The sequence below is a fragment of the Paraburkholderia sp. BR10937 genome (assembly GCF_040965695.1).
GTDB lineage: Bacteria > Pseudomonadota > Gammaproteobacteria > Burkholderiales > Burkholderiaceae > Paraburkholderia.
Genome location: NZ_JBFRCL010000035.1, coordinates 1 through 57471, shown reverse-complemented (window position 1 = coordinate 57471; position 57471 = coordinate 1). Strand labels below are relative to the sequence as shown.

The 57471-nt window shown below is 60.5% G+C and carries 53 protein-coding genes and 5 pseudogenes (1 of these 58 only partly in view); 37 read left to right on the top strand and 21 right to left on the bottom strand.

What is annotated here, in order from left to right; all coding sequences use genetic code 11:
* The 23 genes from AB4Y44_RS26430 to AB4Y44_RS26320 form a co-directional block, all read left to right on the top strand.
* Nucleotides 1-157: the 3' end of a lytic transglycosylase domain-containing protein gene (locus tag AB4Y44_RS26430; RefSeq protein ID WP_069268379.1), read on the top strand. The gene continues 515 nt to the left of window position 1, outside the view; the window shows 157 of its 672 coding nt (coding positions 516-672); its start codon lies beyond the left edge, outside the window; it ends in the stop codon at nucleotides 155-157.
* 12 nt (nucleotides 158-169) lie between these two features.
* Entirely contained in the window at nucleotides 170-514 is a 345-nt protein-coding gene (locus AB4Y44_RS26425) for a hypothetical protein (protein ID WP_028215745.1), read from the top strand.
* Nucleotides 515-520: 6 nt separating this feature from the next.
* Nucleotides 521-949 (top strand): VirB3 family type IV secretion system protein, encoded by a 429-nt coding sequence (locus tag AB4Y44_RS26420; RefSeq protein WP_368701282.1) that lies wholly within the window; start codon nucleotides 521-523, stop codon nucleotides 947-949.
* Nucleotides 942-1151 (top strand): hypothetical protein, encoded by a 210-nt coding sequence (locus AB4Y44_RS26415; protein WP_069268377.1) that lies wholly within the window; start codon nucleotides 942-944, stop codon nucleotides 1149-1151. Before AB4Y44_RS26420 ends, AB4Y44_RS26415 begins: the two co-directional genes overlap by 8 nt.
* Complete coding sequence (locus tag AB4Y44_RS26410) at nucleotides 1142-3541, top strand: transporter (protein WP_368618993.1); 2400 nt, start codon at nucleotides 1142-1144, stop codon at nucleotides 3539-3541. The genes AB4Y44_RS26415 and AB4Y44_RS26410 overlap by 10 nt, the downstream gene beginning before the upstream one ends.
* 84 nt (nucleotides 3542-3625) lie before the next feature.
* Nucleotides 3626-4276, top strand: a complete 651-nt coding sequence (locus tag AB4Y44_RS26405) for a type IV secretion system protein (protein WP_368701281.1) — start codon at nucleotides 3626-3628, stop codon at nucleotides 4274-4276.
* Between the two features lie 14 nt (nucleotides 4277-4290).
* Nucleotides 4291-5223 carry a type IV secretion system protein gene (locus AB4Y44_RS26400; protein WP_368618994.1) on the top strand — a complete coding sequence of 311 codons (933 nt, stop codon included), beginning with the start codon at nucleotides 4291-4293 and terminating at the stop codon, nucleotides 5221-5223.
* A gap of 25 nt (nucleotides 5224-5248) precedes the next feature.
* The gene (locus AB4Y44_RS26395) at nucleotides 5249-5605 is read left to right on the top strand and encodes a hypothetical protein (protein WP_368618995.1); all 357 of its coding nucleotides are present in this window, start codon (nucleotides 5249-5251) and stop codon (nucleotides 5603-5605) included.
* A 185-nt stretch (nucleotides 5606-5790) separates the two neighbouring features.
* Nucleotides 5791-6693, top strand: a complete 903-nt coding sequence (locus tag AB4Y44_RS26390) for a virB8 family protein (RefSeq protein ID WP_368618996.1) — start codon at nucleotides 5791-5793, stop codon at nucleotides 6691-6693.
* Complete coding sequence (locus AB4Y44_RS26385) at nucleotides 6690-7526, top strand: TrbG/VirB9 family P-type conjugative transfer protein (protein WP_069268372.1); 837 nt, start codon at nucleotides 6690-6692, stop codon at nucleotides 7524-7526. Before AB4Y44_RS26390 ends, AB4Y44_RS26385 begins: the two co-directional genes overlap by 4 nt.
* Nucleotides 7519-8727: a type IV secretion system protein VirB10 gene (gene virB10, locus AB4Y44_RS26380; RefSeq protein WP_368685520.1), complete on the top strand. Its 1209-nt coding sequence runs from the start codon at nucleotides 7519-7521 to the stop codon at nucleotides 8725-8727. Before AB4Y44_RS26385 ends, virB10 begins: the two co-directional genes overlap by 8 nt.
* A gap of 21 nt (nucleotides 8728-8748) precedes the next feature.
* Nucleotides 8749-9900 (top strand): ATPase, T2SS/T4P/T4SS family, encoded by a 1152-nt coding sequence (locus tag AB4Y44_RS26375; protein ID WP_368618998.1) that lies wholly within the window; start codon nucleotides 8749-8751, stop codon nucleotides 9898-9900.
* A gap of 97 nt (nucleotides 9901-9997) precedes the next feature.
* Nucleotides 9998-12319, top strand: a complete 2322-nt coding sequence (locus tag AB4Y44_RS26370) for a type IV secretory system conjugative DNA transfer family protein (RefSeq protein WP_368685519.1) — start codon at nucleotides 9998-10000, stop codon at nucleotides 12317-12319.
* Nucleotides 12312-14927: a DUF5710 domain-containing protein gene (locus tag AB4Y44_RS26365; RefSeq protein ID WP_368701280.1), complete on the top strand. Its 2616-nt coding sequence runs from the start codon at nucleotides 12312-12314 to the stop codon at nucleotides 14925-14927. Before AB4Y44_RS26370 ends, AB4Y44_RS26365 begins: the two co-directional genes overlap by 8 nt.
* Entirely contained in the window at nucleotides 14831-15697 is an 867-nt protein-coding gene (gene stbB, locus AB4Y44_RS26360; RefSeq protein WP_368701279.1) for a StbB family protein, read from the top strand. Before AB4Y44_RS26365 ends, stbB begins: the two co-directional genes overlap by 97 nt.
* Entirely contained in the window at nucleotides 15694-16185 is a 492-nt protein-coding gene (locus AB4Y44_RS26355; RefSeq protein ID WP_368701278.1) for a hypothetical protein, read from the top strand. Before stbB ends, AB4Y44_RS26355 begins: the two co-directional genes overlap by 4 nt.
* Before the next feature lie 39 nt (nucleotides 16186-16224).
* The gene (locus AB4Y44_RS26350; RefSeq protein ID WP_368701277.1) at nucleotides 16225-16560 is read left to right on the top strand and encodes a killer protein; all 336 of its coding nucleotides are present in this window, start codon (nucleotides 16225-16227) and stop codon (nucleotides 16558-16560) included.
* Between the two features lie 62 nt (nucleotides 16561-16622).
* Complete coding sequence (mobC, locus tag AB4Y44_RS26345) at nucleotides 16623-17024, top strand: plasmid mobilization relaxosome protein MobC (protein ID WP_368701276.1); 402 nt, start codon at nucleotides 16623-16625, stop codon at nucleotides 17022-17024.
* A 22-nt stretch (nucleotides 17025-17046) separates the two neighbouring features.
* Nucleotides 17047-20043, top strand: coding sequence for an LPD7 domain-containing protein (locus AB4Y44_RS26340; protein WP_368701275.1), 2997 nt, complete (start codon nucleotides 17047-17049; stop codon nucleotides 20041-20043).
* Between the two features lie 331 nt (nucleotides 20044-20374).
* Complete coding sequence (locus tag AB4Y44_RS26335) at nucleotides 20375-20641, top strand: BrnT family toxin (protein WP_069268364.1); 267 nt, start codon at nucleotides 20375-20377, stop codon at nucleotides 20639-20641.
* A complete protein-coding gene (locus AB4Y44_RS26330) occupies nucleotides 20628-20930 on the top strand; it encodes a BrnA antitoxin family protein (RefSeq protein WP_069268363.1) in 303 nt (100 codons plus the stop codon). Before AB4Y44_RS26335 ends, AB4Y44_RS26330 begins: the two co-directional genes overlap by 14 nt.
* A gap of 514 nt (nucleotides 20931-21444) precedes the next feature.
* Complete coding sequence (locus AB4Y44_RS26325; RefSeq protein WP_368701274.1) at nucleotides 21445-21900, top strand: antitoxin Xre/MbcA/ParS toxin-binding domain-containing protein; 456 nt, start codon at nucleotides 21445-21447, stop codon at nucleotides 21898-21900.
* Nucleotides 21897-22367 carry an RES family NAD+ phosphorylase gene (locus AB4Y44_RS26320; RefSeq protein ID WP_368685523.1) on the top strand — a complete coding sequence of 157 codons (471 nt, stop codon included), beginning with the start codon at nucleotides 21897-21899 and terminating at the stop codon, nucleotides 22365-22367. The genes AB4Y44_RS26325 and AB4Y44_RS26320 overlap by 4 nt, the downstream gene beginning before the upstream one ends.
* A 72-nt stretch (nucleotides 22368-22439) precedes the next feature.
* Here AB4Y44_RS26320 and AB4Y44_RS26315 read toward each other — a convergent pair whose 3' ends face one another.
* Nucleotides 22440-22841, bottom strand: a complete 402-nt coding sequence (locus AB4Y44_RS26315; RefSeq protein WP_141710876.1) for a DUF6283 family protein — start codon at nucleotides 22839-22841, stop codon at nucleotides 22440-22442.
* A 196-nt stretch (nucleotides 22842-23037) separates the two neighbouring features.
* Nucleotides 23038-23466 carry an H-NS family nucleoid-associated regulatory protein gene (locus AB4Y44_RS26310; RefSeq protein ID WP_083245601.1) on the bottom strand — a complete coding sequence of 143 codons (429 nt, stop codon included), beginning with the start codon at nucleotides 23464-23466 and terminating at the stop codon, nucleotides 23038-23040.
* 511 nt (nucleotides 23467-23977) lie between these two features.
* Here AB4Y44_RS26310 and AB4Y44_RS26305 point away from each other — a divergent pair.
* Complete coding sequence (locus AB4Y44_RS26305) at nucleotides 23978-24595, top strand: H-NS histone family protein (protein ID WP_368619005.1); 618 nt, start codon at nucleotides 23978-23980, stop codon at nucleotides 24593-24595.
* Nucleotides 24596-25173: 578 nt separating this feature from the next.
* Here AB4Y44_RS26305 and AB4Y44_RS26300 read toward each other — a convergent pair.
* The 3 genes and pseudogenes from AB4Y44_RS26300 to AB4Y44_RS26290 all read right to left on the bottom strand — a co-directional run.
* Nucleotides 25174-25365, bottom strand: a complete 192-nt coding sequence (locus AB4Y44_RS26300; protein WP_069268359.1) for a hypothetical protein — start codon at nucleotides 25363-25365, stop codon at nucleotides 25174-25176.
* Nucleotides 25366-25881: 516 nt separating this feature from the next.
* A complete protein-coding gene (locus AB4Y44_RS26295; RefSeq protein ID WP_368619006.1) occupies nucleotides 25882-26259 on the bottom strand; it encodes a hypothetical protein in 378 nt (125 codons plus the stop codon).
* Between the two features lie 415 nt (nucleotides 26260-26674).
* A pseudogene (locus tag AB4Y44_RS26290) lies at nucleotides 26675-27595 on the bottom strand (IS110 family transposase); the annotation flags it as partial.
* Between the two features lie 393 nt (nucleotides 27596-27988).
* Here AB4Y44_RS26290 and AB4Y44_RS26285 point away from each other — a divergent pair.
* Nucleotides 27989-28285, top strand: a complete 297-nt coding sequence (locus tag AB4Y44_RS26285; RefSeq protein ID WP_083245599.1) for an H-NS histone family protein — start codon at nucleotides 27989-27991, stop codon at nucleotides 28283-28285.
* Nucleotides 28286-28325: 40 nt separating this feature from the next.
* Here the strand turns inward: AB4Y44_RS26285 and AB4Y44_RS26280 are convergent, their stop codons facing one another.
* On the bottom strand, nucleotides 28326-30794 hold the full coding sequence (locus tag AB4Y44_RS26280) for a hypothetical protein (protein WP_368685517.1): 2469 nt from the start codon (nucleotides 30792-30794) through the stop codon (nucleotides 28326-28328).
* A 67-nt stretch (nucleotides 30795-30861) separates the two neighbouring features.
* Nucleotides 30862-32433 (bottom strand): DASS family sodium-coupled anion symporter, encoded by a 1572-nt coding sequence (locus AB4Y44_RS26275; RefSeq protein WP_368685516.1) that lies wholly within the window; start codon nucleotides 32431-32433, stop codon nucleotides 30862-30864.
* Between the two features lie 137 nt (nucleotides 32434-32570).
* Between AB4Y44_RS26275 and AB4Y44_RS26270 the strand changes: the two genes are divergently transcribed.
* The 5 genes from AB4Y44_RS26270 to AB4Y44_RS26250 all read left to right on the top strand — a co-directional run bounded on the left by AB4Y44_RS26270 (nucleotide 32571) and on the right by AB4Y44_RS26250 (nucleotide 40567).
* Nucleotides 32571-33329: a GntR family transcriptional regulator gene (locus AB4Y44_RS26270; protein WP_368685515.1), complete on the top strand. Its 759-nt coding sequence runs from the start codon at nucleotides 32571-32573 to the stop codon at nucleotides 33327-33329.
* A gap of 2339 nt (nucleotides 33330-35668) precedes the next feature.
* Nucleotides 35669-36889, top strand: coding sequence for a GSU2403 family nucleotidyltransferase fold protein (locus AB4Y44_RS26265; RefSeq protein WP_368619010.1), 1221 nt, complete (start codon nucleotides 35669-35671; stop codon nucleotides 36887-36889).
* A gap of 1093 nt (nucleotides 36890-37982) precedes the next feature.
* Nucleotides 37983-38225, top strand: coding sequence for an H-NS histone family protein (locus tag AB4Y44_RS26260; protein ID WP_368619011.1), 243 nt, complete (start codon nucleotides 37983-37985; stop codon nucleotides 38223-38225).
* 86 nt (nucleotides 38226-38311) lie between these two features.
* Nucleotides 38312-39343 (top strand): IS110 family transposase, encoded by a 1032-nt coding sequence (locus AB4Y44_RS26255; protein ID WP_069268353.1) that lies wholly within the window; start codon nucleotides 38312-38314, stop codon nucleotides 39341-39343.
* A 633-nt stretch (nucleotides 39344-39976) separates the two neighbouring features.
* Nucleotides 39977-40567, top strand: a complete 591-nt coding sequence (locus AB4Y44_RS26250; protein ID WP_368619638.1) for a hypothetical protein — start codon at nucleotides 39977-39979, stop codon at nucleotides 40565-40567.
* Nucleotides 40568-41050: 483 nt separating this feature from the next.
* Here the strand turns inward: AB4Y44_RS26250 and AB4Y44_RS26245 are convergent, their stop codons facing one another.
* Nucleotides 41051-41398: a transcriptional regulator gene (locus AB4Y44_RS26245; protein ID WP_069268351.1), complete on the bottom strand. Its 348-nt coding sequence runs from the start codon at nucleotides 41396-41398 to the stop codon at nucleotides 41051-41053.
* Between the two features lie 416 nt (nucleotides 41399-41814).
* On the opposite strand from AB4Y44_RS26245, the pseudogene AB4Y44_RS26240 reads away from it, so the two are divergent.
* Nucleotides 41815-42666, top strand: a pseudogene (locus tag AB4Y44_RS26240) (acyl-CoA dehydrogenase family protein); the annotation flags it as partial.
* A gap of 46 nt (nucleotides 42667-42712) precedes the next feature.
* Here AB4Y44_RS26240 and AB4Y44_RS26235 read toward each other — a convergent pair.
* The 9 genes and pseudogenes from AB4Y44_RS26235 to AB4Y44_RS26195 form a co-directional block, all read right to left on the bottom strand.
* Nucleotides 42713-43243, bottom strand: a pseudogene (locus AB4Y44_RS26235) (sigma 54-interacting transcriptional regulator); the annotation flags it as partial.
* A complete protein-coding gene (locus AB4Y44_RS26230) occupies nucleotides 43236-44006 on the bottom strand; it encodes an IS110 family transposase (protein WP_368619637.1) in 771 nt (256 codons plus the stop codon). The gene AB4Y44_RS26230 and the pseudogene AB4Y44_RS26235, both read right to left, overlap by 8 nt.
* A 115-nt stretch (nucleotides 44007-44121) precedes the next feature.
* The gene (locus AB4Y44_RS26225) at nucleotides 44122-44607 is read right to left on the bottom strand and encodes a hypothetical protein (RefSeq protein ID WP_069268286.1); all 486 of its coding nucleotides are present in this window, start codon (nucleotides 44605-44607) and stop codon (nucleotides 44122-44124) included.
* Between the two features lie 76 nt (nucleotides 44608-44683).
* Nucleotides 44684-44983, bottom strand: a complete 300-nt coding sequence (locus tag AB4Y44_RS26220; RefSeq protein WP_083245578.1) for a ferredoxin family protein — start codon at nucleotides 44981-44983, stop codon at nucleotides 44684-44686.
* Nucleotides 44980-46293 (bottom strand): FAD-dependent monooxygenase, encoded by a 1314-nt coding sequence (locus AB4Y44_RS26215; protein ID WP_368619636.1) that lies wholly within the window; start codon nucleotides 46291-46293, stop codon nucleotides 44980-44982. Before AB4Y44_RS26215 ends, AB4Y44_RS26220 begins: the two co-directional genes overlap by 4 nt.
* A gap of 11 nt (nucleotides 46294-46304) precedes the next feature.
* Entirely contained in the window at nucleotides 46305-47417 is a 1113-nt protein-coding gene (locus AB4Y44_RS26210; protein ID WP_069268288.1) for an electron transfer flavoprotein subunit alpha/FixB family protein, read from the bottom strand.
* A complete protein-coding gene (locus tag AB4Y44_RS26205; protein ID WP_069268289.1) occupies nucleotides 47414-48265 on the bottom strand; it encodes an electron transfer flavoprotein subunit beta/FixA family protein in 852 nt (283 codons plus the stop codon). Before AB4Y44_RS26205 ends, AB4Y44_RS26210 begins: the two co-directional genes overlap by 4 nt.
* Before the next feature lie 55 nt (nucleotides 48266-48320).
* Nucleotides 48321-48519, bottom strand: a pseudogene (locus AB4Y44_RS26200) (nitrogenase-stabilizing/protective protein NifW).
* Nucleotides 48520-48664: 145 nt separating this feature from the next.
* A pseudogene (locus AB4Y44_RS26195) lies at nucleotides 48665-49783 on the bottom strand (homocitrate synthase); the annotation flags it as partial.
* A gap of 408 nt (nucleotides 49784-50191) precedes the next feature.
* On the opposite strand from AB4Y44_RS26195, the gene nifB reads away from it, so the two are divergent.
* The 6 genes from nifB to AB4Y44_RS26165 all read left to right on the top strand — a co-directional run bounded on the left by nifB (nucleotide 50192) and on the right by AB4Y44_RS26165 (nucleotide 53596).
* Nucleotides 50192-51793 (top strand): nitrogenase cofactor biosynthesis protein NifB, encoded by a 1602-nt coding sequence (gene nifB, locus AB4Y44_RS26190; protein WP_368619635.1) that lies wholly within the window; start codon nucleotides 50192-50194, stop codon nucleotides 51791-51793.
* 67 nt (nucleotides 51794-51860) lie between these two features.
* On the top strand, nucleotides 51861-52055 hold the full coding sequence (locus tag AB4Y44_RS26185; RefSeq protein WP_083245579.1) for a 4Fe-4S binding protein: 195 nt from the start codon (nucleotides 51861-51863) through the stop codon (nucleotides 52053-52055).
* Between the two features lie 64 nt (nucleotides 52056-52119).
* Nucleotides 52120-52542, top strand: a complete 423-nt coding sequence (locus AB4Y44_RS26180; RefSeq protein ID WP_368619634.1) for a HesB/IscA family protein — start codon at nucleotides 52120-52122, stop codon at nucleotides 52540-52542.
* Nucleotides 52514-52978, top strand: coding sequence for a nitrogen fixation protein NifZ (locus AB4Y44_RS26175; RefSeq protein ID WP_368619633.1), 465 nt, complete (start codon nucleotides 52514-52516; stop codon nucleotides 52976-52978). The genes AB4Y44_RS26180 and AB4Y44_RS26175 overlap by 29 nt, the downstream gene beginning before the upstream one ends.
* A 119-nt stretch (nucleotides 52979-53097) precedes the next feature.
* Nucleotides 53098-53316 carry a putative nitrogen fixation protein NifT gene (gene nifT, locus AB4Y44_RS26170; RefSeq protein WP_069268344.1) on the top strand — a complete coding sequence of 73 codons (219 nt, stop codon included), beginning with the start codon at nucleotides 53098-53100 and terminating at the stop codon, nucleotides 53314-53316.
* Between the two features lies 1 nt (nucleotide 53317).
* Entirely contained in the window at nucleotides 53318-53596 is a 279-nt protein-coding gene (locus tag AB4Y44_RS26165; RefSeq protein ID WP_069268291.1) for a hypothetical protein, read from the top strand.
* A 620-nt stretch (nucleotides 53597-54216) separates the two neighbouring features.
* Here AB4Y44_RS26165 and AB4Y44_RS26160 read toward each other — a convergent pair.
* The 4 genes from AB4Y44_RS26160 to AB4Y44_RS26145 form a co-directional block, all read right to left on the bottom strand.
* Nucleotides 54217-55815 carry a neprosin family prolyl endopeptidase gene (locus AB4Y44_RS26160; RefSeq protein ID WP_368619632.1) on the bottom strand — a complete coding sequence of 533 codons (1599 nt, stop codon included), beginning with the start codon at nucleotides 55813-55815 and terminating at the stop codon, nucleotides 54217-54219.
* Entirely contained in the window at nucleotides 55812-56054 is a 243-nt protein-coding gene (locus AB4Y44_RS26155) for a zinc ribbon domain-containing protein (RefSeq protein ID WP_083245582.1), read from the bottom strand. The genes AB4Y44_RS26160 and AB4Y44_RS26155 overlap by 4 nt, the downstream gene beginning before the upstream one ends.
* A 12-nt stretch (nucleotides 56055-56066) precedes the next feature.
* Entirely contained in the window at nucleotides 56067-56648 is a 582-nt protein-coding gene (locus tag AB4Y44_RS26150; RefSeq protein ID WP_069268293.1) for an ankyrin repeat domain-containing protein, read from the bottom strand.
* Nucleotides 56649-56737: 89 nt separating this feature from the next.
* Nucleotides 56738-57346: a hypothetical protein gene (locus tag AB4Y44_RS26145; RefSeq protein WP_069268294.1), complete on the bottom strand. Its 609-nt coding sequence runs from the start codon at nucleotides 57344-57346 to the stop codon at nucleotides 56738-56740.
* Nucleotides 57347-57471 lie beyond the last annotated feature (125 nt).

Here is a 57471-nt window from a genome sequence, read left to right as displayed (position 1 = left end):
GGAGGGCAAGGCACCCGTTGTGCATACAGCATCGCGCGCAGTAGTGCACCCGGCCCGTGTGCGGCGGGCCGATGACTCAGTGAGCACCGACACCGGGGCCGAGCACGCCCAACAGGTCAATCACCATCCAGCCTGGGACGCCCTGGGCGATTTTTGACGGAGCAGGCAGATGAAGAAGATTCTTCTCGAACCCTTGACCGGCCGTGCCGCGGCTTTGGTGCGTTTGCGTGGCAGGAATGCCGGGCGCATCGGCGCCGTGGTCATGTCGATGGCCGCCCGCGGAGCCCGGGCGGGCGGTGGCCTGGCAGCGGGCACGTCGGCGGCCAACACCTTCACGCTATGGTTTTACGGATTCTGTGGCGTGATGGCTGGTTCGTATCTGCTGTGGGTTGGGGTCCAGTGCTGGTCCAACAAGGCCGACTGGATTCATGACTTCGGCGGCGGCATCGCGAAGGTGGCCGGCGTGGGTTCGGCACTCGTGCTCGCCGGCTGGGCTTTCGGACTCTTCGCCTGAATCACCATGGAAGACGAACGCACGCTGTACCCCTCCTACGCGGGTCTTAACCGTACCGCGATGATCGGCGGCGTCCCGATGTTTCCGGCGCTGATCATCGGCTGTACATCGCTGATCACCAGTATGGTCGGTGGGTTCGTGCTCGGTCCCGGTGGTCTGTTGATAGGCTCGGCTGGTGTGCCCGTCTTCCTGTTTTTCCGGCATGTCTGCGAGACAGATGACCAGGCACTGCGCCTGACGTGGCTGGAATTTCGCTGCTGGCTGGACCGCCGTCGTGTGCCGGTATTCGGCAGGACATACACGCTCGCACCGATGCGGTATGGCCGCGACCTGAACGTGTACACCCGCTCGTTTTCGCGCGGCCGGGACCTTGAGCGCTTCGAGGCGCTGCGTCAGCGCCTGCTTGCGCAGGCAGAGGAGGACGAAGATGAATGACCGCAAGCCTGCGCACAATCCTGCGCTGTCAACAGATGGCGCTGCCAGTGCGTGCACGCCTATTGTGGGCTACGCCATGACGGCTGGTGCTCCCGGTTCGGGCAAGACAATGTATGACGTGTTTCGCCGGCTCGCGGAGGAGCGCCGTCGCATTTGCGGCGCGGACGACATGCCGTACGCGGGAGACGAAGCATGCGCGTGACCAACGAACTGAACCGGCTTGTTACGTCCGCGGAGGACAAGCTGCCGCGCATCGGCCGTCCGGTGTCGGAAACGGTGACAAGCGTCGACAACGGCGGCGCCTTCCTGGTGATGCGCGTGAACGGCGTGCCGTTCGAATCGGTGAGCCGTGGCGAGATCGAAGCACGCTACGACGGCTGGAACCGTCAGCTGGCCGCGATGACGCTGGAGAAAGGTAATCGCCTGTCGCTGTGGACCACGTTTCGTCGGCGCAGCATCTCGTTCGGCGACGAGTACCGCTTCTACAATCCGTTCATCCAGCAGGCCGTCGACAAATACCTGCGGCGTTTCCGCAGGCACGATCACTTCGAGAACAGTTTCTACATCACCGCGATCCTGCAGGGCGACGACCTGGACGAGACGGTGCGCGAGCTCGAGGAGCTGGGCGAGGGACTGATGAAGGCTATCGTCGCCTACGATCCTCAACTGCTCGAAGCATACGGGCACAACGGCATCCTGTTCTCGGAGGCGTATCAGTTCATTGGCGAACTCGTGAATGGCGTCGACGAGCGCGTGCCGGCCACGCAGGCCACCGGACGCGACCTGATCCCGACGTCGCACCTGCACTTCCACTACGACACGGTTGAGATCCGCACCGATCGCTCAACCCGGTTCGCGGTCTGCTACGACCTGAAGGATTTTCCGAAGGCCGGCTGGGGGCAGACGAATCCGCTGCTGTCGCTGCCCGTCGAATTCACCTTCACGCAGAGCCTGGGCTGTCTGAGCACTGCCGAAGCGATGAAGGCGATCGAAGACCAGATCAATCACCTGAGGTCGGTCGAGGACAAGGCGAAACACCAGATCAAGGAACTGGAGGATGCGGTGGCGCTGATCGCCGGTCGGGATCTCGCATTCGGCGACTATCACGGGGCGCTCGTCGTGTACGGCGACACGCCGGAGAAGGCCATCAGCAACGGCGCGTACGTAACCAGTCGGGCGCTGAACGATTGCGGTTTCAAGTTCGTGAAGGCGACGGCATCGGCACCGTTCACGTACATGAGCCAGGTGCCGGGATTCAGGACGAAGCCGCGGCCGATGCCGAAATCGACCCGCAGTCTCGCATCGTCGTTTTCGATGCATACCTATTCGGCCGGCAAGGCACGCGGCAATCCGCTCGGCGATGGCTCGGCCCTCATGCCGGTGCAGACCGTTGCGAAAAGCCTGTTCAGCCTGAACTGTCACGCTTCGCGCCTGGATGAGGACAGCGTGGGCGAGAAGGTTGCCGGCCACACGCTTATTCTCGGCTCGACCGGCACGGGCAAGACCACCCTCGAGACGATGCTGCTCGCCTTCCTCGAGCGGTTCGACCCGAAGATCTTCGCGCTCGATCTCGATCAGGGTCTGCGGATCTTCCTCGAGGAGATGGGAGCTGTCTACTACACGCTGCGCGAAGGCGAGCCGACCGGTCTTGCGCCGTTTGGCCTGCCCGAGACGAAGCGCAACCTCGCGCACCTTTACGACCTGGTGGGTGCCTGCTGCCGCGACGAGAACGGCAAGCTCAGTGCTGACGACCAGCGGCAGATCAAGCACGCGGTCGACACGGTCATGAAGCTCGAGAACATCGAGCACAGAACCTTCAGCCGCCTGCTGGAGTCGATCCCGGATACGGGCGACGAGAACGGCCTGTGGGTCCGTCTTAGCCAGTGGTGTGGTGCAACTAACGGTCGATTCTCGTGGGCGCTGGACAACATACCGGATGCGTTGACGAACATTGCCGAGGTGCGCCGGATCGGTTTCGACGTCACTGACTTCCTGAAGAAAGACTATGCCGCCACGGAGCCGGTGCTTGCACACCTGCTGTACCTCAAGGACCAGATGCAGAAGAGGGGCGGACTGCTCGCAACGGTGATTGCCGAATTCTGGCTGCCGGCCAGCTACCCCACCACGCAGGAGCTGATCCGCAAGTCGCTCAAGACGGGCCGCAAGGCAGACGAATTCCTGATCCTGGATTCGCAGTCGCCGGAGGACGCAATCCAGTGTCCGGTGTTCGCCGAGATCCGCGACCTGACGGCGACAAAGATCTATCTGCCGAACCCGGACGCGACGCGCGACGGTTACAAGCTCCTGAACCTGACCGACCGCGAATTCGACACGCTCAAGAGGCTGTCGAAGGAGTCCCGCACGTTCCTGATCAAGCAGAGCAACCAGTCGGCGTTTGCAACACTGGACCTGGGCGGCATGAACGACGAGATCGCGGTGCTTTCCAGCAGTCTGGACAACGTTGCGATCTGGGAAGAATGCACGCGCGACGCACATGGCGACACGGACCTGCGAATGCAGCTGTTCCAGGCACGCCGCAAGGGCAAACGCGATCGAAAGCACGAGGCCGAGGTTGTTGAGGAAACCGAATGACGACGACACACGATCTTCAGCGCTCGTCGTCGATCGAGCCAGCGACGGGCGAACATCCTAGCAGTCCAGCTTGGGAGCGCGACGATGAAAATTATTCGCAATTTGACGGGCGCCGCATTGATCGTGGCCACATTCACGATGCAGGCAGCGCAAGCGCAGGGTGTCCCGGTGATCGACCTGCAGGCGATCGCGCAGGCGATCTCGACTGTCAAAGAGCTGGAGCAGCAATACAGCCTGCTCTCTGACCAGTACCAGTCGACGATCGGCAATCGCGGCCTAGGAAACATCTTCAATGACCCGTCGCTGCGCAACTACCTGCCGGATCAGTGGCAGTCGGTCTACGACGAAGTGAAGAGCGGACAGTTGAACGGAATCAGCGGCCTCGCCAGCAGTATCGAGAGCCAGGAGGGGATGACCGCGTACACGCCCGGGCAGCAACGTCTGAACGATACTCTGGCCGCCAACAAGGCAATGGCGATGCGCTCGTATCAGGTGTCGATCGACCGGCTGACGAACATCCAGCAGCTGATGCAGCAGTCAAACCTCACGCAGGATCCGGCGGCGAACGCCGATTTGCAAAACCGGTGGGCGGCAGAGAACTCGTCGATCAACGCGGAAAAGATGCGCCTCGATCTCGCGGCGCGACTTCAGGATGCGGAGAAGGATTTCGCGCAACAGGCTGCCCATAACGACATGCAGCAACGGCTGAACGGCGACGACGACGCCGATCAATAACGCGGAGTGCGATCGTGCAACTGCAAATCTTTACCGAAATGTTCAACTCGTTCGATCAGAACGTGCTGAACACGATCAATACCGGCTCGGCCCGGATGATCTCACTCATCAGTCCGCTGGTCGCTGCCTGCTTTAGTCTCTATGTCCTGCTCGTACTCGTGTCGTACTGGCGTGGCCACAACGACAGCCCGATATCCGACTTCCTGCTGAAGATGGCAGGGTGGGCGGCTGTGCTCACGCTCGGGATGAATATCAGCTATTACAGCGAGTACGTGGTGCCGTTCTTCAATGGCCTCGGGGACGATCTAAGTAGTGCCTTGATGGGTGGCAACAGCCTGAGTAGTGGGCTCGATACGCTGTTGAATCTCTATATATCCGCTATCAAGAGCATGTACAACGGATTAGGCGTTACTGATGTTGGTCTATTCGTCGAGGTTTCAGTGCTCGCACTCTGCATCCTCCTAGTTGGTGTGCCATTTCTTGCTATTGCTGCGGCCTACATCATCCTTGCGAAGTTCGCACTTGGATTGCTGCTTGCGCTAGGGCCTGCGTTCATCGTTGCGGCGCTGTTTCCTGCCACGCGGCAATTTTTCCAAAACTGGGTTGGGCAATGCCTGAACTATGGTCTGCTCGTTGCGCTGTTCGGTGCCGTGGGTGCAATCGAGGTGAGTTTTATGACCTCGGTGCTGCCGAAGAACTTCAGTGTCAGCGATGTCATGCTGACCTACACCATTGAGGGAAAGATTATCGCTGCAGGGCTGGTGTTCATCGTGGTGTCGCTGAGCATGCCGTCACTTGCATCGCAATTGGCAGGTGGCGTAGGTATCTCATCGATGGTCGGTAAGATCGGCAACGCGGCCAGTGGAGCCATGAGGGCGATGAAGCTGATGGGTGGTTCCAGAGGTGACGCATCGTCAGCGTCCACTAACTCAATCGGCCGCGCCTGATCTTGACTACTACCAGGAGGAATCGATGAGGGCCATCGGGTTTATGACTGCGGCAGTTGTGGTCATTGTTTCATTGACACAATTCGGTTGCGGTAAGCATGACGGCAACGAATTTGTGGGCACATGGAAACGCGTCAGCCAGAACGGCTGGTTCGAAGTGAACATTGCTCGGAATGGTGATGGAGACGACTTCTACGTTTCACACAAGGTTCCCAATCTCGGTGCCGATGGCGAAGCGGATAAATGGAAAATCGTGCGGGAACCAGCAGTAGCGCAGGACGGAAAGATGGTTGTAAGTGGTGGGGTTCCGTACGTCATCACGATCGACAAGGCAACTGGACATCTTGTTGTTCCCGGTGCCGAGTTTGAACGCTCGAAGTAAATGATGCGCCGTCCGTCGGAGCAGCCAGCGACGGCGGACACTACACCCCGATCGGAGATTGACGTGAAATTAGTCGTCGTGCTTTTCGGCGCCGCGCTGCTTGCTGCGTGCTCGTCGGCGCCAAAGCCGACCCAACCTGAGGGGCCGTGGATGCCTGTCAACCATGCGACACAGGGGAGTGCGCCATGAAATGGATGCCATGGAAGCCGGCGCGGGTGCAGGCTGAGCCAGTCGCGGTTGCCGTCGACGGCAATTGCGCGGCCGCGCTGCAGCACATTGCGGCAAAACTCGCCGACGCCGAGCCGCGCGAGATGGCGCGGATGTATTTCAGGGAAGCGCTCTCGTTCGAGAAGTCCCGGCAGCAGCTGCAGGAAAACATGACGAAGATTGCATGGCGCGTTGCGGGCGGGGCCATGTTCATCGCACTTATCTCTATTCTTGGCTCGTCAGCCTTAGTACAACTAAAGAGACCGTCACCACCCGTGATTATTAAGGATAACACCGCGACCGGCGACGTGCAGGTGATTGATGTCGCGCACAGTGGATCCGTGACGTTCGGTGAACTCGAGGTGCGGGCAGCACTGCGCACGTATGTGAAGCTACGTGAGAAGTACGACTGGTACACGATCCAGGACGCGTACGACACCGTGACGCTGATGAACTCACCACGCGAGCAGGCGTTGTACGCGGCGCTCTACAACCGCAAGAACTCGCCGCAAAACGTGCTCACCGACAAATATCGCGTGATTGTGCGCCCAGGTGCAATTACGTTCGTCGGATCCACCGCACAGGTGTTCTTCTCGAAGACGATGCTTTCGCTGCCGTCGCAGGGCGGCTCGACGTCACCGCCGCCTAAAACCGAATACTGGGTCGCGACGATCACCTACGATATAGGCGATCTGCCGACCCGCAGCGACGAACAGGAGCTCAATCCAACGGGCTTTCGTGTCACCAGCTACTCGGTTGACCGCGACTGGACGCGCAGCACCGCAGACGGCGCGACACCGATGCCGTCCGCGGCCACATCGTCCCAGTCGGCACCGTCGAGTATGTCGTTGAGTGCACCGGCCGGAGGGGCCAATCCATGACCATCCGGTTCCCGAAAGCGCTTACTGCAGCGTCGATCGCTGCCGCGCTATTCGGCATGTGGCTACCGGCTGTCGCCGAAGTCGTGCCCGGTGCATGCGGCAGCGACCGGCACATTGCGTGCGCCGTGTATGACCCGAATGAGACGTACCGGATCGCCTATCGCCCGGGCGAGGCGACTGTCCTCGTCTTCGAGAAAGGCGAAAAGATCGACGGCGGCGGCATGGGCGACGGCAAGGCATGGACGGCTGGCCCAGCCGGCAACGGCTTCTTCTTCAAGCCGAAGGCACCGCAGGCGGCCACCAACCTGATTCTGCTCACGAACAGACGTCGCTATGTGCTCAAGCTGGTCCCGGTCAGGAGGCACGAGGAAGCAGTCTGGTCGCTGACCTTCGATTATCCGGACACGCGTGCAAAGGCGTCGGCGGCGGCCGCGGTGCGCTCGGCCGAAGCGCGGGCACTGCTGGCGCAGACCGTCAGCGCGTCTGGCGTGGGCAACTTCAATTACGACATGCATGGTGATACGACACTCGCGCCAACGGCGCTGTGGGATGACGGCCGCTTTACCTACTTCGAGTTCAGTACGAGCCGCGACCTGCCGCAGATCTATCGCGTGTACGGGGACGGCAAGGAAGCGCTCGTCAATCCTGATGACGTGCGCGGCCCCGTGCTGGTGGTGCACGACACGGCGCAGCGCTTCAACCTGCGCCTGGGGGACGCCGTACTCGGCATTCGCAACAATGCATACCGGCCAGACGGCCAGCTGAACCCGACAGGCACGACGATTCCGGGCACGGTGCGGCTCGTGAAGCAAAAGGAGGCGGGCGGTGAGTGACGATATCAATCTGAGCGGTCCGAACCCGGCGAACCCGACCCCGGTCGAGCCCGCCGGCATAGGCGAGCGCGGGGTGCCGGGTGTTGGCCGCACGAAGCGCAAGAGCCCGTTCCGGATGTTACCGATCGTCATTGGGATGGTGCTGGTCCTGCTGTTCGGTGCGATCGCAGTGGGTGTCGCGATCAAACGGTGGTCGGCGCAGCATCACGCCGAGTCCGAGGCGGCAAGGGCGGAAGCGGCAAAGGACAAGCCGTCAGATGACCGGCACGACTTTGCGCGCGACAAGGCAAAGATCGAAAAGCAGCGGGCAGAGGAAGCGGCGATGGCGTCGGAAGCGGCTGTAGCAAGCGCGGCGCTTGCTACACCTGCGCATGCGAACGCAGCCAGTGCAGTGAATGGAAACGGCGCCGCTGCAGCGACGGCGGCCAGCGCCGCCGAGACGCCGGCGCAACGCAAGCTCGATGGCGACGTGCTGCTCACATCAAAGGATGAGAGGACGACCGACGCGGCAGCCCCTGGTGGCACGCCCGGGTTGACCGGTTCGCATGCCGGATTCGCGAAGGATGGACTGGACAGCAAGCTGCAGCCATCGAAGCTGGAAACGGTGAAGGCGGAACTGATGCCGTCGCGAGACTTCCTGCTGATTGCGGGGACGACGATCCCGTGCGTGCAGGGTGCGGAGATCGTGACCGACTACCCGGGCATGACCAACTGCCACGTGGCGAAAGATGTGTACTCGGCGAACGGCAAGGTGCTGCTGGTCGAGCGTGGCTCCGAGGTCGTGGGCGAGCAGCGGCAGGCGCTGATGCAGGGTCAGGCGCGGATCTTCGTGATCTGGACGCGGCTGACGACGCCTGATGGCGTAAAGGTGCAACTCGATTCGCCGGCGGCCGATGCGCTCGGCGGCAGTGGCCTGCCGGCCTACGTCGACAACCACTTCTGGACGCGGTTTGGCGGCGCCATGATGGTCAGCCTGATCAGCGATGCCGGTCAGGCGCTGTCGACACTGGCCGCGAACTCGGGCAGTAGCGGCATCCAGTTTAACAACACCACGAATGCCGGTGGTGAGGTAGCGGCCGAAGCACTGCGCAACACCATCAACGTGCCGCCGACCGCGTATTCGCAGTACGGGTCGATGACGACGATCTTCGTTGCGCGCGATGTGGACTTCTCCGACGTGTACGAACTGGCGACGCCTTGATTCATTTAATTCGAGGTGCTTATGAGTATGCAATACGACGACAGTCTTACGGTACGCAGTCACCTCAAGACACTCGGCATCGCCGCAATGCTGGCGATGCCCGGCGTCACTGAGTTTGCGGTTAACCGTCCGTATGAAGGCTGGACCGAAACGCTCGACGGCTGGCAGCGCCATGATCTTCCGAATGCGTCGCTGGAAATGCTGAACCAGTTTGCACCGGCTCTGGCCATCTACAACAAGGCGAAGCCGCCGCTATCGGCGGCCGAGCCGGAGAAGCCGGTGCGCCTGCCCGACGGGGAGCGCGGCCAGATCGTGATTCCACCGGCGTGCGAGCCGGGCACTGTGTCGCTGACGATTCGCGTGCCGAATTCAACGCGCCTTTCGGTACAGCAGTGGTCGGATGCCGGGCGGTTCGCCAGGTTCCGTGATGTGGTCCGGGGCGGACCCGGCGGTAGTAGCGCAATGACGCCGGGCGAGATCGACGCTGCGGCGGCACGGGCAGGCTCAGAGGGCATGGACGTCAGTCGTGCCACTGCGGTGTTCAATCCGTCCCGGGCGCTGGGCGCCTATGGCCTGGCGCGCTTCCAGCATGAGATGCTCGACGCGCTCGCGCAGCGCGATGTCGTGCGGTTTCTGAGGCTGGCCATCCTGAACCGGCTGAACATCGTGCTCGTGGGCGGCACGGGCTCCGGCAAGACCACGCTGATGAAGGCGCTGGCGGACCTGATCCCGATCATTCCGCGCGAGGCGCGTCTGGCGACGATCGAGGATACCCACGAGCTGCCGTTGCCACTGCATCGAAATCACGTTCACCTCTTCTACAGCGAGGCGGTTCCAGCGCGACGCCTGGTGAAGGCGACGTTGCGCATGAAATGCGATCGCGTGCTGCTTGCGGAGTTGCGCGGCGACGAGACCTGGGACTACCTGACGCTGCTCAACACCGGACACCAGGGCGGGTTGACGACGGTGCACGCGAACGACTCGATCGCGACGCTCACGCGCATCGCCACGCTGGTCAAGCAAAGCCCGGTCGGGCAGACGCTCCCGTTCGATTACCTGATGCGCGAGATCCGCATGACGGTCGACGTGGTGCTGTTTATGGAGAACCGGGACCTGACAGAAATCTGGTTCGATCCGGTCAGTAAAAACAGGCTGCTGCGAGGTGATGCATGAGATTGCGATCGAACGATTCCGCCATTGGTGACAGTGGCAGGCACACCGGCCGGGAACCCCTTGAGCGGCAGACGCACGCGGCAGCGGGAGCGTCAGCATGAAAGCCCGTCTCCTTGTTGGCGGCCTGCTTGGCATTGTGTCCGGCGCAGTCGTTTTCGCCGCCGGCCGTCTGCTTCATCTCGACGCGATCAGCGATCCTGTCGAAATGGGGGCCGTGATTGCTCTCGTCGTCGTGACGTGCGCGTTGTGGGGCGTGTGTGCGAGCGCCGTGCTGCTAAAAACCGCGACGCTTGCCGACCGGGTCATCGCGGCCGGTCTGCTTGCACTGGTGGTTCTGATCGGTCTCGCTGCGGCCGGCCAGTACGTCGGCGCGATGCTGTTTGCGAAGCTGGAAAAGTTGCCGGACTCCGCAATCGGGCTGTGGACGCTGCACGACTACTGGCGCGCCTTTGGCGACGTGAAGGCGGTGAAACGCTCGCTGCAGATGGCGACAGCGGCATCGATCATCGTGCCGCTTGTGCCGGTAGCGGCGATCGTCGCGGCGCTGGTCATGAAGCCGAAGCGCGAACTGCATGGCGATGCCCGCTTCGCCTACAGCTACGAGGTTCGGCGGTACGGCCTGCTCGATGAGGCTAACGGGCGCGGTCGAAACAGGGGCGGCCGCAAGGGCGATCACCGCGACCCGTCGATCATCGTAGGGCGGTACAAGGGCAAGTACCTGACGTTCCGCGGAACGGAGTTCGTGATGGTTGCTGCGCGAACGCGTTCACGCAAAGGTGCAGCCATTGTGATCCCGAATCTGCTCACCTTTCCGGATTCGGTGGTCGTACTCGATGTGAAGGGAGAGAACTACGACCTGACGTCGCGGTACCGGCAGGCCTGCGGCCAGCAGGTGTTTCGCTGGGCGCCATTTGATCACACTGGCTACACGCACCGCTGGAATCCGCTTTTCAGGATTGCGAAGAGTGCATCCTTCGTGCGGGTCGGTCGCCTGCAGGCGATTGCAGCGCGCCTGTATCACACGACCGACGGTCGCAACAAGTTCTTCTATGAGCAGGCGAGTGACCTGTTCATGGGCTTCGCGCTCTACCTGATGGAGATGACGGGTGACTGTACGTTCGGACAGGTGTTGCGGCTCGCGACCACGCCCGACAAGAAAGTGCGTGAGCACCTTTCGGATCTGATGCAGCACGAGCCGCAGAAGGGGGTGCCGCTGTCGGGCGATTGCCTGGGCGCGCTCTCGCGCGTGCTGGCCTCGCCCGACGAGACGATGCTGAACATTGTTGCGACGTTTAACGCCGGTCTGCGCCTGTTCAGCAACCCGATCGTCGACCAGGCGACGAGCGCATGCGACTTCGAGCTCGACCGCGTGCGGCGCGAGCTGATGTCGATCTACGTTGTGCTGCCGGTGCGTGAGCTTGCCGTCGCGAGCCTGCTCGGCAACCTGTTCTACACGCAGTGGATCGAGGACAACCTCGACGTGCTGCCGGGCGACGATCCGGCCATCAAATATCAGTGTCTTGGCGTGGGGGACGAATTTACCGCGCTCGGTCGCATCGAGGTACTCGACAAGGGCAACGCGTTCATCGCGGGCTACTGGATTCGCCTGCTCACGATCCTGCAGTCGAAGGCGCAGCTGGAGCCGAACGATCTGTACGGGCCGGCCGGGGCGCGCACGCTGATCACCAACCACGCAGTGCTGGTGGCGTACGCGCCTGGCAACCAGCAGGATGCAAAGGAACTGTCCGAGACGCTGGGGACGTTCACCGAGAAGGCAACCTCGAAAAGCCGTAATCACGGCCGCAACACGTCGACCGGCACGAACACGTCGGATCAGGGCCGCGCGTTGATGCTCGATCAGGAACTGAAGCGCATGGAGCAGGACCAGGAAATCGTGCTTGGTTTCCAGCGTCCGATCCTGTGCGAGAAGGCGACCTATTACGAGGATGACCTGTTCATCGACCGCATGCGCTCGGTCAGTCCGATGCTCGCTGCGATCAACAAGCGCCTGCCCACCGAAGACGAAATCAAGGCGGCCTGGCGTGCCGGTGAGCTGCGAGCGAACGGCATCCCGACGCACAACCCGGAGACGTATCACGCGGCGCTGTCCGCGAGGGCCGCTGGCGAAATCCGACTTGCACGTCAGGCCGGTGCGAAGCCGCTGACCGCGGCCGAGCTTCTCGTGCTCGACCAACGCGCGCCCGGGCCACTCGCGACCGGCATGGCGCTCGCGGGCTTCGAGGCTGACCTGGCCGAGCTTGGCGTCGCGATGCGCGAGGACGTGCGCGAAATGCTCGCGGGCATCCGCATCGATTTCAACGTGGCAGGCGGGGATGACGCTGTCCAGGACCGGATTGAACCGGCGCTCGCGTCTGTCGCGCCGGCGGACAACGAGGCAAAGGAGGTATCACATGGCTGACCCGAACAGGCCGAAAGGCAAACGGACGTATCTGGACGTCCCGTTCAGGGAGAAGGACGCGGCGCACGATCTGGGCGCCAGGTTCGACCGGCGATCGAAAAAATGGTACGTGCCGCGCGGCACTAACGTGGCGCCCTTTGCGCGGTGGATGCCGACGCAAGAGCCGCAGGCAGGGCAGGCACCCGGAGCAGTGCGCGGGCAGCCGCAGACGCTGTTCGGCAGTGAAGCCGACATCGAGCGGGAAGCCGTGCGGCTGAGCGAGCTAATGGGTCAACCGCTCGATGAGTCCCGCGCCTTCGTGCGGGACTCCCTTCAGGCCGCCGCGGAAAGGGCGGGACTGGAGGCACGGGACCGGTTGCGCGCGCAGGGTGCCTCTGCGTTCGAGATGATTGACGGAGTGCGGGAAGCCGGTGTCCACGCGCGGCACCAGTATTTCGCCGACCGGCAGCATCTGTATGGACGGGGCGCGCGCGTTGGCCAGCAGGCTGCACAGCCGAAGCTCGACGACGCGGCGCTCGGCCGGCGCTTTCGCGAAATGATCCAGTCGATTACGACAGCGGTCACGCTGCGTGGCAACGAGGTCAACCATACGCTTGCACTTGAGCAGCGGCTGGAGTCGATCCATCGTGAAGCGTGGCGCAAGTCCGGCAACGCTGTTGATGGCGAGCGCGCGATTGGCGAGCAGATCCGCAACCGCACTGGTTTTGCGGCGGAGACCCTGCCGCCACGGGCAGCCAAAGCGCTGGCCAAACTTCGCGATGAAGCGGGCTTGAGTCCGATGGAAATCGACGAGCGCACGCCTGCGCGCGACGTGACGGATTCCGACCCGGTGGACGACGCGCTTCCGGTTGACGGGGCAAGCGTCGCGCCGCAAAACCGGCATCGCCATCGCGAGCCAGAGCGCAGCGACGGCATTGCCACCTTCGCGGACATCGCCGAAGCGTTCGAACCGGTGGCGACGATGCCCGCGACCGGTAGTGAGCAGGAGGACAGAACGGACTGGTCGATGGTGGCGAAAGACCTGGCCGACTTTCGGGGGATGACGGGGCGTATCAGGGAGGAGTTCGGGAAAGGCAAGGCCGCGCCTGAAGTTGCCGCCGCACTTGATCAAGAGCTTGCGTTTCTGTCGCCGGCCGCCCGCGAGCCGTTCGTGACCTACGTGCGCGAAGCACTCGACAGGCAGGTCGATGCATCACTGGCGCAATCTCCAGCCTCGCAGGCGCAGCCGGACGTCAAGACGGATGGCGATTTGGTGACCTTTGCCGACGTCGGCGATGCAGCGGCAATCAACGACGCAATGCGCCGCCGTGGCATCACAGGAAATGCCGTGCCCGGCAACGAGGACGTCGCTCGCCCGACTGTCGACGCGGCGGCGGCGAACGAACCCGTTGTTCAGCCCGGCCGCGCTGCGAACGATACGTCGATGGACACACCGGCGGTGTCGGGCATGATCGACACGCAGATCGGGCGCACGCAGACGCCCGCGCAGAATGAAACGGACGCAAGAAATCCGGCGAACGATCCGGAGCGCCCGGCGTTTGACTCCGTGTCGACTCAGGATCTGGAGCGCGTGCGCACGGTGCGCGAGGGCGAGCGAGTGGCCGCCGAGCGGTTGCTTCGCGAACAGGGCAAGCCGATGCCAGGGCTGCACGCGGGCGACGCCGGTGCAGCGGCAGACGCGCACGAGGCTGGCGTTGCGGGTATCGCCGACAGCAGCGACAACCAGATCGGCGTCGATCCTGCCTCACGCAAGCCGGTCGTGACGAAAGACGGCTACGACGTGCCCGCCCATATCGCGGCGCGCTACATGGTGAAGGATGGCCGGTTCTGGAAGCTCGATGGCATGGAGGCCGGGTTGGGTACGTCGGGCGCGCAGCGGGATCCGACAGCGACCACGCAGCCGCACTTCGAGGATGTCGGGGCACGCCTGTACTCCCGGCAGAACGATCGCTCAACGATTGCCGACATGATGGCAGTAGCGAAGGCCAAGAACTGGGATTCGATCGTGGTGCGCGGCAGCGAAACGTTCCGCCGCAACGCGTGGATCGAAGCGTCCCTCGCGGGTGTGGATGTAAAGGGCTTCAGGCCCGCCGAGAGCGACGAGGCATTGCTCGAGGCCGTGAAGCGTGAACGTGCGGCGCTGACGATCAAGGCCGGAACGTCGCCGACGCCGGATGTCGCGCAGAAGACGAACCCGGCGAAGGAGAATCCAGCGGCCGCGCCGTCAAACCCAAAACCGGAAGCGGCGGCCAGCGCAGCGCGTTTCTCGCCTGCTGCGGACATGGCGGCAGCGCCCACGCCTGAAGCACTCAAAACCGTCGCGCAGTTGCGCGAAGTCCTCGAAAAGTCGCTTGAGCGGGCACCCGCACGCATGCGTGCCGAGGTGATTCACCGGTTCGATGCTCGCATGCAGGCGGGCACGGAGATCGAGGCCCGGATTGCGCGCGGCGAACTGGGTCGTGACGCCGGCCCGGCCGAGATTGACAGGCGCGCGGCCGAGCTGCATGCGGCGTGGACGGCACCGAAGGCCGCGCCTGCATCGAGCCCGTCGAACAGCCCGACGCCCGCGCAAGCGCAGAAAGGCGGCCTGGCGCCGAAAATGATGTAAGTCGCGAAACTCCAAATTTTGATGAGGATTACAAAATGAGTATGGCTATCGTGAACTGCTCGGGCAACGTCGGCAAGACTACCGTGACCCGCGAACTGCTCGCGCCAAGGCTGCCATCCATGCTGGTACGCCAGATTGAGTCAATCAATACGGATGACTCGGCCGGCCCGAAGGTCGAGGTGATGATCGCCGCACGCTTTGACGAACTCCATGACGAGCTGATGCGCGGCCGTGATCTGCTGGTCGATATCGGTGCGTCGAACGTCGAGGAGTATCTCAACCGCCTCAATGGTGCCAAAGGGGCACAGGAGGATTACGCGTGCTTCGTTGTGCCCGTCGAACCGGAGAGCAAGCAGATGAAGGACACCATGAAGACGATCAACATGCTCGCGGATCTCGGCGTCGAGTCTGGGCGCATCCGTGTGCTGCTCAACAAGGTCGATCTGGTCAGGAGCGAGGACCGCGAGGTAACGCTGCGCCGGCACTTCGGGCAACTGTTCGAACTGCATGAGAGGGAGCGGACTTTCGAACTGAATCAGGATGCGCTGATCCCAAAGAACGACGTGTTTACGCTTGCTGCGGCCGCCGGTCGTACGATCCACGATATTGCGACAGACGGGGTGGACTACAAGGCGCAACTGATCGACGCTGCGAGTGCCTCTGAGAAGGACCGTCTCGTGAGGCTGGTTGGCCTCAAGCGCAAGGCGCTGTCGATCCAGCCGTTGATGGATCAGGCGTTTACCGCACTGATGGCAGGGGTGGATGCATGAACGAGCCGACGCCGCAGCCGGATCACGCCGGGCGAGCGTCTGAGCGCCTGGGCCAGGTGATCGCCACGATGCCGGCGTCGAACGAGCTCGCCGTGCTCGCGGAGATCCTGATCGAGCAGATGAAGGTCGTGGATGCACAACACCATGTTGTCGCGCTGATGGAGTCCACCGACCAGAAACTGACCGCGACGGTGCAGGCGCTGCGCGAGGAGAACACGCAACTGACGAAGCTGCTCACGCAATCGCGCCAGGCGTTTATCGGCGAGGTGGCCGCGAAGGCGGCTGACCAGGCGCGACGTGCGGCAACAGCAGATGTCGTGGACGAACTGGCGCGGCTGCGGGCTGCCGTTGAATCGCGTGGTCGCGTCGTACCCACGAATCCGGCAGTTGCAGCAACCGGTTCGCTCGTCGCCTGCATCGGGATTGCGTTCTGCGCGGGCGCTGCGCTCATCTGGGTGGTTGCCCGTCTGGCACACACGCTCACCTAGCAGAAAGCCACCGCATCTCCTCGAGGGGAACGTTAGATCATGAACGCAATGAAACGACGGTCGACTGCGGCCGCGCTGTGCAGCGCGGCACTGGCCTGTGCGCTCGCCACGCCGTCATCGCACGCCGATGATAACCAGGATGCATGTGGCGCGGTGCTCTGTCTTGCCGGTTTGATCATGGGTGGCAATGGCGGCAAGACGTGCGCCGAATACGAGGCGGGCTACTTTTCCATCGTCCGTTTTCACCACGGTCACTTCGATGAGGGCGGCACGGCCAACGCGCGAGGCGATTTCCTGAACCAGTGCCAGTCGGCCGGGAGTGACGTGAAGGGGCCAGTCAATTCGCAATACGGGCGAACCCAGTACGGCCCCTGACTCTTGCACGCCGGTGGCGGCAGTTCGCCGCCCGATGTCTCTCTGGTAACGGAAAACATGCGATGAGCGCAGACGATCTCAATGTTGTGGCGGAAGCCAGGCGCCGTGGTCGCAAAAAAGTGCAAAAGGCGCTCGGCAGGCCTGTCAGCACGCGGCTCACCGACGACCAGTGGCAGGTCTTCAATGAAAAGGTCGAACGCTCCGGCATGAGTCCATCCGTTTTTTTGCGCGAATGCATCCTGACGAACCGCACGCAGATCGTCGCGCGTCCACCCGCGACTGTTGAGCGGCAACGGATCATGTACGTGATCAACAAGACCGGCAACAACCTGAACCAGCTGGTCCACGTGGCGAATACGGCGCGCGCGGCTGGCCAGCTATCCGAATCCACGTTTGTCGCCCTGGTCGACGAGCTGGAGTTGATCACGCAACTGCTGAAGGCCCATCTCCATCGTGTTGATTAGAGTGGACGGCCGTCACGACGGCGTGAAGCAGTACCTCGAGGAAGGCCGCAAGATTGGCCGCGACCTGGATCGCGACGACCTTGATGAACGTGTGGTGCTCGCCGGTGATCTCGACCTGACCGACGCAGTGATCCAGTCGATCAGTGCCGCACCCGGTGTCGAACGTTACCTGTCCATCACGCTCTCCTTCAAGGAGGATCACGTCACCCGGGAAACGATGTTTCAGATCGTGCGGGAGTTCGAGGCGTTCGCGCTGCACGCCTACCGCCCGGACGAATACAGCTTCTATGCCGAGGCGCACCTGCCCCGGATCAAGAGCTATGTGGACCAGCGCACCGGCGAACTGGTTGAGCGCAAGCCGCATATCCATATCGTCATTCCGCGCTGGAACCTGCTGGCTGAAAGGCACCTGGAACCGCTCGGCTACGTGCGCTCCAATCTGAGCTTCATTGACGCGTTCCAGGAGCATGTCAACGCGCAGTATGGCCTTGCGAGTCCGAAAGACAACCGGCGCACGCTGCTGACCGACGCATCGGAAATGATCAGCCGCTACCGTGGCGACCTGTTCCGTGCGAACAGTCGCGAACTTAAGGAACAGATTCTCGACGCGGTGCTGGATCGCCAGATCGAGACCCATGCGGATTTCATGGCGCTCCTGCACGAGCACGGTGCCGTGCGCATGCGCAATACCGGTCTCGACAGCGCCTACCTGAATGTGAAGCCGGCTGGCGCGGACAAGGGCGTGAACCTCAAGGAATACGTATTCACGCCTGAATTCATCGCACTGCCGACCGCTGAGAAGCTGCAGGCGCTGTCGGCAGATGCGGCCGACCGCTATGAGGCTGGCGTTGCGCCCAGACGCACACCAGCGCATATAGCGGCCGTGCTCGATGAGTGGTACACCACCCGCGCGCGCGAAGTGAAGTATCTCAACAGCGGTAGCCGTCAGTATCAGCGTTACCAGGAATCCTCGCCCCACGACCGCGAACTGATGCTTGCGGATCTCGAACGCGGCTTTTACGCACAACATCTGAAGGTACATCATGAACGAGCAGACGACTCCCTACCCGGCTTCGCAGGACACCTTCAACGAAGCGGACGCGCATTTGAATTCGGCGCCCAGCCGCCCGACGTCGTCGACGGGCCAGGCGCGCGCGAATCAGAACTCGACACGTCCGAACCCTTCGATGATGGATACGGCGGGCTCGATGCCGAGTTTGACCTTATCCCAGGTTGGGCGTACCCGGCGCCCGAACCCTTCAACGCTGTGCGAAACGTGCCCGGCCGCCCTGTGGACGGCATCAGACATCGATCTGCAGTGCTATTGCCGCATCATGCGTTTCACCAGCTGGAGCCAGACGGCGCCGTATCCGCGCACGGCCTGCGACGGGCTACAGATCGCGATGGAGAGCCTGCAGCGCAACGAGTAGGGCACGCAGCTCCCCCAGTCGGGCTGGACGCGTACCACCGTGCGCTTGAGAGGCACTATGCGTTCGGCGATCCGTTCGACACCCTGGCAGTGATGCGGAAGCATCCGGCATGGACACCATCCGGCATGTCGCCGCCACGCTGGTTTTCGGGCGACCGGCGAGACGCGTTTCCAGACCGGTTCGACTCGATCGACGCGTCGTTCGAGTTCGAGGCAGGCCGGTCATTCCTGCGGACGCCGCACGCATTGGCGGTTGATGCTCCACCGTACCGGTCGCGCCGCTCTCACACCGACGACGCCACGTATGCCACACCGAGACACACGGGGCGCGTCTCGGACAGCGCGGTCTCGCAACTCGCGCGCGAGCTTCGGCAGCGTGATGAGTCAGGTAGTCAGCACGCTGAGTTTCGTGAGATTCGCCAGGGTCTTGATGCCCGTCGCCTGCTTGCCGAACTGTCGCACACGCACGGCGTGCGGCCCGCGAAATATGCGGTCACGATGGGCCGCGACGGCGCCGATCGCATCCGCGCGGGCTCGCGCAATCTCAACGTGTCGGACTTCCTTACGAAAGAACTCAATCTGTCGTGGCGTGAAGCCGCACCATTGCTACGCGCAGTGTATGAGCGACAGCAGGCCGGTGAGCCGGTTCCGGCTCCGCGCGAGCTGCCACGCGCGGCGCTCTGGCGTGAATACTCGGTCGCGCGCGAAGCGCATGTCGTGGCCCGTAGCGAGGCGTGGCTCACGCAGCGCGCAAATGAACAGTGGCGCCGCGCTGAGATCCGCGCAGCGTTCGACACCAGGCGCGCGGAAATCCGGCAGGATGTGCGACTCACACCGGCTGGCCGACGAGCGGCGACGTCACTCGCACGCGCCGGGCAGCTGGGCCGCGACGACGCGCTGCGGGAGTCGATCGCACGCGAGCGGGCCGCACTCAAGGAAAAATTCGGAGCCGCAGGCGGCCCGAGCTTTTCCGGCTGGCTGCGCACGCGGGCGGAAGAGGGCGATGAGCGCGCGCTCGAGGAGTTGCGACGCACTGCGGGCCCGGAGCGTGTATCGGGCGCGGTCAAGGTCGATGCCGAGACCGGCGGCGAGGCGTTCAACGTGATCCGGCCGAACACGCCACGGCAGCACGCGCAGGACGAATACAATGCGATCATTTTCCGCTCGCCGGGCCTATCCTGGTCGGTCAACGAACGTGGCGACGTTACCTACCGGCATGACGGCCGCGACATTGTTCGTGATCGTGGCACAAGCGTTCAGGTGCTGCAGGCGGAGCGGTCCGCCATCGAAACCGGGCTGCGGCTCGCGCAGGGCAAGTTCGGCCGCACGCTCGAACTGACTGGCGACGACGCGCACCAGATGGCGGCCGCGAGGGTGGCCGTGGACGCCGGGCTGCGCGTGCAGTTCAGCGACGAGCGACTGAACCGGGCGATGGATCAGTATCGCCACGCTCGCGTCGACCAGCAGGTGCAGGACGCGCTCGGCACGTCTGGCGCCTGTCCGCCCGCCGATCCACTGCCACAGGCGCAATCCGATCGACCGGCACAGGATTGGCCGAAGCCCTCCGAGGACGGTAAGCCAACCCTCTGATGCTCGATCGGACCGGCAACTCCGCGTCGAGCGCCTCGTGTCCGCTCGTCACCGTGCGGCCGTGCGCCGAAGCCAGTTGCGAGGCTCGCCACACAGATCCGGGTGTATCGTCTCGACGTTCAGTAGCGGCAGCGCCATGGTGCCCCCAAAGAATGCCTGTATATATATATAGTAATCGTGTCGGGTCTGCTCGCAAAAGTCACGCGGTCAGTCGGTGCGTGACTGCTTTGTATTCAAATCATGCTGAACTGCGATCTTGCGCCAGGACGCACTTTCTGTAACTCCAGAAAGTCCTTGCGTGCTCCTATTTTTCGACACTACAATAAGTTGCATGCGAATCACATTTGACCTTGCGAAGGACGCGTCGAACCAGGAAAAGCACGGCGTATCACTCGCCGAGGCTGCGCGGCTCGACTGGGATGGGATGCTGGTGGTCCAGGACATTCGGCACGAGTACGGAGAGGATCGGTACAGGGGCATCGCCCTGTTAGGGGGCAGGCTGTATAGCGTGGTTTTCACGCCCCGCGACGAAACCATGCGCATCATCAGCCTGCGCAAGGCGAGTAACACGGAGATTGACGCTTATGAGCAAAGCTAAGCTGACACGCAACACCGCCGCAGAGGAAGCGGCAATCCAGCGCGGAATCGAGTCCGATCCGGACAACCCGGAATGGACGGCTGCGGATTTCGCCAGCGCGCGTCCATTCGCTGAAGTCATGCAAAAGCGCATGGGCCGCCCGCCGAAGGAGAATCCGAAAGAGCAGGTCACGATGCGCTATGACGCAGAGGTTCTGGAGGCGTTTCGTGCGACCGGCGCAGGCTGGCAGACGCGCATGAATGACGCGCTAAAAACCTACCTGAAAGAGCACCCGCTCAAGGCAGCATAAGAAAGCTGTGGAGTGGCTTGTGGTTGAAACGGAGTTCGTCGCGCTCCCTCATATCCATCGTCCAGGTCGGCGTGCTGTTCGTCCCATTTCATGGTGGGAAGATTGTCGTACAACGCATCCATGTGCGCTACGCCTCATATCGAAAGGTATCCTGAATATCTCGCGAGCGGCGTCCTGGCAATGGGGTCGTGGCCAGGCAGTAGACGGCACGCTTGAATGCCGATCAGGCAGGCGGGGCGCTCGACCGGAACAGATCGGGATGGATTGGCCTCGACGTCCAGTAGTGACAGCGCCATGGTGCCTCCATAAAATACTGTATAAATATACAGCTCTCGTAGCTGCTCTATCCTGGAAAGTCACGTCGGAGGCGCCGGTCGGCTGTGCCGGGCTGCGGAGAGCGGATTTGCCGTAAGTCAGCGGTCGCCCGCGATCGGTGCCGCGCAGACTGCACAACAGGCAAGCTCAATCTGTGGCAAAATGCCCGTATTGATTGGGCATTTTGCTTGGAGGGTCCATGGCTACCGTTGAATATCGTCCCACTGGACGGGGCAACCCGCGACATACCGAGTTTTCGCTGCTGGGAAACCTGCTCCAGGCGCACATCCGGTCCGGGAATGACCTTGCTGCGCTCGCGACCGAGCGCGTCGGCGTAGAGGTGCTCGACCGCCTGGGCGAGCACGGCCTCAAGGCTGAAGAGCTGCTCTTCATCATTCCGCGTCGAACGCTCTCACATCGTCGCCAGAATGGTGAGCGGCTCTCGAGTGACGAGTCGGACAAGGCCATCCGCCTTGCAAGGATCGTTGCACAGGCGGAGACGGTCTTTGGAAATCCGGAAAAAGCCATGAACTGGCTTCGCGGCAGCAAAGATCGATTCGCCGGGAAAACGCCGCTTGAGATGGCCGCAACTGAACACGGTGCACGGCTTGTCGAGGATGCACTGGTTCAGATCGACGAGGGATACTTCGCCTGATGGAATTCTGGAGGATCAGTAATTACGCGGACCTTCGCGGCATAGGCGGGTTGAGGGCGTCTGGCCGGTGGCATTACCAGGGGCAACCCGTCGTCTATCTGGCGGAAAATCCCGCGCTTGCGCTGCTTGAGACCATGGTGCACCACGAATTCGGGTCTCCGCAGGCGTTGCCTGATAACTATCAACTGCTTCGCGTGGAAATTGCGGAGGGCGCCGCGATCGCGGAACTCACGGCAAACGGTATCCCGGATGACTGGCGTGAGAACGCGGACTGGACGCAGGCCGCCGGTAGCGAATGGCTGGCAGCCGGGCAGGAACTGCTCCTTAAGATGCCAAGCGCCATCCTCCCTCATTCGTACAACTATCTGTTTAATCCCGCCCAGCCCGGAGCAGGCTCGGCGATTGTCGCGGAAGTGCTGAAAGTGCCATACGATCAGAGAATTCGGGCTATCCTGGGTGATACGTAAGCGTGGCCGACTTACTGGAGCCCATTCGCGTAGCGGGCAAGATGATGTTCATCACCGGGGCAGGCGGTTGGATCACCCGATTTTCACTGCAGACTCATCTCCTTTGGCCTCGTCTCCAGAATTCGACGTTGCACGCAGCTTGTCCAGCACTTCCCGATAGCTGTCATGCAGTTCTGGCCAGTCTACGCCAGGCTCCAGTGCCGCTGAATCAAGTCGACCAGAGACCACTGCCAGGCGCACTGCGGGATGGTGGTGTCCGACTTTCGCCAACCATCCCGCGCACGCGAATTCCTCTCCTTCCCTGGATTGATGGCACGCAAACATGCTGGCTCCAAAATCGGGCCCCATGCCGCGGTCATCAGGGCACGTATCGGCCAGCTTCTCTGCCAGAGCGAGATCGAAGTTTGGAATATCTCCTGCACCCGCAGCGCGACGCCAGGGACATGATGCGCAAGGCTTTCCTGATGTTTTCATGATTCAATCGTTGCCCTTAACTTGGTCGGACTCCGGAATTCCAACTTCTTGCGTCCAGAAATGGGGCGCAGCCTTTCACCCTGTAACAGTATTTGCGCCCCTCATCTGCCAGGAATGAAATCGCGTAAACGTCCGAACCGATGGGGCAACGAGGGTGATTCCTGACGCTGGATTCTAGCTGGTTCCGGTCCAGCTCTCAGGCGCCAACGCCCTCTGTTTTGATTTTCGCCAGTCTGGTGCCGGCAAACGGGTCGTTGCGCCAGTCGGCACCGGCGCGTTTGCCAGGTTCCTGGGTCGATGCCGAATCAATTGCAAAATGCTCAAGAGACTGTCCGGCGCTGGTCGCCTGGACCACCCATTGTGGCGGAGCGCCTTTGCCGTCCCATGAATTGCCAGAGGCGTCGCGGAAACGCACTGCCCGCAACCGCTCCTGATCTGCCGCAATTGACGTGGCGATGTCTTCCGGTTTGATTCCAAATTCAGCCATCCGCCGCCGTAGATAGGCAACGATGCTTTCGCGCTTTCTTTCATCCATTCGGTGTACTCTCCGCGCAACAATCTGTTGTTGAGCAGGTAATTGCAAATCGCGTGCCGCCAGGATACCACGCGACCCAACGCTGCCCATGCTGCAGGCGCGAAGAGGGTGGAGCACTTTTAATCGTTTTGCTGGGAACGGCACACGGCAGGTGTCGCGACTGGCGACAGGTGTGAACCCAGTATAAATCAATCCGCAAGCGACGCCAGGTTTGCTTGCGCACCTTACGTCATCTTTTGTAGCGTGAACGATTCATCCTGTGGAAAGAAGAGGAGCTTCGCTCACAGGATCGATGATTCGTGCGTACATGTCTGGACAATTGAGAATTGAGTGTTTTGCTGCAAGGTAGCATTCGAACGGAAAAGGAGCGTTGTAGTACCCGCAGGCAACACCGGACGCAGCTCAATTTTAATCTCCAGTGACAATTTAAATCGCTGCGCACCGTGCGATAAATTTGCACGAGCGTACTGATGAAGTCATAATCACGACCGCGACGATGGCGTCAATTCTGACGGGCAGACCGAACTTCGAAGTGCCTGGGAAATAAGCCAGGGAAGTTCCAGGATCGCATGGACGGTAAACCCCACAGGGAGGAATAGACATGGTTACCTTGGACGCAATCAACTCGAAAATTGCAAAACTCCAGAAGCAGGCAGTAGCGATTGCCGAAAAGCAGTCGTCGGTGGGCCTGACCAAAATCCGTGAACTGATGCACAAGCACGGACTGACTGTTGCCGATATTGAAGGCTTTGTCGCTAAACGGCGCGGTCGCAAGCCGGCTACGGGTGCGAAGGCAGCAGCAAAATCCCCGCGGGCGGCCGTGCATCACGTTGCGCCGAAATACGTGGATCCGAAAACGGGCGCGACCTGGTCGGGCCGAGGACTTGCACCGCTCTGGATTCGCGATGTCAAGGATCGTTCGAAATTCCTGATCGAAGCCGGTGCAACGGCAAAGGTCGCCGGCGTCAAGGCTGCTCCCGCGAAGAAGGCTGCTCCTGCGAAGAAAGTTGCCGCGAAACGTGTCGTGGCTAAAAAGGCAGCGAAGACGACGGTCGCGACGAAAAAGGCTGGCCGGGCAGCGGCTGTTCCCGCAAAGGGTGTGCGTGGACGCAAGGCTGCAGCACCCGCGAAAAAGGCTTCGGCGCCGCGCAAGGTTGCAGCCAAAAAGGCACCGGCCGCAGTTGAGACTACAGCGACGCCTGAAGTCGCCGCGGCGTAACGGGGAACGGGCGATCCAGTCGTAGCTGGCGGAGCAAGATGCCGAACGCAGTGCTTTGGCGTCCCGCTACGACTGATCACTCAGGACCCCTTGTGCATCGCCTCCGTCTGGGCGACGCCACGTATGTACATGAGGAAGCACGGACACAGAACCGTACGCCTTCAACCCGATGGCACACCGTTTCGAGCTTGTTTCTCTAGCGTTGCCGGCTGATTGTCCACCGGAGTCGATTCCTTCGGTGGTCAGTCGGCTGATCTCGCTCGCGTGGCCGGGTATGAGCCGTGCACAGCTCGTGGACCGTGCTCGTCGGCTCGACATGCATGCTTCGCTGCGGGCGCAGCCCGGTATCGGACCGGATGGGCTGACGCAGTTCAGGCTCACGCTCAGCTTTGCGGACGCGCATTTCGTTCTGGTTGCCCACGTACGTCGTCTCGCTCGCCGACGCGCAGGCGCAAGACGCCAGAAACCGTCACTGCCTCCAGCGCGCGATATCAGGCAACCAAGCCTTTTCTGAGTTTTTTCGAGGCCGCGCAACAACGCCGTTCGCCAGGCAGGTGTCACCGCGGGATCACCATCTGCTAGAGAATCATGAGATTGCGAATCTTTCCGATTGTCGGGGAGCGTTCGACGATCAGGCCGGTGATGAACTCCGGCAACAGCGCGCGCGGCACGTTCGCGGGAATATCGGTCACGAGCTGCGAGGGCACCAGAACGATGAATTCTTCCGGCGCGGACGCCAGGCTGTGTTCGTAAGCGACGCGGATTTCCATGTGGTTTTTTTTCTTTGGGGACGTGGTTGTCAGCCGCACAATTTATCGCGCGCAGGACTAAGCAGGGATGTGGACGCAGTGTAGCGCGGGATGCACCTGTCTTCGTTGCATTGAGCGTTACTGGATTGTCTGTTGTGAGCGCTTGCGCGCTTTCCCAGACAATTGCAGGCTGTACCGCTGGCGATCCACTTTACTTCGCGACACACGCGCAGGGTTTGGTCTCCATCTATGGGGGCTGGTTACCATCGGGCTGGCGAATACCAACCGTATGACGTTTGCACGCGACCTTCTCTCGCCCGTGCGTATTCACTTGTCCGGCGAGCTTTCATGCATGTCGCCCTGACGGATCCGTGAATCCGGCACGCGATCCGACGTGAAGTTGCCGTGCAACCTGGAGTTGACTGTCGTTGGTGTGCGTGTCTCTCGCAGCCAGAGCAACAAGTTTTCCAAGGTGATCACTCGCCCGGACAACGATCTCCATCCGGGTCGCGCAGAGCTGGCGGTCGTACTCGTTAATCACGTTCGTGAGTCCCGCGACCAACGATTCAGACACATGCCACCTCCGGTGTGATCGGCCTCGCTAAGTACCTCTCCGAGGCCACGCTCAACACTTTCGATCTCCGCGATATCGAGCTGCCCGTGTCCCGCCCGGCTGATGAAGCTCGTGATGATAGCCACCTGCGAGACAAGATTGACGAGGGAGCGGTCCGCCTCACCATTGCGCAGACGCTCAAGCGCGATCCGTGCACGCAGTGCGAGATCCGAGGCTTCGTGGCGGGGCATCGGGAGATAGAGCGACTTTGCGTGCGTTCCGGCAACTGGCCGACGCGTGGATCGAGAGTTCTTCTTGTTGGGCATGTCCGGTAGGCGGTTGATCTGGATTTGACACGTCATATTGAGATCGTCACCCCGGGATCAAGAGCGCCCACCCGATTTAATTTGCATGACCGGGTCAGCGAGTTCGGTGGCGGGTCCAGACGAAAGCGGCCGCCCAGTGTGATGGTTCCGGCGGTCCTCTATCACTCCGATGAGTTCGCCCGACGCTGCGCAGCGGACGAACTCATCGGAACGGTGCGTCCGCGCAAGACTGTGTGCCGCGCGGCGAAGCTTCCTGGTCAGGTGGGACTCCCGGGCAAACAGCACCGGGAATCATGAGTACCAGATGCAACTAACCGTCAATCGCCACTTCGAACCACGAACGCCTGTCGGCGGCAAAAATCGACGTTCAGCATGGGACTGACCTGTCAGACCGTACGTCGAGGCCAGGTAAAGTCACGGCGCAAGTGAAAAAGCGCCCGGTTCGGAAGTAGAGATCAGCAGCGCCTGTTCGGGCGGGATGCCGGTAGCTCCAGGCAGATTCCACCAGCAGCTTACGTGCGTAGCTGTTGCCGGTCTTCGTAATGCTGCCTTGCCGTCGTTTCCCACTTGATGAATGTTCTGAAGGCGTCACGCCAATCCACGCCATCAACTGCCGCGGATGTTCGAAGCGCGCGAGGTCGCCCAGCTCCGAAACCAGTCCGATCGCCGACGTAAAGTTGATTCCGCGCATGGCCTGCAGGGCAAGTACGACTGGATAAAACCGCCAGTTAGTTACCGCTTCGCGCAATGCCAGTTCCAGCCGCTCGCATTGCGCGAGCCGGTCTTCAATCGTGCGCCGATGTTCGTTGAACGCCAGTTGCTGCCAGGCGCTGTCGCATGAGAACGTACTTAACCAGCGTCGGTGTGTCGGTCCCCAGTTGGGACGGCCGAGATAATGGACGCCGTGGGCAAGCAGAAACGATTTGAGCCTGCAGCGTGCTGCCTTCAGGTCTTCTCGAGCCGCCGACCAGGCGCGGGTCAGGTCGCGGAACGCTTCGTCTTCAACTGTTGGTACATGTACCGCCGACAAGTCGCCGGCGCGCAAGGAGCGCACCAACTTGATCGCGTCACGGTGGTCCGTCTTGACACGATCACCCGGCCTGCGTGGGGTGAGCGATGGTGCGCAGACCATGCAGTCGAAGCCTTTATCGACCAGCCTTCGATACAGGCCGTATCCGCATGGGCCCGCTTCATAGACAAAGCAGATGTGCCGTGCCTTCTGCTGCAGTCGCTTGCAGAGCCGGTCGACATCAATCTGCATGGCGCCCACCTTGCCGAACAGTTCGACGGTGCCCATGCCGATCGCATAGGCAACCGTGATCGAGTCCTTGTGGACATCAAGCCCCACATACAACGTGCTATCGTCTTCCATGCTGGCCTCCGCGGCGGAATACACCGTTGAGTGGCGGTTCCGTCGCCACTCAATGCGGCTCTGGCAGCCATGCTAACCCGCGCAAACTTCCCCACGGCGGCCAGCCTCGCCGAATGGGAGTCATACTGACTTGCTGAGGCTGCGCGTAAAGCATCTGGCTTTCCATGAATCTGCATACCGCGGTAGGCGGCACCGGCTTTGCTCCTCTCCATCGTGATTCACGACGCCCGAGCGTCCGCCATTGTGGATGGAGTCGCGAGGCACCTCTATCTGCAAAAAAATCCACCGACACCAGCCTGACGCAATGCCCGGCGACCGTCGTCCCAGTTCGGATCAGCGACATACGAAAGTCACTATCATGACCCAGTGATTTCCATATGCGGGAGACGCTTCGTGGCAACGTACAGGGAACTGAGAGCGCAGATCGCCGAGCTGGAGAATCAGGCAGCAGCAGTCCGTCAGGAGGAGTTCGACGCCGTCCTTGCCGATATCCGTACAAAGGTGGCCTATTTCGGATATACACCACAGGACATCTTTGGACGTCGCCGCGGCAGGCCGAGAGGTTCAGGCGGCGCGCTGCCAGCGAAATACCGTGATCCGGCAAGCGGCGCCACCTGGTCTGGCAGAGGGCGCGCGCCGAACTGGATCAAGGACGTCAGGAACCGCGACCGGTTCCTGATTCACAACTAGATGGCGGATTCAAACCGGAGCCGGTTGCTGCGAGCGCTGTTCACCTGCGCCCGCGGCGAACCTGGTCAAAAGTAATGAACTGGGCCGACGACCACACCTTGCTGTCGTCACGCTGCCGCCCGAAGAAGTACACCGGACGAAAACCAAACGACGCATTCTGCGCGGCAACCTCTACACTACCTGCCAGATCAACCGGCAGCGGCCTGTCGGTCAGTCGCTCAACCGCGACGAACAGTTCCGTGCCGCCGAGCGCATGTGTTGCGCTGCCCCGCGCAAGCAGATCCACGCCGCGAATCTCGAAGCGAAACGTGGGCGCATGCGCGAATGGATTACCTGCGAGCGGATCGCCGACCTTCACGAAGCCGTCGATGGTGCCTTCGATCACGATGGTCGCCGCGGCCAGATTGCTCACGTCGATCTCGATGCTGTCCGCGTCGCCGTACGTGTCGCTACTGAATTCGATGTCCGTTGCGCCTGTGCGCCACGCGGATTCCTCGACGTGTTCGAAGCCGTGAGAACCGAAGTTGTGAATCGTGCCGTTGAGAATGCGGATGCGGCCACGCCACGCCGCCCAGCGATACCGGTCCCGAATGCGCGCACCACCCCAGCGCACGCGGATCAGACGCTCAGCATAGCCGAGTTCCTCATGCAGGTTCCGCTCCCATATCAGGCCATTGTGATCGTAGGCGGCGACGTATTCCCAGCCGGCGCGTCCGAGCAGGCGGTAGTCGAGCGTAGCCGGGCCGCGCTGCCTGAAGGCGTCGCCTTGCCAGTGATCGCCACTGCGCACGAGCAGCGCGCTATGCTCGCCTGTTGTCGCCCACGTGCGGCGTGCGCGTAAGGCCTGGCCGACCGTGCGCCGGTCGAGCGTATTGGCGAGCACGCCCGTGAGTCCGCCATGTACGCCGAAGACCTGCACGCCCGGCGCGCCGCCGCCGGGACGTCCGCGATGTTCGTCGCCGCTCGCAGCCACGCCGAGCTGGTAGCCCCGTGCGATGACGTCCTGGTAGAGCCAGCCGAAGTGGCCCCACGTCGAAGCGATTTCGACGAGCCGCTCAAGCTTCGGATGGTGCCAGTCCGGAATGTAGCGCCGCCCGCCAACGTGCGGCATGACGAGGTGGTGTTCGGCGTCGTCGGCGTAGGCATCCCACAGTTCCTCGACGGGCCAGCGACCGAGTTCGACCGCGTTGCCTTTCATGTCCTCGTTCCACACAAGGGTGCGGTTGTGCTCACCGCGCGCGTTGTACGGAAAACCGGGACGTTCGTCGCCGAGAAATACGACGTTGTGGTCGCCACCCGCCGTCGAACTGCCACACCACTCCTGCACGGGATAGACGACGAAGCGGCCGGGTTCGTTAAACTGATCGACGGCCTCGACGCCCAGTTGCCAGTTCGCATCCGTGATCTGGAAGTCGTTCGCTGTATAACCGAGGATGTCGATTCCACCAATATCGCGCGCGTACTGCGCGTTGTATGCGGGACTGTTGGTGCCGACCGTGTCGTGCGCATGGACGTGAAGGTCGGCGTAGAGTGCACGCGGGGCGGGCAGTGTGGCGTCGACCGTGAGCCAGGCAACGGCTGCGCGGATTTCCGGCCGCGCGGGCACGTCTGCGACGATGTACAGCGTGCCCCGGTCCGTTGGCAGGTCGTCGAGCGCGAGCGTCGCGAATCCCTGCGTGGGGAATGCATGCTCGCGCTGATAGACCGTTGTGCCTTCTGCGTTGCGGGCGATCACGTTGGCGGTCAAACTGGCGATCGAATTGGCGACTACCGGCCGTGCATTCGCGTTAGCGCCCAGCTCCCGGCATGCATTGCCCCAACGATCCTGCAACGCAAGGCGAAACGGCGCAGCCTCGCCAGGACGCACGAAGCGCGGCCCGTTGAGCAGCACGTCCGTTGGATCGCCCGGATGGATGTCGATGGCAATGTCGCCAGGCACTGCAACGAAGCGCGACGTGCCCAGCGGATCGACGTAGAGCCGGAAGCGGAAATCGTCTTCAGAAAACGTCTGAATGCGCGTGCCGGGACCCCGTCGGCGATCACCAAGACGGATCACGATGCGGTCGCCTGCGTTCAGATATCCGTCGACGACATCGACGATCACGGCTTTCTGGTACGGCCGCTCGTGGCCTTTCTGGTCGAAGCGCACATTGAGCGCCTGCACCGTGGCGGGACTCTGGCCCGGCACGAGCGGCGCCGCATGATACTCGGCGCTGATGTAATTCGTCGCGGTGGGGTCGCTTGTCTGGAAGAGCGCCCAGTCCGAGTAAAACTTGAACGTGGCCTTCAGCCACCCTCCATCGGCGATGCCCGACGAGCCGACTTCGTAGTCGAGCACGACCTCGGCCCAGCTGCCCGCTTCGAGTCGGGAAACGCTGCAACGCACGCTGCCCGCGAAGGGGCGCTGTTTCAGTTGCTCATAGAGGCCGGCGGGGGCGACATGATCGCCAAGGCGCTCGCGCAGGGCACGCGCGCGGGCGTGCAGACCGGTTTCGTTCGATTCGCTCATCTGGGATGGGTGTCGACAAGACGGGTAAGGGATCGCGCGCACGTGACCATGCGAGTGCGCGCAAGTATCAATGCGCAAATGGCCATGCCGCGGACGCGTCCCACACGGGCACGCCCATGAACGCATACCACGGTGCGATCACGCATAGCCCGTACAGGATCGCAATCAGCACCGAGATCACGCCGACGCGGGCGTAATCGGCGGTGGTGAACGCGCCGCTGCTGTATGCAATGACGCCCGCCGTGATCTGCGTGGGCAGCAGGTAGGCGAAGCTGTCGGTGTCGCTGACCAGCATCGTGAACGCGACCGGATGCAGACCAAGGCGCGGGGCGAGCGCAAGCGCGATCGGCGCGATCATGGTGACAGCAGCGACGTTTGACAGCATGCCGATACGGATGATGTGCGTACCGGCCATGACGATGCCAATGGCGAGCCACCAGCCATGACCGTGCGCGACGATATAGATGTGATCGGCGGCCCATTGGGCGAGCCCCGACGAACTGATCGCAGAGGACAGCGATAGCGCACCGGCGAGCAGAAACAGTGTGCCCCAGATCGTGCGCTGCTCGACTTCGGCCCAGCCGAAGCGCAGCACGCCTGGCGCGAACAGAATGGCAAGCGCGATCAGCGCGACGATTTCCGACGACAGGTGATGCAGCGGCTCCGTTGCCCACAGGACCGCCACGCCCGCGAACAGGACCAGCACCAGCCAGTCATTGCGCGAGGCAGGCGGGAGTGCGCGACGCATTGTCGCGATGGCGGCGCGTCCGCCAGGAATCTGCACGGCGCGCGAGCGGAAATAGTACTGGACCCAGCACTGCGTGATCGCGAACATGCCCAGATACGGCCACTGGAGCTTGAACCACGTGAAGTATGAAATGTGGATGCCGAGCTGCTTTTCGAGCAGGCCTGACACGACCATGTTCGGCAGATGCGCCGTGAGAATGCACATGCCGCTGATCATCGCTCCGTAGACGAGCGACTGGATCACGATGGCCTTTTTCGCGGCGCGCTCACGCGGCGAATCGCCGAACAGCTGGACGATGCCGTTGGTGACGGGCAGCAGCGCGGCCGAGCGCGCATTCGCGGCCGGCACCACCATCGACATCACGAAGTTGACGGCGAACATTGCCCAGATCACGCCGTTGGCGGTGCGCACCTTCAGGCGCTCGAGCAGCGCCAGCGCAATGCGGCGGTCGAGGCCGCTTGCCTGCATGATCGCCGAAAAGAGGAATGCCGCGAGGCAGAGGAACACGACGGGCGCCGCAAAACCGCTTGCGGCCTTCGGAAAACCCGGACTCGCATGTGAAAGCACAAGCAGCATCGGTATCAAAACGCCGCTCACGCCGACGGGAATGGCCTCGGTCACCCAGACGATCGCGACCCACGCGACCACGGCAAGCGTGGCCTGGCCGTTCGCGTCGAGCCCGGCGGCTGTCGGCATGAGCCACGCGAGCGCGATGAAGGCGAACCACGCGGCCACGAAGCCGAGGCGGGCACGCAGGAGCGCGGAGCCGCTGCGCGGGCCAGCGTGGCCATGTGCATCCGCAGGTTCGTTTTCGCGCGGATGGAGGGCCGCTTCATCATGTGGTGGGCGCTCGAGCGGCGGCGCGTCGAGGATCTTGTCTGTCACTGTCATGCTTTCCTGCGTTCGTTATTCGAGCCGATGCTGCTATCGTTGGCGGGTCAGGATGGCATAATACGTATTAATACAAGCTGGGCCATCCAATTGCTTTTCATATCGATATCGCGAATCTCGCTCAAGGCGAGGCGCGAGTGCAGCGAGGGACCTTAATCATGTTGGTGCGGGAAGACGTGACGTCGCTCTATGAGCAGATTGCGACGACGCTTGAGCAGGAAATCGGGCAGGGCATCTATGAGCCGTCGGGCAAGTTGCCGTCGGAAGCCGAACTGGGCGATCGCTTTGACGTGAGTCGGGTGACTGTCCGGCTGGCGCTCGGCCGTCTGGTGGAGACGCACATCGTGGAGCGCAAGCAGGGCAAGGGCACGTTCGTGAAGCCCCGGCGTCTGCAGCACCGGCTCGACGTGTTGCGCGGCTTTTACGACTCGCTGGCGGCGCAGGGCGCGCGGGCCAGCATGGAACTGCTGCGCATGCAAGCGTGTGCGGTACCGCCCGGCCTGCGCGAGACCTTCGCCGCCGATGTCACGGATTGTGTGTATCTTGAACGCCTGCACCGCGTCGATGGCGCGCCTGTCGCGCTCGCGCAGACCTGCCTGCTGCCCGAAGCAAGTGTCATTTCGCGCGAGGAGGCGCAAGCTCTCCCGTCGTACGAAATGCTCGAACGGCTGCCGGGCTGGCATATCGTCGATGCCGACATGACCATCACGGCGGTTGCCGCGGCGAGCGATATCGCCGCGTATCTGGAAGTGTCCCCTCGTGCGCCGCTGCTCGTGCTGCGCCGGACCTCGCGACTTGCTGACGGGCGCGCGTGCGAGGCGACGGTGTTCCATATTCGCCCTGAGCGTTTCGATCTGGCGGTACGCAGCGGGCTTGAGGCGCGGGTGGTCGGATAACGACGCCAGGCGCGGGTCACCCTGCGGGGGACCTTCGTGCCTGGATCTTTGCCGATGTTATGGATTCCAAAAGATTCCGGAAACTGGCGTTGTGCGAACGCTCGCTACCAGGGAGGGGACGAGACTGGCGCAGTCGCGAACGCGCGGAATCTGGCCTGCGGCGTAAGCGTCGTTGCCGTCGATCAGGATAGCCGTGTAATTTCCCGCGCACCATGACTGTGCGCGGCTGAATCGGACAATGCTGACTGCTCCAGGGACCTCCGTTGTAAAAAAAATTCTCGCGGCGAAAACGCATAATTTGTATGAAGAAATAAATGATGCCGCCGATAACCGAGTCAGGTACTGCGCTGTTCGCGTGCCCGGGCGTCAGGGCCAGACATCCATCGCACCATGAAACCTGACTTGCACGTGCTCGTTTAATCGATACAGGGTTGCCGGCCTTTTCGGGATTGATACCGCGTCGAACTGGGCACGAACCCGCTTGTCCGTCTCGGTATCGGCATCTGGATGATGCGTAGCGTCACCCGGCAACTGGGTACCGAGCCTTCGACCGCCGCCGCCGTGGCCAGAAGCGTGGCCACACCCTGCTCGAACGCCAGCTGGTTGCCCTGGAGACACTTGGCGGGGCCATACGGCCTCGCGTTACGCGGGACGGCGATTCGCTCCTTCGTACCCTCGCTCGGCTGCACTGAAACGTTGATACCGTGGCGCGTGAGTGGGCGGTGTGATGCCTGAGCCGTCGCGATCAGCTCCGGCCTGCATCTGCCCAAAGCTGCCTGCGGGCACTGCATGCATTCGACGTGTGAGGCGCGTGCGCTGTCACAACAGCTGCGTCACCAGACTGACCGACCGCCAAAGAACATTTCTGCGCCGCGGGGATTCCCGAAGTCCAGAGTCACACTGCGTCCTGGGATCCGGCATTTCAACAGTTTCGCGTCGGCGAGCGGGCGAATGACTCGTCGCTAACCTACGCGGACGTTTCGACGGGCGCGCGACAGGCCAAAGCCCGGCACGTGCGCGTGCGTTTAGCGGAACGGGGAAGAAGAACTCACTGCATGTTGTGAAACCGGTGTGGACCGACCATACTTCCCTGTAGCGGAATGCTGGAGTCGTATATTTTTAAGGCCTGTCCCGTAGGCCAGGACGCCCAAAGTCGACGCTGTTATCCGACGCGCCGTTGCGCGACTTGCGCTGCCCGTCGTGTCCTGCTCCGCGGGTGGAACTGCGGTCGCAGGCGGGCAGCCTGGCGCGCTTCGCTCTAATGGGAACACGCGGTTGAGCCGGCCCGAACCGCAATGCTGAGCCAGTATTGGACGATTATCTCCAGCATCGTTGCGCGACGCACCACGGGATCTACACTGCGCCGGACATCTTCGCGCTTTCGAGGGATGCATCCCTCCGTTCCGGACCGTGGACGTGCCGACCACGTTGGCGTGCCGCTTTGTCACCCAGGCTGCGGCGCCGCGCTGCGTGTGCCGGTCCTTGACGGAGACGGTCATGCAAGGGCCATCGGATAGCTGGCGCCGGGCAATGCGGCGCGTCACTTGCGCGGCGTCTTTTTTCCGCAGGCCTCGGCATTGAAAATTATCAAACAATTGACCGGGATTCCAGCCTGGCCATCTCGTGGACGGCGATTCGCTAGCGCTCACGTCAGTCGCGGGATGAATGGACAGCGCAATACGGAGCGGATGGTGCAGGACACGACTCTTCAGGAACGCGAACCTGCACGAATGGGCCTGTACGGCCAGCTCGCGCGGCTGGAGCGCCGCTTCGCAGTAACCGTAAGCCGCAGGAGGGCAGCGATGACGACGTTGATACGTAGATACTTCGTGTGCGTCAACGGACACGACGGCGAAGAGGTGGCGTGCGATGACGATGAACCGTACTCTTCTCAGTGGGACTCGATTCGCACGACCGGACTGGTGAACAACGGCAGGGACTCGCACGGATACGCCTCTTATACATGCAAGACGTGCGGCGAGCTCATGTCGGAAACCGGGAAAAGGTGATTGATAGAAAGCCAGAATCGTGGCTCGACGTTCTGCATGGACGTGCGCGATCGACTGCCGCAACCGGAATTTGAAAAACGTAAGTTTGCGTCATTCTCTTCATCAATCGGCTAACAGGCTTCGAAGTCCTGCATCTGGTGAGACCCGATGCCCGCGCGCAGGCATTGGGTGGCCCTCGGCGTGCTAAAGCACGCGGACGGGGCCACAGACGTTGGCCCAGCGATGCGCCGGAACATGAATTCGAGACGTCGGCGATTCGTCAGCCGGTGCGTGGTGAGAAGTCCGACAATGAGGTCGCGGACCGGGCATGGCCCGAACAAATCCTAACCGATGCGCCCGGTACCGCCGGGTAACCTTGTACCGTTCGCCTGGGGTATCGGACAGGCGAGGGGTTGGTGGCCTGAGGGATTCCAAGTTGATTGCAGTAATTTTCATAAAATTACTGCAATCACGAACTCGCCTTTTGCAGTAAAATCCAAAAAATTACTGCAATTTTCTGGCATGCACGGACTTCCTCTTTACCAGCGACACGATCAGGCATTTTGCTCCCAGTACGCGAACGTCGAGCAGGCGGTCGCCAGCCAGGGGCGGGTTCTCGTGGGTGCGCCGGGCACGATCACCGAGCACCATCGCGGGAACGCTGTCTACTACTATCGGCAGTTCATGAACGCGGAGGGCAAGCGGCAGCAGGAGAGTCTTGGCGGACCCAAGGGCGATCCGGCGGCCGAGGAGCGCGTCGCTGCGGTGATGGCACAGATCGAGCAGTCCAAAGACCTCATCAGCCGCATTCGGGAGCTCGCGAAGCTCGGCTTCCAGATTGCCGACAACAAGACCTACGCGACCATGGCGGTCCTCCACAATTACGGACTTTTCGAGGCCGGCGCGGTGCTCGTGGGCTCTCACGCGTACGCGGTTCTGCTCAACAGCCTTGGCATCAAGGCGCTTGCCTACGAGACCGAGGACATCGATATCGCGCGCGCCCGCCAGCTCGCGCTACAGGGTGTGCCGTCAGGTGGCCTGCTCGAAATCCTGAAAGAAACCGGAATCGACTTCGTGCCGGTGCCGGGGTTCAACAGGGGCGATCCGTCCACGTCGTTCAAGCAGGCGGGTCGGACGCGTTTTCACGTCGATCTGCTTGTGCCTTCGAAGGACAACACATTTCCGACCGTCGCTGTTCCAGAGCTCGGTGCGCATGCGAGCGGCATGCCTTATCTCGCCTACCTGCTCGGCCAGTCCCACATGGGCACGCTGCTTTCAAGGCACGGCGCGGTGCCGGTTCGTGTGCCGGACCCCGCACGCTTCGCGATCCACAAGATCCTCGTTTCACGCTTGCGCACCAACATGCTGGTCAAGTCGCAGAAAGATATCCAGCAGGCGTGCGTGATGCTCGCGATGCTCGGCGAGCACAGAAGCGGCGATATCGAGCTCGCCTGCTCGAATCTCCCGAGGTCTGCGCGCCCAATGGTTCGCCGTGCGCTGCCCGATATACGCACCATGCTCGAGGCTCACGAGGGAGCGCTATTCGAATTTGAGGAAAGCATTGCCGCCTGACGGGCCATGTCGCGCTCCGACTGGCCCGGAATACGTATGATCAACCCCCGTGCTGTATGCCATCCCGTCACCGCGCGTTCCGTGTGTGGATGCCGTCATTCCGGTTGTTCGCGCATCCCACAGGCACTGTCCTTCAATGGCGTCGCGTCGGATCCTTAGCCAGCTACCGTGCACCGAATATGAGTACGGGCTGGACTACGGACGCGTTCAATAGATTACGCAAAACAGTCTGGGCGGCCGTTGAAATTGCAATCATTCGAGCTGTAATGTCGACTCTGGTGAAACTTCATCGTTGGTCACTGAGTGTCGTCACCTCATATCAATTCGTATAGCGAATTAATTGTGCGACAGCCGGCGAGGAATGCCAGATAGTCCAATCATTCGCTGCATGGCTGACACACGATTTGCGTGCTGCCCGGCTCAAGGATGTGAATACGGATTCTGAAGCGGTGACGGGTGGATTGGATGGTGCCGATGGTGCTGCCGGTGCTTCGACTTCGATTTCGCCTTTGGTTGGGACTCTAACGTCGGCTTCGTGTGCGGATGCGGCTCACCCTGGGGCAGCGGCTCCGTAGTCTGGGCTGCGGGCAGTGGCGGAGGAGAAGTGGTACGAGCACGTTGCGGCGAGTCCTGGCCTTCGCCGAAGTGAAACGTCTGCGAGGCTTGCGCGTAAGCGGTGGTGGACAGCGGCACTGCCATCAGTAACAGGAATTTCGAAAGCTTCATGCGTGTTCCCTTTGGGCGGACGCTTCAGGATAACGCAATGCGCAGCCTTTGCCGCCTTGTCCTGTTCATTGCTCGCGTGGCCGACAAGGTGTGCGCGGTGTTCAAAACTGCATGATGCGCCGCTTCAAGGGTCCGTCGTGTCCGCCGACCCTCGTAAAAAGCGCTGGAACGAACTGGCCACGCGTCAGTCCATCCCTGCAAAAGAGTGTGAACGTTCGTCATGGAACGGCCGCCGAATATTGCCCGTGATTTGCGAATTCGCGGACACAGGCCCAAGGCCGGACTCGTCGATCGGTCATCCCGATTCGGATCAATGCCGTGAGAAAGTCACTATCATGACCGCGAGGTGTCCACATGGGGGAAGTCCGTGGCAACGTACAAGGAACTGAAAGCACAACTTGACGAACTCAAAAGTCAGGCGACCGCTATGCGGCAGCAGGAGTTCGACACGGTGCTTGCCGATATACGTGCAAAGGTTGTGGAGTTCGGATATACCGAGCGGGATATCTTCGGGAGCCGACGCGGCAGACCAAGGGTCGCGCACGGTCCACTGACTGCGAAATATCGCGATCCTGCTACCTGGTCCGGGCGGGGACGCGCGCCAAACTAATGGAATGGGCGCCCCCACCCGAAACGGCATCGGTGTGCCAAAGTGGAAGTGTCGAAGCTACCACTTAATCGAGGAGGGCGCCCAACATGAAGATTACGACGATTGGCATTGATTTGGCAAAAACCGTTTTTGCAATTCATGGCGTGAATGAGCACGGTCGAGCCGTGCTGAAGAAAGTGCTAAAGCGTGATCAGATGGCGGCGTTCTTTGCCAACCTGCCGTGTCTTATAGGAATGGAGGCATGTGGTAGCGCCCATTACTGGGCTAGAAAGCTGCAGGGCATGGGACATACTGTGCGCCTGATGGCGCCGCAGTTCGTGAAGCCGTATGTGAAGGCAAACAAAAATGATGCCGCGGATGCCGAGGCTATCTGCGAGGCCGTCGCGCGGCCGAACATGCGCTTCGTCCCGATCAAGAACGTTGAGCAGCAGTCGGTGCTGTCGCTGCATCGCGTCCGTCAAGGTTTCGTTCGGGCGCGCACCGCACAAGCTAACCAGATACGCGGTCTGCTAAGTGAGTTTGGGCTTGTTATCCCACAAGGAATCACACACCTCGCCGGGCGAGTACCCGGCTTGCTCGAAGACGCGACCAACGAATTGACAGGATCCTTTCGGCAGCTGATTGAGCGTCTCCTGGAACACGTGAAGGAACTCGACCGCCAGGTCCGTGAGCTGGAAGCGCAAATCCGGGTGATGCACCGCGAAAACGAAGTCAGCTGCAGGCTCGCGCGCGTGCCGGGCATTGGTCCGATTACTGCGAGCGCGCTAGTGGCCTCTATCGGTGATGCCAAGAGCTTCGCAAACGGGCGCCAGCTTGCTGCATGGCTGGGTCTGGTGCCCAGACAGAACTCCAGTGGCGGCAAGAATGTGCTGCTGGGCATAAGCAAGCGAGGCGACACCTATTTGCGGACGCTGTTGATACATGGAGCGCGTTCAGTCATCTACGCGGCCAATCGGAAAGAAGATAAGGAGAGCTGGTTGCATAACTTGCTGCAGCGGCGCAACGCGAATGTTACCGCGGTAGCACTCGCAAACAAGAACGTGCGCGTCGTGTGGGCACTATTGACTCATGCACGCGAGTTCCGAAGTGACTACATGGCGAGCGCGAGTGCGGCATAAACTTCGATGCACCTATAAATTGTAACGAACAGCAGGAGACTTCAGCCGATTGCACAGGCTATCAAGATGTGATGGCGAGATAGGTAAGACCGTGGTCAAGAAAATCTGATTGATCCAGTGTGCGCGAGAGCACGCCAAACTGATGAGACCTTGACCAGCAAATTCCATCAGGGACCGCCGGCGAGTGCCGTGCGAAGTCCGAATGCATGGCTGCAATCTTGACCTATAACCTGTCACAAACTGAGCGCTTGGCAAACTGGGGGCGTCCATGCATGGGTCAAGGACGCGAAGAATCGCGACCGGTTCCTGATTTACAAATAGATCACCTCGGCGGGCATCGATAACAATTGCATGCCCGCGGCCAATACTTGAATAAAAGCCATTCCTGTTTGCGGGCCCACCCGCCACGATTCGGAAAGATATGAGACGCATATTCGAGTTGCTCGGTGCAGGAATTTAGTCTCATTAATGTCAGTGGGAGCAAAGCGCCCTGGCATGTCCGTATGGCGCTTCCCCGCGTCCCGGGCGCCTGATCAAGTGTGACGGACAGGGCCGCGTCGCTTCATCCCCATGGCAGACCCTTGCACGCAGCGCAGCCATTCGTTATTATTTTTATAACGAATGGAGATCAGCATGGCTACGCTGCACCCGGGCCTTCCGGAATTGAATCTGCCTTCGCGTCAGGGTGGCAGTCCGTCAGTCAGTTCATGGCTGCTGTCCTACCCGATGTTTCGCGACGCCCTGCAACGCGAGGAAACGGATTTTGTCGCACTGCCGTCGTACGTCAGGCTTCCCGTTCCGAGAAGGATGACGGAGCCGACGGATGCGTCGTCTGCCCGGTGGGCAGATCTGGGTGGGGTGCGCGTCTCCTATATCGAGCTCTGTACATCCTGTGTTGCGGACGTCGTGCGGGATCACCTGTTGGCCGGTGCAAACAAACCGGAGACTGCCAATGAAGCCGCGGACGAACTTGAAACGCTCTGTTCGATATTTCCTGCGGCCCGGGTGCCTCTTGTGGCGAGACCTCCGTGCCTGCTCAGTCCCGGCGTGGGCTTTTTCCTCGAGGGTTGGGCGCGCTTTCTCGCGTACTGGTCCCGCAATGACAGGACGATCCCGTTGCTTGCCGTCGACTGGCAGGCCCTGTATGGGCGCCTGACTGACGATCCGCCCAACGGCGCCAAAGCCGCGGCGAAAATCCGGCCATCGCTTTTCTGCATGGCGTGAGGCGACGTAACTACGTCTGGTCCGCGGCGGTGGGCGCTCCTGCAGGCGTTACATCGGGTCTGGATGTTCTGGAACCTGCTTTTGTCGAAACCAGATGCACTTGCTGGCGGCTCACCGCAGCCTCGAGACGGTAGCGGGGCCCTTTTTGTGACAGGCGCAAAAATACCGAACTGAGCTTCCCCTGGGCGTTGTTTTAAGCCACTGCCAGGTTGCCTTGGCCTCGCAAACCCGGTATGTTTACTGTTCCAAAAGTTATGACGGTTTGTGAAAACCCGAGCTTTTGGCGTGTGTTTGCGAACCCACTGCCCGATATGGTCCGTGGGTTCTTTTTTGGTTACTTCGGATCGCGAACGATTTCTGTGCGATTGGGAAGGCCGCTCGCAATCACGCAGCACGGCTGAACGGGGACAACTGCCTTGATTAGCCGATCCGGGCAGAACGCCCTCTATTGGCGGGCTCGGGATCGCGGGGTATGCCGCCGGCTCAGGTGCCCTTCGCTGCCTTCGAGAGCGCTTCGGCGAGCTTGTCGAAGTAGCGCAGCGCGGCAGGCGTGAGTTCGATCTGCTTGCGCCGGGTGTCCTCGGTGTCGGAGAGGGTGAGCCATCCTTTCTCGCGCATGGACGCGATGCGACCGTGAAGTGTCGCAGGAGAGCCCAGTTCACCGTGTCCAATCATGTCCCGGACCGACAACCGGTCCTTGTTCTGTGACGCGCGAGCCACGAACTCGAGAATCTTCTCTTCAAGCGGATCAAGCGCTGGCAGCGTGGGCAAGCCACGAATGGCTTCAGTCAGTTGCAGGAAACGAAGATAGATGTCTGCAGGTCGTTTCATTGCTTTCGCCCATACGCGATGGGTGCGCACGCCGCGAAGGCGCGGGTCAGCTATGATTGGGGAAGGAAAAGCGAATGGAACAATTATACCGTCGTGGGAAGCTTGCGCTTACATTTCTGGTCCATAGCTGGCGGCTGGCCGCACTGTCGCGAAACAGGCGGGCAGCGATGACGCCAGTGACCAGTCCGGGCATCACGAGATCGCTCAGGCATCGCTGCAAATCCAGCAGTGAATCAGCTGCATGCTGTTGCTGAACCAGCAACACGCATGCGGTTTTCCCGACCTGCGCACACCTGATCCCCGGCCAACGATTGGCATGGCTTCTGCTTTATCGGTAAGGAACGAGGCCCGAACACGGGCCACCCATCAAGCCGGTACCTGGAGCCCCTATTACCGCATTGAATCTCGCCAGCACGGTGGCACTTGCTCCCGTTCTTTCTCCCGGTACGGATTACGAGCGTCTCGCTTCACGTTTTCGACCCGTTTTCGCCCGCATCGCAGAGGGCGTGCTCGAGCGTGAGCGCGATCGCAGCCTGCCCTATGAGCAGATCGAATGGCTCAAGGCCGCCGGATTCGGCGCCGTTCGCGTGCCGGTCGAGCATGGTGGCGCGGGGGCTTCGCTGCCGCAACTGATTCAGCTGCTGATCGAACTGGCCGAGGCGGACTCGAATCTGCCGCAGGCACTGCGCGGCCACTTCGCGTTCGTCGAGGACCGGCTCAACGCGGAGCCAGGCCCGGCGCGCGACGTCTGGTTCAGGCGATTTGTCGACGGCGAACTGGTGGGAAACGCCTGGACCGAAGTCGGCAGCGTGGCGATCGGCGACGTGATCACGCGCGTGTCACGTGATGGCGCACGCTGGGTGGTGAACGGAGAGAAGTACTACAGCACGGGCAGCATCTTCGCTGACTGGATTGACGTGTTTGCGCGCCGCGACGACACGGGCGAAGACGTGATCGCGGCCGTGCGCGCGAGGCAGCCCGGCGTGACACATCACGACGACTGGGATGGCTTTGGCCAGCGCACGACGGGCAGCGGCACGACCACGTTTGTCGCCGCCGAGGTGGACGAGATCGACATCATCGATTTTTCGACGCGCTTCAAATACCAGACCGCGTTCTACCAGCTGGTGCTGCTCGCCGTGCTCGCGGGCACGGGCCGCGCCGCGCTGCGCGACATCTCGCAGGAGGTGCGTTCGCGCCGGCGCATCTTTAGTCATGGCAATGCGCCTTCGTTCGCGCAAGATCCGCAGGTCCAGCCACGAGGCGAACGTCGACGCCGAACTGGATTCCGCACGCGGCCAGAGCGCGATTGCCGAGGTCGCTGCGGAAATGCCCGGCCGCCACCGCGTGCTGCAGGTGGACATTCGTCGCCGCCACCACGCGCACGTCGATCGGAATACCGTGCTGGGATCCAAGCCGCACGACCTCGCGCTCCTGCATCACGCGCAGCAGCTTGACCTGCATCGACAGCGGCAGGTCGCCGATCTCGTCGAGGAAGAGCGTGCCGCCGTTGGCCGCCTCGAACCAGCCCGGCTTGGCGTTGAACGCCCCCGTGAAGGCGCCTTTCTCGTGGCCGAACAGTTCGCTTTCGACCAGCGTTTCAGAAAACGCGCCGCAGTTGACCGCGACAAACGGCTTGTCGCGCCGCCCGCTCAGGCTGTGGACGTGGCGCGCGATCAGTTCCTTGCCCGTGCCGGTCTCGCCGATGATCAGGATATTTGCGTCGCTGGGCGCGACCAGCTGGATCCGCTCAAGCAGTTCGATCGAGCGGGGATCGACGAAGACCTGCGCGCGTGCACGGATCGAGGCTGATGCCCAGCAGACGCGGCGTGCCGCCCTACGAATGCTGACGCGGCACCAAACCCAGCCATGCAGCAAGTTCGCGGCCGCTGCGAAAAGATCCGGCGTTGCCGATCGAGGCTGCGAGGGCCGACGCGGTAAGTGGCCCGATCCCGGGTATTGTTTCGAGAAGCCGACCGGGCGCATCCGTGCGATGGATCGCGCGGATACGACCTTTGAGCTCAGCCACCTTGCTGCCAAGTTCGCGCAAGTGCTCGACGAGCATTTGGATTAACGCCCGGAACGGCTGAGAATGTCCATCATCACGTGTGGAAGGAGCGGCCATGGCCCGTTGGCCACGCAGTTGGATACCCTGTGGCAGCACGATGCCGAATTCGCCAAGAAGCCCGCGTATTTGGTTGGCAAGTGCTGTGCGTGATTTGACTAGGCCGGCGCGTGCGCGATGCAGCGACAGCACTGTCTGTTGCGCCTGCGTCTTGAGCGGTACAAAGCGCATGTTTGGTCGCGTTATCGCCTCGCAGATTGCTTCGGCGTCGGCCGCGTCGGTCTTGTTGCTCTTTACGTAAGGCCGGACGAACTGCGGGGCGATCAGTCGAACGGTGTGTCCGAGCTTGGTGAGCTCAAGGCCCCAGTAGTGCGACGAGGCGCACGCTTCCATGCCGATTACACACGGTTCGAGCGTAGCAAAATACCGAAGTACATTCGCGCGTCTTAGCTGTTTGCGTACAACGATTTCGCCTTGCGAATTCACTGCGTGAGCCTGCATCACGCTCTTGGCCAGATCCAGTCCAACAGTCGCTATATTCATGATGAACGCTCCTTTGCCGTGAACGTCACGACTTCTCCACTTTGGCATAAACCCCTCGCTGGGTAGCGGGGGTCGTCCATCACATCAGAGCCGACGGCTGGCCTGCCGGTAGGGCTTATCGACGCCCGGACTGCGCGAGAAGGGCTTCCACCACGTTGAAGCCGACGCAGTCGGCCGGATCCAGCCGGCGCAGCTTCGCAAGGAGCCTCAGGGCAACCGCGCGTTCGCAGCGGCGAACGCTGATAAAGGCCAGCGCCTTCAGCGTGAAGAGCCAAAAGCGTGCCGGTCCAGGAATCGTGAAATCTGTGTCGCCTGGCTGTACGGCACACCAGTCAATGTCAATTGACGCTTCCCGGGCTGCAGCTGTCAAAGCCTTGGTTGCAACTTCCTTCGCCTCGCCAAGTTCGCCCCGGTTCGCGTGAAACTTGTATAGCAGATAGTAGGGTGGCAGGCAGCGCGGGTGAGAAAGAACGGCGGTCCACAATGCAGCGGTCACATCGTCCCAGCGGCCGCCACGTGTGTCCTCGATTAAGCGCAATACGGAAGGAGGCACGGCGCCGCCAAACAGATCTGCCGACTCAATGCCAGTAAGGATATTCATTGATTTGCTCCGAAGCGATAAGCCTTCTGCACCTTCCTGTGGTAGGCGGAAGCCGAAATGACGAGGTCGTTTTCGTCTATCCGAACTTGAACTGGATTCCGTGACCACCCCTCGGATACTCCCAGGAAAGGTTGTGGTGTTCCCCGCATAGAATGCGACAACTGCCGCATTCAAGGCAACCGTCGGTAATTAGTGTCACGGCGCCGTTGTTCTCATTCCGATAACAGGAAGCGGGGCAGACGAACGTACAGCTTTTATCGCTACATTCATTAATGCAGGTTTCGGGATTTCTTATTTGGACGTGTGGCCGGCCAACGTCAACGCGGTAACGGTTTTGGAATAGCTTCTCGTCGATGTTCACAGTAAGTCTGGTCATCGGAAGGCCCTCCAGAGTTTGTATGCGTCGCCCACCAGGCCTGTTAGTGAGCGACTTTTGCGGAAGCTCGCCATGACATCCACTTTCTTTGTCTGCTTGTCCACGCCGTCGACCGTAATCATTGTCCGAGCCGCTTTAGCGACTAGATCAGGATATGTCGTGAAAAACTGCGGATTGTGATGCAAGATCTTCGGCATGTCTCGGTACTTGAACAGGTCCTTCATCACGAAACTCTTGTCGAGCGCGGCCTTGTACCCGGAGAGGGCGCTAGCCCGATAGCTGTGGCCTCCGGAGGCTTTTGTGGCTATCGCGGTCTCCGCGGCGAGACGTCCTGTCGTCATGGCAAGATTAGAACCTTCGCGATGTACGGAATTGACGAAGCCACCGGAATCGCCGACGATCATCCAGCCGTTCCCGTACACTTCCGGGATTGCATTGAAGCCCCCCTCGGGGATCAGATGCGCACAGTACTCCTTCATTTCACCGCCGGCGATGAGCGGGGCGATGGACGGATGACGCTTCATTTTTTCAAGTAACACATATGGGCTTGTACGGTTCGAGTTGTTTTTGAAGTCGCTCAGCATACAGCCGACGCCGATTGTCAGCGACTCCTTGTTAGTGTACAAGAAGCCGGTTCCAGCCATGCCATCGGTGATTCGGCCGACCATCTCAATGACGACGCCTTCGTTATCGGCAACATTAAACCGCTGGCAAATTGTTTCCTCAGGCATAAAGAGAATCTCCTTCACAGCCAGCGCGACATTGCCCGCCTTGATTTCGCCGTGAAAACCTGCCTTACGCGCCAATGTCGAATTGACGCCGTCCGCGAGGACCACGATGTCCGCATAAACTTCACCGTGTTGGCGGTCGCATTGCACGCCGACAACCTGGTCTCCGTCCATTATCAGGCGATTCACGGTGGTCTCGCAGATCAGCAAAGCGCCTGCTTCACGTACTTTCGACGAAAACCACTTGTCGAACTGTGCCCGTATGATCGTGTAACGGTTATATGGGGGATTGTTGTAGTCTTCGCTGCGCGCGTGCGTGCCCACAAACGAGGTATCGTCGAGCATCCACAGGCGTTGCTCGATGATGTGGCGCTCGAGAGGGGCATCGTCACGGAAGTCCGGAATGATCTGTTCCAGTGCATTGGCGTAAAGGATCGCGCCCTGAACGTTTTTGCTTCCGGGATACTCGCCGCGTTCAATCTGAAGCACTTTCAGGCCGCCTTTCGCCATAACGTAGGCTGCGGCGTTGCCTGATGGTCCAGCTCCGACCACAATGGCGTCGAATTTGGGGGAGGTTATCATGTTTGTTTTCCTTACGAGTCTAGCCGCTGCGGTATCAGGTGCTGCTTAAAGGCCTGTGTTAGTTCCGGTAGTACGCGCATTGCGTCCCCCACAACGCCGTAGTGTGCGTAATCAAAAATCGGTGCGTTTGGGTCGGTGTTGATCGCGACGATGACGTCAGAGCTTTCCATTCCGACCCGATGCTGGATCGCACCAGAGATTCCCGCGGCGATATAAAGCTTGGGCCTGACAGTTTTGCCGGTCTGTCCGATCTGGCGTTCGGCTCGGACCCAACCCGCCTGAACGCATGGGCGGCTCGCGCCGACTTCGCCACCGAGCACCTGCGCCAGCTCGAATAGCAGCATGAAGTTCTCGCGATTCTTGAGTCCCTTGCCGCCGCTTACGATCACGTCCGCGTAGGCAAGGTTGATTTGATCACTTGTCTCGTCAGGGATGAAGTCAAGCAATTTGGTTACTATATTGGCCTCGATCATCCCGAGCGTTTCCTGCACGATCTCGCCACTGCGGCCTTGCTGCGCCGGCGGCATGGGCATGACTCGTGGACGCACAGTCGCCATCTGCGGGCGGGATTCGAGCGTCATGATCGTACAAAGCAGAGAGCCGCCGAAGGTCGGCCGCGTCGCAGCTAGTACACGCGAGGCGGGATCGATATTCAACTCAGTGCAGTCGGCTGTAAGGCCAGTCAGAAGCCGTGTTGCGACAGAGCCCGCGAGATCTCGGCCCATTGAAGTCGCACCGAGCAACAGTATCTCGGGGCAGTACTTGCTAGCCAGATCTGACAGGCCTTTCGTGAACGGTTCGTTGCGATAACCGCGCAACACCGGATCGTGGATGACATACGCTTTGTCCGCACCCAAGGTGAACGCCTCAGCGGCAAACTGCTCGAGTGGCTCTTCAGTACCACCGAGTACCGCGACAGCGACGTCGCTGCCGAGTTTATCGGCGAGCTTGCGAGCCTCACCGACCAGTTCCCACGATACGCTGTGCGCACGGCCACGATCGTGCTCGATGAAGACCCACACGCCCCGATAGTCTTTCATACGGTCGCGGAGTTCTACGTTGCAGCCGTTAGCGTGTGCGATCGGCTCGGCCGGTTTTTGTTTCCAAGCAACAAGCGAATTCATGCATTCCTCTCCGTGAGCCGCAGGTCCATCTCTAGCGTCGGATGGCGAGTAAAGATCTTACGCACAAGTTGAGCCGCCGCGTCCTGGAGACTCGACTCGTCGAATTCGATCATCTCGGTATCTTCTGCACGCGGCGTTGCGCCGAACACCTTACGTACGACGGTAGGTGAACCCTTCAGCCCGATCTTGCTGGCGTCATCGATCCCGGCCTGCTGGCGGTTCCACTTGCGCACGGGGAAGCCAGCGGCATGGATTACTCTGGGCAGTGTTGCGAAACGCAGATCGTTCGTGTTCTCAAGCATCGTGACAAGGCACGGCAACGCCGTCTCGAGTACCTGAACGCCCCCTTCAGCACGGCGTTCGGCCATGATCGTGCGTCTGCCGAGGTCGATCTCGAGGATTCTCGACACGTAGGTAAGCAGTTGGATGTCCATGCGCGTCGCGATGCCCGGGCCGACTTGGGCTGTATCACCGTCGATCGTTTGTTTGCCTGCAAAGATCATATCCACTGAGCGTTCACTCGCGATCTGGCGGATCGCGGCGGCCAACGCATAAGAAGTGGCGAGCGTGTCGGCGCCGGCGAACGACCGGTCGGTGATGAGCACGGCGTCGTCTGCACCGTAGCTGATGCATCTACGCAGTGCGTCCTCGGCCTGTGGTGGTCCCATAGAAAGTATCGTGACCCATGCGTCGAAGCGGTCTTTTAGCCGTAACGCTTCTTCTAGCGAGAAGAGATCGTAAGGATTGACGATTGCCGGCACGCCTTGCCGCATGATGGTGTTGGTCACAGGGTGAACCCGAATCTGGGCAGAATCCGGTACTTGCTTGATGCAAACGACAATATGCATTGAGATTCTCCTAATCAGACGCCGCTGGGTGCCGACTGCGACGCGCACAGGCTTTTCAGGAAGACGACATGGCGGTCGGCGGCCTTCTAAAGACTTTAAACACTCGTTGTTTAGGGGGCGCGGATACAACGAAGTCGTCGCAGGCCTTCCGCAGCAAGCCGTGATAGATCAGCCGTCGTGGAGGGCGGCGCGTCGTCCTGTTGTTCGATGTACCGAAAGAAACGTTTCATGATGTGCAGGCGGTTCAACTTCACTATCCTTTTGTCGAGGGCAATGCAAAAGAGACGCGGAAATCCTCCATAGATGAAAACGGACGAAGTCTCGGATAAGTCCTTCCATGGGTTTGCTCCTCCTAAGTCCGTTTCTCGCTATGAGCGGCCTCCAGGACGCTCTGACTCGCGTGCTCCGTACCTCACTCAAAAAGCGGCGGAGATCGATTGCGCTAGGCGCCTTCTTATGTCGCGTGGCGAAGGCGCGGATGTGCGGCGGCAGTAGCGGCACAAGCCGCTCCGATACCTTCAGGCCCGAAGCGTCATATGCGTCACGTTCGCCTTGAGACCCAGAATGGTTGCCTAGCACTGTAGACCGTTGCCGGCAGACCTCTGCAGGATCGAATCCTTCGTAGGTTGCGACGTGTTTGGAAAGGCCGTCTGTGTGAATTCCCGCTTCGTGAGTAAAAATGCCTCGACCGATGATGCTTTTTCCAAAGGAGACGGCTCGGCCCGACGCATGTTCGACCAGCAACGAAATACCGGGCGGCGCGTTAGTGTCGACGCCGGTATCTCGTCGCAGAAGATGACGTGCTCCCATCACGACTTCCTCTAGCGCCGCGTTGCCGGCTCGCTTGCCTAGACCGTTGACGGTGGTGCTGGCATGTGTTGCGCCTGCCGCAAGGGCCGTTAACGTGTTGGCTGTGGCAAGCCCGAGATCGTCGTGCGCGTGGATTTCGATCTCGAGGTCCACGGCAACGCGCAGCGCCGCAATCGCCTGGTATGTCTTAAACGGATCCAGCACGCCGACCGTGTCTGCGAAACGCAAGCGCTGAACCCCTTGCTGCTGTGCGCATTGAGCCACTTCGATGACAAAGGAAGGATCCGCGCGCGAGGCGTCTTCCATGCCGAGAGAAATGGTTGCGCGACTTCCGATTGCTATGTCGACTATGCGGTCAATTTGACGCAGAACGCACGTACGGGACTGCTGCAGCTTGTGGCGCAGATGAATATCCGAAACAGGGATGGAGAGGTGAGCGATATCGGCATTGCAACGCAATGCCGCCGCGAGGTCGCCTTCGGTGAGGCGTCCCCAAACGACTATACGAGAGTCGAGACTTAAGCCGGAAATTTCCGCTATGCACGCCATTCCCTCGTCGCCCATTGCGGGAACCCCGACTTCGAGTTCCGTCACGCCGGCCTGAGACACGGCGCTCGCGATCGCGCATTTTTTCTCGGCGCGAAATGCGACTCCTGCAGTCTGCTCATCATCGCGGAGCGTCGTGTCATTGATAATTGGAAGATGCATGTCAAGTCTCTCCAGAGGTGTCGATTGCGCCGCAAACATCGTGCCAATGGGACGTTCCGGCCGGAGTATGGTTCTGTTTGAACCTGAAAGGCATCATGTCGGGATTCGGAGTACTTGGTGTGATAAGTCGCGTCGGGAATGTGCCATTCCCAACAGTGTCGCGCTTGAATCTGGCCGATCGGGTTATCGGCGAACGCGAAAGCGGTTGCTTTGATCGCGAGTAATTCAAATGAATAAGAACTGAGACACAGCGCCAGCGTGGCTGGACTACCCATGTGTCATGGTGACGGAGCACACGGCGATGCTCTCGGCTTCAAGTATCGTCCACTCGCACATCGTGCGTTTTCGCGATGGCATGGATTTCGCTGGGAGCAATGGCACACCCACCGTTCATTGCGGAGAGATACCATGCACGACTGCGCGAATGCCGGCGCTCTGATCTTGGCCGACGGCGCCAGAGTCACACACATCATGCCATCGGTGTCGGCCGCGGATCCACTTGCCGGATACGGCCGCCCCGATTCAAATGGCGCACCAGCCGGGTCAAGTTGCTGTTCGACCGACGCACCAGAGAACATCAATGCGGAGGTGTGGGAAAGGATCAGAGATCACCCGTGTTATTCGGAGGAAGCGCATCGCCATTATGCGCGCATGCATGTCGCAGTGGCGCCCGCCTGCAATATCCAATGCAACTACTGCAACCGAAAGTATGATTGCTCGAACGAGTCGCGGCCTGGTGTGGTATCAGAGAAGCTCGCGCCGGATCAGGCCGTGAAAAAGGTGATGACCGTCGCCTCGAGGATTCCGCAATTGACTGTCGTCGGGATCGCGGGCCCGGGGGATGCACTGGCCAATCCGAACAAAACGTTCGACACCTTTCGTATGCTTCGCGAACTCGCGCCGAAAATTAAGCTATGTCTTTCGACGAACGGCCTTTCTCTGCCTGACTATGTCGACGAAATTTGCGATTACGGCATTGATCACGTGACGATCACTATCAACATGGTCGACCCTGTCATCGGCGAAAAGATCTATCCATGGATCTTTTGGGATCACAGCAGAGTCACGGGCGAAGAGGCCGCGCGAATTCTGCACGAGCGGCAGATGCTAGGGCTCGACATGTTGAGCGCGCGTGGCGTACTTACGAAGATCAACTCGGTACTCATCCCTGGCATCAATGACGAGCACCTGGTCGAAGTGAATCGTGAAGTAAAGCGGCGGGGTGCGTTTTTGCACAACATCATGCCGCTGATCTCGGATCCTACGCACGGCACGTATTTCGGTGGCCGTGGCCAGCGCGAGCCTACCGCTCGCGAGTTGAAGGCCGTGCAGGACGCCTGCATGGGCGGCGCGGCCCTAATGCGCCATTGCCGGCAATGTCGTGCAGATGCCGTAGGCCTTCTGGGCGAAGACCGCCATCACGAGTTTTCGCTTGCAAGCATCGAACACATGGACGCCGTGGACAAGCTTGATCTTGGCAGTACACGTCAACGCCGCGTGGACGCCGCAAGCGATGGAGAGCGCGAAATGAAACATAAGACACGAAGCTTGTCAGGAGCGACCCAGGTGCTAGGCGATGTCGAGGTGCGGATTGCCGTTGCGACGAAGGGAGATGGACTCGTCAACGCACATTTCGGCCACGCTTCCGAGTTCCAGATTTTCCAGGTCAGCGCCGCTGGAGCCCTCTTTGTCGCGCACCGCCGCGTGGGCGCCTATTGCCGCGGCGGCGATGGCGATGAGGATGACTTGCGGCCGATCGTACACGCGATCAACGATTGCCATGCTGTGCTGGTTGCAAAGATTGGCTTGTGCCCACGGAAGTCGCTATTAGAAGCGGGAATCGAACCCGTGGATATGTACGCCCACGAACCAATCGAAAAAGCCGCGCTTGCATGGCTCACCGATTATTGTGGCCGTCTCACGACTGGCGAAATTGACCACGCGGACCGCGGCGACGCGACAATCCCACAGATCGGGTTGACTAGGGTGGGAGAAGACGCCCCTGTTTGAGCGGCAGGTAGCGCAGTCGTCCTGACGTGCTCGGTTACACCGAAAATCATCACAAGGAGTGCATGGTATGGCCCTAAAGATCATTTCCTCCGCCTGCACTGGCTGCTCGGCTTGCGAGCCACAATGCCCAAACGTCGCCATCATCGAGAAAGGCGGCGTCTTCGCAATTGATCCGAGAAAATGTACCGTGTGCGAGGGGCAATTCGATAGTCCGCAATGCGTGGCGGCGTGCCCTGTGGACGGGTGCATCGTGCCGGCCTAGCGCTCTGTTCCGCTTGCCTTGCGCAGTGTACCCGACGATTGTTCAATTCGACGATTTTTAAATCATGTTGCCAAATTTTGCAGTGACACCCGCCGCCGAAGAGTTCCTTCACCGTATCGTGCGCTTTTCCGGTCTGCCATCCGGTGCGGGCGTTCGTATTTGTGTGAGTACTTGCGGTTGCTCCAGATACGAAGCCGGACTGAGCGCCACGGCCGATGCGCAGCCCGGTGATGAGACTACGGAGATCAATGGACTGCGGATTCTCTTGCCGGCAGAAACTCGGCTGTTGCTCGACGGCTTTACCGTCGACTTCGTCGAAACACAAGACAGGTGTGGCCTTGCATTCAAGAGTGGCAATCATGCATTTGGCGCCGCCGCGCGCGCGCGGCGGCGCAGGCGAGTTGAGCGTCTCGCGCATCGATCGGACGCCGACGTAACTCATTGCCACGGGAGGTGTCATGAAGCGTGCATCCCGGTATTTAAATGAGCTGGGCGTGAGGGACGTCGAGAGCGACGATGCAGTCGAACTTGCTTTTCCACCACGGTTCGCCGTTGGCGAGCGAGTGATTGCACGTGCCGTGATTCGTAACGACGGTACATACAACGGTAAGGCTATGGGGGAGCTGCTCGTGAGCCAGGGCGATGCCGGTTATGTCACTGCAATCGGCACGTTTCTGCAGCGGTTCTACGTCTATGCGGTTCACTTTTTCGAAGGAGACCGCCGCGTTGGAATGCGCGCGAAGGAGCTCTGCACGCTCGATCGCCTGCCGCAGGACGTGCTCGCCCAACTGGGGAGGCGCGCCGACGCGCTTCGCTGGATCGGTTCGTGGCACGCCGATATGGAGAAGGAGAACTGCGCGCAGATGCCGACGCTAAGCGCTGAGCGCATTAGCGAGCCGTTCGATGATGGTGGACTCCCTTAACTCAGCCAGTTTGTGTGGGATAAGGCGGGATCGTACTGCGCACGTGCGGCATGTCCGCCGGTTGTTGCAGCCATACGTCTGGTGGCGCGAATCGCTTAACCAACCCGGGAGATATCAACGTGAAGGTCACAATCCGAAAGGATGACAATGGCGTATTCAGGGCCTATGTTCCGAAGAAGGATGTCGAGGAGCCAATCGTCTACATCGATGGAGCGCAGCTTTGGGGTGGACGTATTACGCTTGCTAACGGCTGGGAGTTTCAGTTGCCCGAACTTGCGAGCGACACCTCGCTTCCGGTAACTGTCGAGGCGCGGCGGGTGTCAGGCGGGTGGGAATGACATGGGCCTTACTGTGGAACAGATTCATGCGATAACTGAGCTGGTTTGTACCGAACCGACGCTGCAGGAAGCCGCGGTAATTTGGCGAAAGCGCTATCCCGATGTGCGTATCATTCGGATCACCGCAGTCGAGCTAAGCGATGAGAAGCCCTTCCTCGAGTTCCGTGGTCGCCGGGTCTATCTAGCGACATGGACCGGCTTTTGCATTAATGTGACCACGGAGGCAGCGCAAGCGGATATGCTAATATTGGCAGAAGAGGCGTTTTGCGATGGCGACTGAAGAATTCGCACTTTGCGAGCTTGCATACCACACTACGGCGATCTAGTGTTTTCCCGGGCTTTTGAGTCGTTGGAGCGGTGGTCCGACGCTCGATTCGTTCGAGCTTACGGTCGCTCGGCGCAGCGATGCCGTTGTCGCGGTGAATCGACGCTCGGCAGCTCGATGACCCTGCGTGTGCTGGGCATCGGGCTGGGTGACGCAATTACCAGCGCACCCTGCACATCTCATCCCATAGATTGCACATGGATTATCTTGGCCGGCTTAGGGCCTCGCATGTATTTGCCGATATCAACTGCCTCGACGTGAGGAGGACAGTGCAGAATATCGGTGAGCGGACGTACGCAATTAGTCAGTGACGGCGAACGCTTGGCCTACGAATTGCAATACCGGTTTTCGGTCACGGGAAGGTGGGTTGACCGTCGGTGTCTCGCGGTTTTCGTGTGCCGTTTAAGGCTGGCTCCGGGTCAGCTCGCCGCCTCGTTCGGCATCGCGCACGTAGGATGCCTCGATGAACCAACTGCCAAACGCAACATGTGGAAACCTCGCTAGCGCGAGGCGTCGGGATGTTAGGCGGGGCTATGCATCATAGAACAATAGGAATCACGCGCTCTATGCCGTCTTCACCTGCACTGTGTTCCGCCTGGGCCGCCAACGAAGACGTATCGGGTCCACCAACTTGGATTGTGGTTATCGGCGGAAATATAACCGCCATCTCCGTTGCTGAATGGACCGGCCGCGTGGTAGCAGGTCGATCGCACCGACAAGTGCGGATCATCCCAGGCAGCAGTGTCAGCGAGGTTGTAGTAGTAGAGGTTGCGCTGATAAGCTGCGTGGCCATATAGTGGGCTGTCCCAATTACCACTACCGGCGCCTGGCCAAGACGTAAGCCCAGTTGTTTCTGTACCAAACGAAATCAAGGTCGCGTTATGACTGTTCTGTCCGCCTTGATAGAACTCCGCGGGGTAGTAACCAATCGCCACGCCGTCACGAAAGAGCCACCAGTTCCCGTGTGCGTCGCGATGATATCCGGCACTGAACTCGTGCTGTTGACCGCCGGGAGAACTGATGTCAACTAACGCGCCCCCGAGTACCGCTTTCTCCGAAACCTGCACGAAATCCCCGCAGCTGTTGTTCCAGCATCCGGTGTTCACGTAGTTATCGGCGGTGCTGTAGATGAAGAAGTGCGGCAGATTGTCCCCAAACTTGGAAGGCGAGACTACCCAGCCAGTCTCTTCTGACTGTAAAGGGTTTGCACCGCCGGCTCTGTCTCCACCAATAATCCAGATCTGGGACAAACTAAAGAACTGACCCGCCGCAGCATCCACTTTCGGATTCCAGACATTGAACGTGACGTTGCCCCCGAGATTCTCGACGTTTTGCTCGAATGTCGCATATTTGTGTGTATAGGTATCCGCGGAGAGTAATTGACTCGCGATAAAGGGTGCATTCGCTGATTCGCTGCTTGACGGGAGCCTGGTCATCGGTGGAGGCGCCTTTCTGTGATATGCATCTACTGTCGGAAATCGACTAAGCTCTTCCAGTGTGACTCTATTCAAGGGGACGCTGCCCGTACCACAGCTTGGCGTATTCACGCCGTTTTGCAACTGTTCCGACGACCCTACCGATCGGCTGGATAAGTCACCGTTGAGGTTTGTCGCTGACGCTAACTGTGGAGGTGTTGCGATTTTCCTTATTTGATATCTCCGGACAGCAGGTTGCTCCATCACCGGAACGCAGTCATAGGTTTGGCCGTTCGCAATAAAGCTCCCTGAGACGTGTACTCCGTTGTAACGTTCAATAATCGCTTGGCGCATCACTTCGAAAGCAGACGGATCATTGACTTTGTAGGTGCGCGATATTGGAGGCTGATTGTCTGACTCAAGATGCGCCCCGGACCCTCGCCAAGGGTGGCCAATAAAATCCTGAGCGGCGGCAGCTTTCGTGTCAGCCATGAATCTGTCAAATGATTCCATATGGGAATCCATGCTCTGCGAGTATGCGGGCATTGTCCATGTTGATATCCCGATCAGGAACGCAGAAGAGACATATTGAATTGTGTTTGCAAGTCTACCGAGTTGTTTCCCGTTGCGAGGATTTACAACGAGGAATTCTTGTGCACAGAGGTAAATAGACTGCGGCGACATATGATTTTCCTTGGACTTAACTTTTTTGCAAGCCAGATATGGAATGACAGGCGCCGGCTCATTGTGGCGTTTCAAGGTCGATTCAATAATTGCATGCGCTCAGCCGCGGAATAATTGCTCAAATGCCCTTCACGAGCGGCCTGGCGGCGTGCTGCCGTAATGAGTGCCTTGTTGCGTGGAGGGGCGGACGGTGCGCTGACCTGCTTATCCATCGCATTACTGCTACAGCGCGGACAAGACGCCAACGAATTGGTGCGTACAAGTGTCTCGAACCGAAAATTGCAGTTGCGGCATACATAGTCGTAAAGCGGCATGAGAAGTTTTCCTCAATGGGCAAGGTTGTGCGACGGAGCATCATCGGCGAAACGCGACGATTCGCACATGCCGTTTTTGAGTCGGTCTACCGTTAGCAGCAGCTGTAGTCCAAAATCCGTGGCCATGTCGAAAGCGGTTCGCCCATCTGGCGCGACCAAGCTGTTACTCGCACCAAGGGATATTAGCAACCACATGACGTCGACTCTGCCGTTGGCGGCTGCCTGCATCAGGTATGTGACGTCGTGCGCATTGGCATGATCGACATTAAGACCGGCACTGATCAACCGTAGAATCGGTCCGGGCGTTCCGCATAGACATGCGTACCATAGCGCATCGTTTCCGTTGTCGTCGAGCGCACTGACGGGTGCACCTTCGTCGAGCAACGCGGCGACGATACGGTCTTCCCCATGCATCGCTGCGAGCATCAGCGGCGTTATTCCGTCAACGCTGCAGGAATGGGCATCCGGAAAGTCGTGTGCCGACAGCCATCTAGCGACTGACGAACGTGCACGAGCTTGCAGACCCTCATCAGCGTGCGGGAGGCTTTGAGCGTTCCCTTTTCGACGTGCGGCATCATCGATTAGCAGTGCCATGGAAATTCTCCAGTTAGATTACGTGAGCGTTGTGATAGCTTGTGTGCATGGTGGATTCTTCATGAGGAAGCACCGCTGCGGAATGCAACCTAGACCGGTCTGTTTTCGTTAGGATCACGGACTGGGCCCATCAGTTCGAGTCCATGCGCGTAACTGATGGGATCGAAACACAAGTCGAACTTCGACCCGGCGTCGGCGACGGCGTCGAGTTTTCCCGCTGTGTCCTTTTTCTTCAGCTCTGCCTTGTCGAGATACAGGAGCTCAAGTATTTCGTTGTAGACCGTCGATTCCACGATAGGGAGGACATAGAATACTGCGCCCTGATAGTGCGCCTGATAGCGGCTCGAGAGATCGATGTTGTCGCAGAACAGAAAGTACTTTCCGTTGGGCGAGAGTGCGTCTCCCAACACTTCGGCGACGTCTTTCAGATGTTCGAAGCTCAATAACCACCCCGCGAAAAATATGAGATGCGGGTTGCCGACGTCGGCCACTGCCATGACCTGCTCGCAAGACAGCTCTGGCGGGCGCGCTTCATCAGCGAGTTGCGGTCCGAAGCGCAGCGCGAGTTCGCCGCGAAAACCGATGCGCCGAGGTGTACTGGTGGGACCCTTGAACACTGCATTGAGTAAACGGCCCTCGAGTTGCAAGCGGGCGAAAACGGTCTGGTCAAGTTCCTTGTCAATAGTCATATCGTTCATTAGGTTCTCCTCTTAAGTTTGAATAACTTGTGAATTGGCAGTGACAGTTCGCAATCGGTCAAGAAGGATGGAGTTTCACTTGCAACTTTCGTACCACCACATCCCTCCCTCCCTCCCTCCCTCCC

Coding starts and splice junctions, on each gene's coding strand:
- AB4Y44_RS26425 (WP_028215745.1), top strand. CDS start 170: ATGAAGAAGATTCTTCTCGAACCCTTGACCGGCCGTGCCGCGGCTTTG.
- AB4Y44_RS26420 (WP_368701282.1), top strand. CDS start 521: ATGGAAGACGAACGCACGCTGTACCCCTCCTACGCGGGTCTTAACCGT.
- AB4Y44_RS26415 (WP_069268377.1), top strand. CDS start 942: ATGAATGACCGCAAGCCTGCGCACAATCCTGCGCTGTCAACAGATGGC.
- AB4Y44_RS26410 (WP_368618993.1), top strand. CDS start 1,142: ATGCGCGTGACCAACGAACTGAACCGGCTTGTTACGTCCGCGGAGGAC.
- AB4Y44_RS26405 (WP_368701281.1), top strand. CDS start 3,626: ATGAAAATTATTCGCAATTTGACGGGCGCCGCATTGATCGTGGCCACA.
- AB4Y44_RS26395 (WP_368618995.1), top strand. CDS start 5,249: ATGAGGGCCATCGGGTTTATGACTGCGGCAGTTGTGGTCATTGTTTCA.
- AB4Y44_RS26390 (WP_368618996.1), top strand. CDS start 5,791: ATGAAATGGATGCCATGGAAGCCGGCGCGGGTGCAGGCTGAGCCAGTC.
- AB4Y44_RS26385 (WP_069268372.1), top strand. CDS start 6,690: ATGACCATCCGGTTCCCGAAAGCGCTTACTGCAGCGTCGATCGCTGCC.
- AB4Y44_RS26375 (WP_368618998.1), top strand. CDS start 8,749: ATGAGTATGCAATACGACGACAGTCTTACGGTACGCAGTCACCTCAAG.
- AB4Y44_RS26370 (WP_368685519.1), top strand. CDS start 9,998: ATGAAAGCCCGTCTCCTTGTTGGCGGCCTGCTTGGCATTGTGTCCGGC.
- AB4Y44_RS26365 (WP_368701280.1), top strand. CDS start 12,312: ATGGCTGACCCGAACAGGCCGAAAGGCAAACGGACGTATCTGGACGTC.
- AB4Y44_RS26355 (WP_368701278.1), top strand. CDS start 15,694: ATGAACGAGCCGACGCCGCAGCCGGATCACGCCGGGCGAGCGTCTGAG.
- AB4Y44_RS26350 (WP_368701277.1), top strand. CDS start 16,225: ATGAACGCAATGAAACGACGGTCGACTGCGGCCGCGCTGTGCAGCGCG.
- mobC (WP_368701276.1), top strand. CDS start 16,623: ATGAGCGCAGACGATCTCAATGTTGTGGCGGAAGCCAGGCGCCGTGGT.
- AB4Y44_RS26335 (WP_069268364.1), top strand. CDS start 20,375: ATGCGAATCACATTTGACCTTGCGAAGGACGCGTCGAACCAGGAAAAG.
- AB4Y44_RS26330 (WP_069268363.1), top strand. CDS start 20,628: ATGAGCAAAGCTAAGCTGACACGCAACACCGCCGCAGAGGAAGCGGCA.
- AB4Y44_RS26325 (WP_368701274.1), top strand. CDS start 21,445: ATGGCTACCGTTGAATATCGTCCCACTGGACGGGGCAACCCGCGACAT.
- AB4Y44_RS26315 (WP_141710876.1), bottom strand. CDS start 22,841: ATGAAAACATCAGGAAAGCCTTGCGCATCATGTCCCTGGCGTCGCGCT.
- AB4Y44_RS26310 (WP_083245601.1), bottom strand. CDS start 23,466: ATGGGCAGCGTTGGGTCGCGTGGTATCCTGGCGGCACGCGATTTGCAA.
- AB4Y44_RS26305 (WP_368619005.1), top strand. CDS start 23,978: ATGGTTACCTTGGACGCAATCAACTCGAAAATTGCAAAACTCCAGAAG.
- AB4Y44_RS26300 (WP_069268359.1), bottom strand. CDS start 25,365: ATGGAAATCCGCGTCGCTTACGAACACAGCCTGGCGTCCGCGCCGGAA.
- AB4Y44_RS26295 (WP_368619006.1), bottom strand. CDS start 26,259: ATGACGTGTCAAATCCAGATCAACCGCCTACCGGACATGCCCAACAAG.
- AB4Y44_RS26280 (WP_368685517.1), bottom strand. CDS start 30,794: ATGAGCGAATCGAACGAAACCGGTCTGCACGCCCGCGCGCGTGCCCTG.
- AB4Y44_RS26275 (WP_368685516.1), bottom strand. CDS start 32,433: ATGACAGTGACAGACAAGATCCTCGACGCGCCGCCGCTCGAGCGCCCA.
- AB4Y44_RS26265 (WP_368619010.1), top strand. CDS start 35,669: ATGCGCCCGGTACCGCCGGGTAACCTTGTACCGTTCGCCTGGGGTATC.
- AB4Y44_RS26255 (WP_069268353.1), top strand. CDS start 38,312: ATGAAGATTACGACGATTGGCATTGATTTGGCAAAAACCGTTTTTGCA.
- AB4Y44_RS26250 (WP_368619638.1), top strand. CDS start 39,977: ATGGCTACGCTGCACCCGGGCCTTCCGGAATTGAATCTGCCTTCGCGT.
- AB4Y44_RS26245 (WP_069268351.1), bottom strand. CDS start 41,398: ATGAAACGACCTGCAGACATCTATCTTCGTTTCCTGCAACTGACTGAA.
- AB4Y44_RS26230 (WP_368619637.1), bottom strand. CDS start 44,006: ATGAATATAGCGACTGTTGGACTGGATCTGGCCAAGAGCGTGATGCAG.
- AB4Y44_RS26225 (WP_069268286.1), bottom strand. CDS start 44,607: ATGAATATCCTTACTGGCATTGAGTCGGCAGATCTGTTTGGCGGCGCC.
- AB4Y44_RS26220 (WP_083245578.1), bottom strand. CDS start 44,983: ATGACCAGACTTACTGTGAACATCGACGAGAAGCTATTCCAAAACCGT.
- AB4Y44_RS26215 (WP_368619636.1), bottom strand. CDS start 46,293: ATGATAACCTCCCCCAAATTCGACGCCATTGTGGTCGGAGCTGGACCA.
- AB4Y44_RS26210 (WP_069268288.1), bottom strand. CDS start 47,417: ATGAATTCGCTTGTTGCTTGGAAACAAAAACCGGCCGAGCCGATCGCA.
- AB4Y44_RS26205 (WP_069268289.1), bottom strand. CDS start 48,265: ATGCATATTGTCGTTTGCATCAAGCAAGTACCGGATTCTGCCCAGATT.
- nifB (WP_368619635.1), top strand. CDS start 50,192: ATGCACGACTGCGCGAATGCCGGCGCTCTGATCTTGGCCGACGGCGCC.
- AB4Y44_RS26185 (WP_083245579.1), top strand. CDS start 51,861: ATGGCCCTAAAGATCATTTCCTCCGCCTGCACTGGCTGCTCGGCTTGC.
- AB4Y44_RS26180 (WP_368619634.1), top strand. CDS start 52,120: ATGTTGCCAAATTTTGCAGTGACACCCGCCGCCGAAGAGTTCCTTCAC.
- AB4Y44_RS26175 (WP_368619633.1), top strand. CDS start 52,514: ATGAAGCGTGCATCCCGGTATTTAAATGAGCTGGGCGTGAGGGACGTC.
- AB4Y44_RS26165 (WP_069268291.1), top strand. CDS start 53,318: ATGGGCCTTACTGTGGAACAGATTCATGCGATAACTGAGCTGGTTTGT.
- AB4Y44_RS26155 (WP_083245582.1), bottom strand. CDS start 56,054: ATGCCGCTTTACGACTATGTATGCCGCAACTGCAATTTTCGGTTCGAG.
- AB4Y44_RS26150 (WP_069268293.1), bottom strand. CDS start 56,648: ATGGCACTGCTAATCGATGATGCCGCACGTCGAAAAGGGAACGCTCAA.
- AB4Y44_RS26145 (WP_069268294.1), bottom strand. CDS start 57,346: ATGAACGATATGACTATTGACAAGGAACTTGACCAGACCGTTTTCGCC.